Consider the following 56619-nt stretch of genomic DNA (forward strand, 5'->3'; position numbering starts at 1 on the left):
GCGGACGCGGACCCGCTTCCCGCGATCCTCGCCACCGCCCACGCCGGGCAGCACGCCCGGGCCGCGTCGCTCGCCGCGCAGTGGGAGGGCTGGGCCGTCAACGCCTACGGGCCAGGGTCGGCCGAGGCCGTGCACTGGCTGGAGGTGCGGGCCGACGTCGCCCACATCGCGGGCGATGCGGCCGGCAGCTGCGAGCTGTGGATGGCCGCGGCCGACGCACGCCTGGGCCGGCACCAGGCCCCGGACGCCCCACCCGTCCAAGGGGCCGTGGACCGGGCCCACCACCAGTGGCAGCAGATCCCGGACCCGCGCAGGGCCAGAGAACTCGGCCCCCGCCTCGTGGCCCTGCGCCGCCGCGTACCCGGCCGGCGGCCGGGAGCCACGGACGCCGTGCAGCGCAGGCTCGAACTGCTCCACACCATGCCGGTCCCCGGGAGAACAGCGGGGACATGACCTCGGAGGGTTCCCACATGCCGATGGACCGACTGCCGATGGATCTCGACTCTTACGTGGCCCGGGCGCGAAGCGGCCCCTGCTTCGTCTGCGCGTTCCTCGCCGGAGATCCGGACTACCCCCACGAGACGGTCTTCGAGGACGAGGACCACATCGCGTTCATGGACCGATGGCCCACGGTGGAGGGGAAGGTCCTCGTCGCCCCGAAAGCGCACGTCGAGCACGTCGTGCGCGACCTGGACGAGGCGGCCTACAGCCGGCTGATGCTGTGCGTCCGGGAGGTTGCGCTCGCCGTCGAGGCCGTGTGCGGACCGGAGCGCACCTATCTCTACTCGCTGGGCAGCCAGCAGGGGAACGCCCATCTCCACTGGCACATCGCCGCCCTGCCGCCCGGGGTTCCCTACCACGAGCAGCAGTTCCACGCGCTGATGACGGAGAACGGGGTCCTGAAGCCGTCGCAAGGCCGGTCGGCCGCCATGGCCGCACGCATCCGCGAGGCGGTCAGTGCCCGCTCGTCCGCCGGAGGGGACGGGCGGGCGGGGTAGGCCCGACCGGCGGGTGGGGCCCGGAGGCCGCCGGTCAGCTCTTGCGGGCCAACGGCTGCCCGGCGAAGCTCACCCCTGCCAGGCCATGGGCCAGGAGGTTGCGGATGTTGCCGTGATCGGTGTCGTTCGGCGTCGCCAGCACACTGCGGTAGTGCTCGCCGAACGCCTGCAGCGCTTCCTGGTCGCTCAGCCCTTCCAGCAGGGCCAGTCCCAGGGTCTTGCAGGAACCCTCGTTCTCACCGGCGGCGTTCTCCAGTTCCCCGTTGCGGAACGCCTGCGGCTGGTACGCGTAGTGCGCGGCGACGAAGGCCAGGGTGTCGGCGAACTCGTGCTCACCCGACGCAAGGCTCGCCCGCAGCGAGTTCAGATCGGTCATGTCGGCTCCCTCGGGGTGAAAGGTCGAACAGACGATCCGATCGCCGTCCGTGACCGGACGACCATACCCCCCTCGGGGCCGACCGCCAGGAATCGCGCCACATGTCGGGACGAGCGGCATCACCGCAGGTCACGACGTACGATCGGGCGAACCGCCCGCTCCGGACACCCCCTAGAGCGCGATCGCCGTCCGGACGGCCTCCGGCAGGGAGTCGACGACCGGCCAGCCGGTGCGGGTCAGGCCGGCCCGGTCCTGGACGCCGCCGGTGTGCAGGACGGCGCGGACTCCCGCGCGGCGGGCGGCGTCGCCGTCGTCCTCGGTGTCGCCGATCAGGACGGTGCGGGCGGGCGTCACGCCGGTGGCGGCCAGCCTCGCCAGGTGGTTCAGCAGCTGTGGGTGCTTGCCGCCCGACGCGTCGCCGGTGCGGCCGGTGACCAGCGTGAAACGGCCGGCCAGGCCGTGCTCGGCCAGGGCGGTGGCCAGGGGCTCCTCGGGGTGGAGCGACAGCAGGGACTGGGGTACGCCCTGCCGGTCGGCGAGGGCGAGGGCCTCCAGGGCGCCGGCGGCGAGGGAGCTGCGGCCGCTCCGGTAGTGCGCGTGGTAGGCGGCGGCCATCTTCGCCAGGGTGTCCTGGTCGGGCACCACCGCGTGGGTGCGCCGGATCAGGTCCGTCGAGGAGAGGGAGAAGGCCGCGCGGTAGCGGTCGTACGTGATGGGGGCCAGGCCGGCCGCCCCGTAGGCGGCGTTCATGGCCTCCGCGATCAGCGGCCCGTCGTCGAGCAGGGTGCCGTTCCAGTCCCACACCAGGTGGGGCGTCGCCTCTGTGTTCATCGGGGGGAAGCTCCTTGTCGCCGGTGCGAGGCGGAGCGGCCGGGCACGGCGCCCGGCCGCTCCGCGCTCGTGTGGGTCAGACCGCCCACCAGACGGTGGTGTCCGGCTCGATCACGGCGACCGGCCCTTCGGGCCCCGCGCCGGTGGAGGCGAGCAGCACCTCGCCGGGAGCCGTCATCTCCACGGGCGCGCCGGTGATGTTGGCGGTGCAGACGAAGGAGCCCTCCGCGCTGTCGCGGCGGAAGGAGAGGACGCCCGCGGGCGCGTCCAGCCAGGTGACCTGCTCGCCGGCGCCGAGCGCCGGGTGCCGGCGACGGACCGCCAGGGCGCTGCGGTAGAGCTCCAGGGTGGAGGTGGGGTCACCGGTCTGGGCCTCCACGCTGAGCGAGGCCCACTCGGCGGGCTGCGGCAGCCAGCTCGGGCCGCCCTCCGGCCCGAAGCCGTACGGGGCCTCGGTGCCGGACCACGGGATCGGGACCCGGCAGCCGTCCCGGTAGCCGTCCTGGCCGTTGTGCCGGAAGAAGGACGGGTCCTGGCGGACCTCGTCGGGCAGGTCGACGACCTCGGGCAGGCCGAGTTCCTCGCCCTGGAAGACGTAGGCGGAGCCGGGCAGGGCGAGCATCAGCATGGTCGCGGCCCGCGCCCGGCGCAGGCCGAGTACGCGGTCGCCCGCGGTGCGCATCTGGGTGCCCTGGCCGGGCGGGTTGCCGAACCGGGTGGCGTGCCGGGTGACGTCGTGGTTGGAGAGCACCCAGGTCGCCGGTGCGCCGACGGAGCGCATCGCGTCCAGCGACACGTCGATCACCTCGCGCAGCGCGGCGGCGTCCCAGTCGGTGCCGAGGTACTGGAAGTTGAAGGCCTGGTGCAGTTCGTCCGGGCGGACGTACTTGGCGGTGCTGGTGACGGTCGGGGTCCAGGCCTCGGCCACGAAGATGCGGTCGTCGCCGTACTCGTTCAGGACGCGGCGCCAGTCGCGGTAGATCTCGTGGACGCCGTCCTGGTCGAAGAACGGCATCTCGTCGTTGCCGAGCAGCTTGAGCTGCTCCTTGGTGCCGATGTCGGGCAGCCCGGCGGCCTTGACCATGCCGTGGGCGACGTCGATGCGGATGCCGTCGATGCCGCGGTCGAACCAGAAGCGGATGATCGAGCGGAACTCGTCCCGGACGGCCGGGTGCTCCCAGTTGAAGTCCGGCTGCTCCGGGGCGAACAGGTGCAGGTACCAGTCGCCGGGGGTGCCGTCGGGGTCGGTGGTGCGGCTCCAGGCGGGGCCGCCGAATATCGACTCCCAGTCGTTCGGGGGGAGTTCGCCGTCCTCGCCCTTGCCGGGGCGGAAGTGGTAGCGCTCGCGCAGCGGGGAGCCGGGGCCCTCGCGCAGGGCCTGCTGGAACCATTCGTGCTGGTCGGACGAGTGGTTCGGGACCAGGTCCACGATCACCCGCAGGTCCAGGGCGTGGGCGTCGCGGATCAGCGCCTCGGCGTCGGCGAGGTCGCCGAACACCGGCTCGATCCGCCGGTAGTCGGAGACGTCGTAGCCGGCGTCGACCTGCGGGGAGGCGAAGATCGGCGACAGCCAGACGGCGTCCACGCCCAGGTCGCGCAGGTGGGGCAGGCGGGTCCGGACGCCGGGGAGGTCGCCGACGCCGTCGCCGTTGCCGTCGGCGAAGCTGCGCGGGAACACCTGGTAGATCACCGCGCCGCGCCACCACTCGGGGGAGGCCGGGGGGCGGGGGTCTGCGTCCGGCCGCGGGGCGGGCGCCGGCGCGTCGGCGACGGTCTGGGTCACTGAGGGTCTCCTCTGACGGGGGGTCACGGGGGCTCACGGGGGTCACGGGGGTCCGGTCGCTCGGCAGGACAGTAGTGCCGACCCACCCCCTTCTGGAAGATCTTGCAGAAATTTTCAGCAAGCAGGTCGAAGTCCTGCCCGCTAAACCCCTGTTCGTGCCGCGCTGAGCTGCAAGTTCTTGCAGAAAAATCGCGAAAGACCGTTGACGGTCTCAAGATCCGCCTCCTAGCCTCACCACGGCGCGCCAAGTCCGCATGTCCACCGACCGACGATTGGTTGCATTGATGCAGCACGCTCACGGCACTACCGGAGCCGCCTGGTGGCGGGATGCCGTCGTCTACCAGGTCTATCCGCGCAGCTTCGCCGACGGGAACGGTGACGGCGTCGGCGACCTCGCCGGCCTGCGTACCCGCCTGCCCTACCTGCGGGACCTCGGCGTCGACGCCCTGTGGATCACCCCGTTCTACGCCTCGCCCATGGTGGACGGCGGATTCGACGTCGCCGACCACCGCACGATCGACCCGCTGTTCGGGACGCTCGCCGACGCCGAAGCGCTGATCGACGACGCCCACGCCCTGGACCTGCGGGTGATCGTGGACCTGGTCCCCAACCACACCTCCGACCGGCACGAATGGTTCCAGCGCGCCCTGCGCGAGGGCCCCGGCTCCGCGCTGCGGACCCGCTACCACTTCCGTCCCGGCAGGGGCGAGGACGGCGAACTGCCCCCCAACGACTGGGAATCGGTGTTCGGCGGCCCGGCCTGGAGCCGCACCACCGACCCCGACGGCACCCCCGGCGACTGGTACCTGCACCTGTTCGCCCCCGAGATGCCCGACCTCGACTTCGACAGCCCGGCCGTCCGGGACGAGTTCCGCTCGGTCATCCGCTTCTGGCTGGACCGCGGCGCCGACGGCCTGCGGATCGCCGACGCCCACGGCCTGGTGAAGGCCGCCGGGCTGCCCGACCTCGGCCGCAGCGCCCAGGCCGGACTCCTCGGCAGCGAGGCCGTCCCGTACTTCGACCAGGACGGCGTCCACGAGATCCACCGCGAGTGGCGCCGGATCCTCGACGAGTACCCGGGGGAGCGCATCGCGGTCGCCGAGGCGGTCACCCCCGACGAGGAGCGGCTCGCGCTCTACGTGCGCGGCGACGAGCTCCACCACACCCAGAACTTCGACTACCTCTGCGCCCCCTGGGACGCCGAAGCCCTCCGCGCCACCGTCCGGCGGACCCTGGCCGCGCACGCGGCGGTCGGCGCCACCGCCACCTGGGGGCTCGGCAACGCCGACGTCCACCGCGTGGTCACCCGCTACGGCGACGGGGAAGCGGGGCTGCGCCGCGCCCGGGCCGCCGCCCTGCTGACCCTCGCGCTCCCCGGGGCCGCGTACGTCTACCAGGGCGACGAGCTCGGCCTGCCCGAGGTCCTCGACCTGCCCGAGGACGCCCTCCAGGACCCCCAGTGGGAGCGCTCCGGACACACCGAACGGGGCCGCGACGGATGCCGCGTCCCCCTCCCCTGGGAAGGAGCCGGCGCACCGTACGGCTTCGCCCCCGAGGGCGCCGGGCCCACCTGGCTGCCGCAGCCCGAGGCGTGGGCGAAGCTCAGCGTGGCCGTCCAGCAGCAGGACCCGGGGTCCACCCTGGCCCTCTACCGGGCCGCGCTGCGGATCCGCCGGCAGACGCAGGACCTCGGCGACGGCCCCCTCGACTGGCGGCCCGGCCCGCCCGGCACCCTGGTCTTCGCCCGCGGCGCCGTCGTCTGCACGGTCAACACCACCGGCGAGGCCGTCGAGCTGCCCCGCCCGGGCGAACTGCTGCTCGCCAGCACCCCCTTCGACACCCCGGACGCCGAGCGGATCAGCCTCCCGTCGGACACGGCCGCCTGGTGGCGGGCCCAGTGACCACCGACACCACCGACATCACCCTCACCACCGCCCCCGGCGCACTCACCGCCGAGCCCGCACTGGAGGGCGACGGCCTGTGGCTGCGCACCCCCCAGGGCCGCACCCTGCTGGACGCCGCCTCCGGCACCTTCAACCTGCCGCTCGGCTACGCCCACCCCCACGTCGTCACGGCCGTCCAGCAGCAGGCCGGCCGGATCTCCCACGCCGCCTCCGGCTTCACCCGGCCGGCCGGCGACGCGCTGGCCGCCCGGCTGCTCGCCCACGCCCCGGCGGGGCTCTCCCGCAGCTGGATCCGCGACGTGTCCGGCTCCACCGCCAACGAGTGCGCCGTGAAGATCGCCCAGAAGTACACCGGGCGCCGGCAGGTCGTCAGCTTCTTCCTCTCCCACCACGGCCAGACCATGGCGACCACGGCCATGTCCGGCAACGCCTTCCGGCGCCGGCCCTTCCCCGCCTCCGCCACCACCGAGACGCTCGTCGTCCCCGGTGCGTACTGCCACCGCTGCTTCTACAACTCCTCCTACCCGAGCTGCCAGGCGCTGTGCGCGACCCGGATCGAGGACTTCCTGGAGTACGCCAGCAGCGGCGACGTGGCGGCGGTGCTGGTCGAGCCGGTCCTGGGCAACGGGGGCAACATCGTGCCGCCGCCGGAGTTCTTCCGGGAACTGCGGCGGATCTGCGACCGGCACGGCATCGTGCTGATCGCCGACGAGGTGCAGACGGGCCTCGGCCGCACCGGCCACATGTTCGCCTCCGAACACCTCGGTCTGCGACCGGACGTCATCACCCTGGCCAAGGGCCTCGGCGGCATCGGCCTGCCCATCGGCGCCGTGCTGATGCGCGAGGAACTGGACGTCCTGGACCCCCACGACCACTCCTTCACCAGCGGCTCCAGCCTCCTCGGCCTCGCCGCCGCCCACGCCACCCTCGACGTACTGGAACAGCCCGGCTTCCTGGCACGCGTGGACGCACTGGGCGCGGCCATCGGCACCCGGCTGCGGGCCCTCGCCGACGAGGTGCCGGCCGTCAGCGACGTACGCGGCCTCGGCTACATGTGGGGCATCGAGCTGTCCCGCCCCGACGGTTCACCCGACCCGGAACTCGCCCGGGCGACCATCGCCGCCGCCGAGTCCGGGCACGACCTGGTGGTGCGCGGCTCCCGCTACGGCCTCGGCAACGTCGTCAAGGTCCGGCCCGCCCTCATAGCCGGGGAGCGGGACCTGGACGAGATCTGCGCCCGCCTGCGCCTGGCCCTGCTGGACGCGACCAAGACCCTGGAGAGTGACCGCCGATGACGCAGCCGAAGCCCATGAAGGCCCTCGTCTACCACGGCCCCTTCGACCTGCGCGTGGAGGAACGCCCGAGACCCCGGGCCACCGGACCCGACGACGTCGTGGTGCGGGTGCGGCGCACCGGCATCTGCGGCACCGACATCGGCATCGCCACCGGCAAGTACACGGCCAGCCCGGGCGTCGTCCTCGGCCACGAGAGCGTCGGAGAGGTCGCCGAGACCGGCCCGGGCGTCACCGACCTCCCGGTCGGCACCCCGGTGGTGGTCAACCCGACCTACTTCTGCGGCTCCTGCGCACCCTGCCGGTCGGGGCGGGAGAACCACTGCGCGCGCAAGCACGAGACCGAGGCGGGCGTGTCCGCCGACGGCCTGTTCGCCGAGTACTACCTGACCTCCCGGACGTTCGTCCACCCGGTCCCGGCGGGCACCGACCGCCTCGCGATGGTGCTGGGCGAGCCGCTGTCCTGCGCGATGACCGGCGTACGCAGGCTCCGCCTCACCCCGCAGCTGCGCGCCGCCGTCCTGGGCGCCGGCCCGATGGGCGTGATGTACGCGTCACTGCTGGCCCAGCAGGGGCTCGGCGGCGTCCTGGTGGAAACGTCCTCCGCACGTGCCGGCGTACTGCGCGAAGCCCTGCCGGGCCTCTGGCCCGTCGTGGGGAGCCTGCCCGAGGCGGTGGACCGCCTGGCCCGGCCGGGCACCGGCCTCGACGTGGTCGTCGACACCACCGGCGTCCTGCTGGAACAGGCCCTCGGCGTACTCAACCCGGGCGGCCAGCTGCTGCTCGTGGGGCTGAGCGGCGGCAGCGCCACCGTCGACCCCGCCTGGATCGCCGACAACAGCATCCAGGTGATCGGCTCGATCGACTCGCTCGGCACCTTCGGCGACGCGGTGGAACTCCTGGCCAACGGTGCGCTCCCGCTCGACGGCGCCGTGACCGCCGAAGTCCCCCTGGAGGAGTTCGCCCGCGCCTTCGCCCTGCTGGGCGTGGACCTGGCGGCAGGACGCCGTACCGAACCCACCGGCCACCTCAAGGTGTGCCTGACCCCGGCCCCCGCCGGAGAGGAGCAGTGAGCATGACCTCCAGCGACGTCGTCGTGATCGGCTTCAACACCATGGACCTGGTGTTCACCGGCCGGGAAGCCCTGCGCCCCGACCAGAAGGTCTACGCCGACAGCCTCCGGCAGCACGCGGGCGGGCAGGGCTCCAACGCCGCCGTCGACCTGGCCGGCCTGGGCCTGGCCGTCCACTACGTGGGCATGTTCGGCGACGACGCCTGGGGCGAGCGGGTCCGGGCCTCGATGACCGACGCGGGCATCGCCGTGGAGGGGTCCGTCACCGTGCCGGACTGCCCCAACCACGTGGCGGTGGTGGCCGTCGACACCACCTCCGGCACCCGCTCGATCGTGATGTGCAAGGACCCGCGGCTCACCGCCCCCGCCGGCCTCGTCCCCGCCGGGGCCCTGAGCCGGACCCGGGCCTTCTACACCGACGGGCACGAGTTCGAGGCCTCCGTGACCGCCGCCGAACTGGCCCGCAGCCTGGGCGTACGGGTCTTCGCCGACCTGGAGGTCGCCCGCGAGGACGCCGCCCGCCTCCTCGCGCACGTGGACGAACTGGCCGCCCCGCTGGAGGTGATCCGCGCCCTCGCCGGGACGGACGACGAGGCCCGGGCGCTCGCGTACGTGCGCTCCCTCGGCCCGTCCGTGGCGGTCGCCACCAAGGGCGCCGAGGGCTGCGCCGGACTGGACGAGGAGGGACGGTACTTCGTGGCGGCGGCCCACCCGGCCGAAGTCACCGACAGCACCGGAGCCGGGGACGCATTCCACGCCGGCTTCGTCGCCGCCCGGCTGCGCGGCGCCGGGGTCCAGGAGGCCGCGGCCTTCGGGAACCGGGCCGGCGCGCTCAAGTGCGAGCACCCCGGGCCCCGGGTGCCGCTTGAGGCCATGGCACGGCTGCGCGACCAGCCCGAAGGGCCCGCGGCGTGAGGGACCTGCTCGAACACGGCGGCCGGCCGGTCGCCGCGGCGCTCTTCGACTGCGACGGCCTGCTGGCCGACACCGAACCGCTGTGGGGCACCGCCATGGAGCTCGTGCTGCGCTCCCTCGGCCGGGAGACCGACGTGGAGGCGCTGACCCTCGAACTGACCGGGGCGTCCATCGCCCGGACCGTGGAACGCCTCCACGCACTCGCGGACACCCCCGGGCTGACGCCGTACGAGGTCGAGGCGCGGCTGCTCGGCCGCTACGCCGAGGCGGTGGCCCGGGAGGGCGTGCGCCCCATGCCGGGGGCCGTGGAACTGGTGCGGGCCCTCGCCCGGGACGTGCCGGTCGCCGTGGTGTCCAACAGCCCGGAGGCGGCGGTCCGGACCGTGCTCGGGGCCGTGGGCCTGGCGGACCAGGTGTCCGCCGTGGTCGGCGCGCACGGCGCCTGCCGCCCCAAGCCCGACCCGCAGCCGTACCTGACGGCCTGTGCGGTGCTCGGCGTCCGGCCCGCGGCGTGCGTCGCGTTCGAGGACTCGCCGGACGGCGCGCGGGCGGCCGCCGGCGCGGGGCTGCGGCTGCTGGTCGTCCCGGCTCCGGGCGTCCCCGCGGCCGCCTACCCGGCGGGAGCGACCCTGCTGCGCTCGCTGGCCGAGGTACTGCCCGACCGCACGCCGGCGGGGGAACGGCCGTGACCGGAACCTCGGAGATATCCGACACCCAGGCCTCCATCCTCGGATTCCTCACGGCGGCCGGGGACCCCGCCGACGGCGACCCGTACGTACTGGCCCGCGTGCTGGAGCTGCGCGGACCCGTCGACCCGGCCCGCTTCACCGCCGCGGCCCGCGCACTGGCCGACCGCCACGAGGCGCTGCGCACCGTGTTCGAGCACGGCCCGGACGGCTGGACGCAGCGCGTGCTCGCCCCCGGAGCGGCCGCCGTCGACGTCCGCCACGTCCAGGTGGCCGGGGGAGACCCGGAGGCACTCGCACTGGTCGCCGGGGAACGGGCCAGGAGCTTCGACGTACGGCGCGACACCCAGCTGCGCGTACGGCTGTACCGCACGGGCGCCGACCGCCACCTCGCCGCGTTCCTGTTCCACCACCTGACCTGCGACGGCTGGTCGATGGCGATCGCACTGCGCGACTTCGGCGCCCTGTACGCGGGCCGGGCACTGCCCGAGCCCGGCAGGTTCCGCGACTTCGCGGCCTGGCAGCGCCGGCGTTCCCAGGGCGAGTCGTGGGAACGCCACCTCGCCTACTGGGCGGACAGGCTGGAGGGGTTCCGGCCCGAGGGCGCCCTCGCCGAGGCCGCCTCCACGGCGGGCGACCACCGGGCCGGGAAGGCCTGGGTCCAGGTGCCCGAGACCCTCCAGCGCCCGCTGCTCGCGGCCGCCGGGAAGGCCCGGGTCAGCCCCTACGTCGCGCACTCGGCGGCCTGGGCCCTGGGCATCGCCGACGTACTCGGAGAACAGTCGTTCCTGCTGGCCGGCCCGGTGGCGCTGCGGCACGCACGCGGCGGCGAGCACATGGTCGGCGACCTCACCAACATGCTGCTCTGCCCGCTGCGCGTCACGCCGGACACGACGGAACACGAGCTGGTCGCGGCGATGCACCGGGGGCACTACGCGGCGCTGGGCAGGCTCGACGTCCACTACCAGCGGGTGCTGCGCGCGCTGGAGCTGCCGACCGCCTACCACGCCCGGATCGGCTACCACACGCAACCGCGCGCCGACCTCGCCGTGCCGGGACTGGAGGCACGGGCCGTCCGCCTGCCGGGCGAGCTGACCAGCCGCCGACTGGTCGCGCTGGAGCTGGACGCCTCGACGGCCGGCCCGTCGGGCGCCGTGGTCCACCGCCGCGCGCTGCTGCCCGACCGGGACGCCGAGGAGCTTGCCGCCGCCTATCTGCGCCGCCTGGAGGCGTGCGGACGGGCCCTGGACGAGTGGGGAACGGGGAGACCGTGACCGGGGAAGTCATGACAGAGGATCACATACCGCTCGGCAACAGCCGCTGGAGGCTGTGGAAGGGCGCCGTGCTGCGCGGAGCCGGGTTCCCCTGGCAGGTCGTCGACGCCTTCACCGACCCCGGTCTGGCCCGCGCGGCCGACCTGGTGAACGAGGACACCGCCGCCAAGGGCCGGCGCCGCCCGGAGCAGGAGCGGGCCGACGAGTTCACCGGCCGATTCGAGGCCGCCGCCGGCCGGATGGCCGGCGCGGTGGCCGAACTCGCCCGCGACCCGCGCTTCCGCGAGGCCGTCACCTGGCAGAACCCTGAGTTCGTACGCACCTGCCTGGACCGCGGGCCGGCCGGCGCGCGCCGCGACGCCAGGGCGCGCAAACGCGAATCGTCGATCGTCGCCTACGCCCAGCGCTACGCCACCAAGAACGAGTCGATCGGCTTCTTCGGCCCGGTCGGCTGGGCCGAATGGCAGCCCTCGTCCGAACACACCCGCGTACTGCCCGGCACCGCACTGCTGGGCCGGCGCACGGTGTACTTCGAGTCCTGGGCGATCGACCGGGTCGCCCGCGCCTTCGCCGCCCGGCCCGAGCTGCTCCCCGGGCTGCCGCCCCGCCCCGTGCCGGCCCAACTGGTGCGCGACGGCGCGGTCCTGCGCCCCACCGGCGCGCCCGTACCGCTGGACCCGCTCGAAGCGGAGGTCCTCGCACGGTGCGACGGCACACGCACGGTACGGGAGCTCGCCGCCGCGCTGGACCTGCCCGAACAGCGGGTCGCCGAAGTGGTCCGGGACCTGGAGCGGCGCGACGTGCTCCGCCTGGACCTCGGCGGGCCCCTGGAGACCCACCCCGAGCTGCGGCTGCGCGAGCGCCTCACCCGCGTCCCCGACGCCCCGGCCCGCGAGGCCGCGCTGCGCGACCTCGACGCGCTCACCGGGGCGCGCGACCGGGTGGCGGCGGGCGCCGGCGACCCCGAGCGGCTGGCCGGCGCGCTCGCCGGGCTCGACGGCGTCTTCGAGGCGCTGACCGGCGAGTCCGCCACCCGCCTGCACGGCCGGACGTACGCGGGCCGCACCCTGGTCTACGAGGACACCACCCGCGAGGTGCGCGCCGGCTTCGGCGCGGGCGTGCTGCGCGAACTCACCGACCCGCTGGTGCCCGTACTGGACAGCGCCCGGTGGCTGGCGGCCCGGATCGGCGGGGCGTACCTCGACCGGTTCGACGCGTACCTGACCCGCAAGCAGACCCGGACCGGCCGGGACTGGGTGCCGCTGACCTCCCTCCTCGCCCTCGCCACCCGCGACCTGTACACCGGCGCGGGCACCCCGGCACTCGCCGCCGAGGCCACCGCCGAGCTCCAGCGCCGGTGGGCGGCGGTCCTCGCCGTGCCCGAGGGAGTGCGCCGCCACGAGGTGGCGGCCGGGGACATCGCGTCCGCCGTCCGGGAGACGTTCGCCTCCGCCGCACCGCCCTGGGCGGGGGCACGGCACCACTCGCCCGACGTGATGCTGGCCGCCGCGTCGGTGGACGCCGTGAACCGGGGCGAGTTCCACCTCGTCCTCGGCGAGCTGCACCTCGCCTACAACACGGTGGAGGCCAGGGCCCTGGTCGAGCAGAGCCCCGACCGGGCGCGGCTCCTCGCCCTCGCCGAACGGGCCGCCGGACCGGGGCGCGTCATGCTGGCCGCCCCGCGCAGCTGGGGCGCGGTCACCAGCCGTACCAGCCCGCCCTCGGCACTGCTGTCGCCCGCGTGGACGTACTGGGCCCTGGGCGAGGACGACGTCTGCCACCTGCCCGGCGAGGTGCTGCCCGCCGCCGCGCTGGAGGCCGGCCGCACCGACGAGGGCCTCGTGGTGCGGCACCTGCCGGACGGACGGACCTTCCCGCTGGCCGAGGTGATCGGCGACCACCTGTCGGCGGTCACGGTCAACGCCTTCCGGATGCTGCCCCGCGGGCGCCACACGCCCCGCGTGAGCATCGGCCGCCTCACCGTGGCCCGCGAGACCTGGCGGCTGCCGGCCCGCCGCTTCGACTGGGCGTTCCAGCTCGACGAGCGCACCCGGTACCTCCAGATGCGGGCCTTCGTGGCGCGGCACGGACTGCCCGAGCGGGTGTTCTGCTCGGTGCCGCTGGAGATGAAGCCCACCTTCGTGGACTTCAGCAGCATCCCGCTCACCAACACGCTCGCCGCGATGGTGCGCCGGACGGCCCGGGAGGGCGGCGGGGGCGACATCACCCTGTCGGAGCTGCTGCCGGACGCGGACTCGCTCTGGCTGACCGACCACTCCGGGGCGCCCTACACCTGCGAACTGCGAACGGTGGTCTTCGACGATGACCGGCACTGAACCCCGCGGCCCGGCCGCCCTGGTGGAGCCCGTACGGGCCTCCGCCCGGCGGGCGCCGGACGCCGTGGCGCTGAGCGGACAGGGAGAGACCCTCACCTACCGGCGGCTGCTGGAGCGGATCGACACCGCCGCGGCCCGGCTGCGCGCGGCCGGCGTCGCCCCGGGCGACACCGCCGTACTGCACGCCACGCGCGACCCCCGCCTGCCCGTGACGCTGCTCGCCGCCTGGTCCGCCGGGGCGTGCGTGGCCCTGCTGGACTCCGCCCTGCCGTCCGGACGCCTCGCCGCCTGCGAGGCGTTGGTCCGGCCCCGCTGGCGGCTCGCCGGAGACCGGGCCGAACCGTACGGCGCGCCCGGTCCCCGCCCGGAGCGGGGCGGCAGCCACATCCTGCTCACCTCCGGAACGACGGGTGGCCCCGCCGCGGTACTGGTCGGGCCGGGCGCGCTGCGCCGAGGCCTCGACTGGTACGCCGAAACGTTCCGCCCCGGCCCGGACGACCGGGTGGCGCTCCTGGCCGGACTCGGACACGACCCCCTGCTGCGCGACATCCTGGTGCCGCTGAGCAGCGGCGGCACCCTGCTCGTCCCGCCGGCCGACGTCTTCGCCCACCCCGCGGCGCTGCTCGGCTTCCTGCGGCACGCGGCGCCGACCGTCCTGCACACCACCCCGGCGCTGCTGGAGCTGCTGCTCGCCGCGGACACCGCGTCGGACGGCGGCGCCCTGCGCTCACTGCGGCTGGTCGTCTCCGGCGGCGCACGGCTCGGAGCCGGCCTCGCCCGGCGCCTGCGCCGGACCTGTGACGCGACGCTCGTCAACGCCTACGGGGCCACCGAGACCCCGCAGATCGCCTCCTGCGCACCCGTGGACGTGGACGCCCTCGACGCGGCCGGCATCCCCGACACCGCCGGGCTGGACATCGGCGGCGGCGTGGCCGGAGCCGAGCTGCTGCTCGCCCCGGACAGCGGCGAGGTGCTGGTGCGCAGCCCCAGCCTGGCCCTCGGATACCTCGACGGGACCGGCCGCGAGGGGCGCTTCGCCGCCGACCCGGGCGCGGCGCCGGGCTACGGCCTCTACCGCACCGGTGACCGCGGCGAGCGGCTGCCCGGCGGTGGCATCCGCATCACCGGCCGGCTGGACCGCGAACTGTCCGTGAACGGACACCGGCTCGCCCCGGAGGAGATCGAGTCCGCCGCCCGCCGCCACCCCGCCGTCCTGGAGGCGCACGCGGAGGCGGTGGCGGGCCCGGCCGGGGAGGTCCTGGGGCTGACGGTGGTCCCCCTGCCGGGCGTACCGATCGCTCCGCGCGAGATCCGCACCCACCTCGCCGCGCTCCTTCCCCGCCACGCCGTCCCGGCCAGGATCCGGACCACCCCCGGGCTCACGCTCGGCCCCACCCACAAGACGACCTCGGAAAAGTGGAGTTGAACCCCATGAACGACCCCCGTACGGCAGCCCTCACCGCCGAGCTGATCGACCTGTGGCAGCAGGTCCTCGGCGTGGACGGCATCGGACCGGACGACGACTTCTTCGACCTCGGCGGCAGTTCCATCACCGCGATCCGGATGGCCCCCCTGATGGGCGAGCGTCTCGGCGTCGAACCGGAGCTCACCCTCCTCTTCGACCACCCGACCCCCGCCGAACTGGCCGCCGCCCTGGCACCGCAGGTCGGGGACCTTCCCGTCCCGGCCTCCGCGGGCGGTCGGGGCCCGGGCGCATGACGGCCCGCCACGTGGTGATCGTCGACCCGTACTCCTCGGGCGCGAAACTGCCCGGCCTGCTGCGCCGGGCGGGCCTGGTTCCGGTCGGGGTCACCTCGTACCCCGTTCCGCCGCCCGTCTACACCACCGCCTTCCGTCCGCAGGACTTCGAGGTCCTGCTGGCGGCGGACTCCGACGACCCCGCACCCCTCATCGCCCGACTCGCCGCGCTGGAGCCGGTCGCCGTCCTCGCCGGAGCGGAGAGCGGCGTCCTGCTGGCCGACCGGCTGGCGGCCGCGCTCACCCCCGGCCTCGCCAACGACCCCGCCCTCGCCCGGGCCCGCCGCCACAAGGGCCTGATGGCCGACGCCCTCGCGGCGGCCGGGGTCCCCGCGATCCGCTCCGCCTCCGTACGCGGCGCCGACGAGGCCTGGGAATGGGTGCGTGACCGCGCCCTCGAAGGCCGGGACCTGGTCGTCAAACCCGCGCTGTCCGGCGGCACCGAGGACGTCACCCTGGTACCGGCCGCCGGCGAGGACCGCCTGCGCACGGTGGTCGAGCACCTGCTGCGACGGGTGAACGTGCTGGGCCTGCCCAACGACGAGGTGGTGGTGCAGGAGCGGATCACCGGAACCGAGTACGTCGTCGACACCTTCAGCCACGGCGGCCGGCACACCGTCACCGACATCTGCCGCTACGGCAAGACCGCCAACGCGGGAAGCTTCGCGGTGTACGAGAGCGTCGAGTTCCTGCCGTACGACATGCCCGGCCACGCCGAGCTGGTGGCCTACGTCGAACGCGCCCTGGACGCCCTCGGAGTGCGCTTCGGGCTCGCCCACAGCGAGGTCATGCTCACCCCCGACGGGCCCCGCCTGATCGAGACCGGCGTCCGGCCCCCCGGCGCCGGGCTGCCCGCCCTCGCCGAACTCGCCACCGGCGAGAACGGACTCGACCGGCTCACCCGCTGGCTGGCCGACGGCGCCGACCCGCGTCCGGACTACCGGCTGCTGTGGCCCGTCGCCGCCGTCTACGCCATCGCCCCCGTCAGCGGCGCCATCGGCAACCTGGACGCCTACCGGCGGGCACTCGGCCTGCCGAGCTGCCGGCACCTCCACCTGGGGGTCACCGAAGGCGACTTCGTACCCGCCACCACCGACCTGCTCTCCACCCTGCGGCTCGGCTGGGCGGTCCTCGCCCACCCCGACCCGCACCAGCTCCAGCGCGACCGGCTCGCCTTCCGGGAGCTGGAGCGCGAGGTCCGCTTCACCGACGCCACGACCGGCCCGAACCTTGAGGTGACCCCCCGATGACCCCACCCCCACCGAGCACGGCGGGCCCCACGGCTCCGGCCGCCACGAGTCTGACCCGCGACCGGGGCTTCCGCAGCCTGTGGGGCGCACAGACCCTGTGCCAGCTGGGCGTGCAGACCACCGAGATCACCCTGCCGCTGGTCGCCGTCCTCGCACTGGACGCGACACCGTTCGAGGTCGGCGCGCTCGCCTCGTTCCAGATGGTCGCGTTCCTGCTGATCGGCCTGCCGGCCGGCGCCTGGATGGACCGGGTGCGCAAACGGCCGGTGATGGTCGCCGCGAGCCTGGGCCGGGCGGCGCTGCTGGCCTCCGTTCCCGTCGCCGGGTGGCTCGGCGTACTCACCGTGGCCCAGATGTTCGGCGTCGCGTTCGGCCTCGGCATATGCACCGTCTTCTTCGAGACCGCCTACCAGAGCTACCTCCCCTCCCTGGTCGGACCGGAGCGGCTGCTGGAGGGCAACGCGAAGCTGGAGTCCAGCCGCTCGGTCAGCCAGGTGGCCGGCCCGAGCGCCGGAGGCTGGCTGGCACAGTGGCTCACCGCACCCACCGCCGTCGTCGTCAACGCCGCCGGCTTCCTGGCCGCGGCCCTGCTGCTGTGGCGCATCGACGACACCGAGGCCCGGCCCGCACCCGCCACCGCCCGGCCCGGGATCCCCGGCGAGATCCGGCAGGGCCTGAGCCTGGTGTTCGGCAACCGCGTACTGCGCGCGATCACCCTCAGCGGTGCGGTGTTCAACCTGTCCTGGGCGGTCACCTCCGCGATGCTGGTGCTCTTCCTCCAGCGCGACCTCGGCCTGTCCGCCGGCGCCATCGGCCTCTTCTTCGCCGTGGCGGGCCTCGCGGCCGTCGGCGGCAGCGCCCTGGTCCGGCCGGCCACCGCGCGCCTCGGCGTCGGCCCGGCGATGTGGCTCGGCTCCGCCGCTGTGGGCCTGCTGGGACTCCTCGTCCCCCTCGCCGACCACGGGTGGCGGTTCTGGCTGGCGGGCGCGGCGTTCGCGGTCCTCAACGCGGGACTGATGATCGTGAACGTCAACAGCATGAGCTGCCGTCAGCAACTGTGCCCAACCGAGATGCTGGGCCGGATGAGCGCCACCATCCGCTTCGTGATGTGGGGCGTCCTCCCCATCGGCGGCGTCCTGGGCGGCCTGCTGGCCGAAGCCCTCGGCGTACGCGCCGCCCTGTGGGCGGCGGCCCTGACCGCCCTGCTGGCCTTCGTACCGCTGGCCCTCTCCCCGCTGCGCACCGACGAGCGCTGGCAGCGGCCGGCGCGGCAGGACGGGCGGGCCGCGTGACCGGAGCCCGGCCGCGGCGGTCGGATCAGCGGCGGTAGAGCCAGCCGGCGACGGCGTGGCCGATGAGGAGGTAGGCCACGGCGGCGATGCCGTGGCCGACCACCACCTGGACCCATTCGCGGCCGAAGGTGAACAGGTCGTAGGACCAGCCGGCGAGCCAGCTCGCGACGTCGTGGACGAGGTCGACCAGGCCGTTGGCCTGGTTCGCCTCCAACAGGTAGAGCAGGATCCAGAGTCCGATCACGAAGGCGAGCACGTCCGCCACCAGCGCGACGGCCCGGCCTGCCTGACTGCTTCCTCGGGTATGTGCTCGCGTGTGAGTGCTCATGGAGCGCGTGTTGCCGGGTACGGGCGGCGTAAACCCGGTGGGGGAGCAGGACGCGCCCGTCAGGTTTCCGGGGCGAGTCGAGTTTCCGGGGCGAGTCGAGGGGATTGTCCGGCTCGCCCCCATGGGTTCCCTGCGACCTCCCTGCGGGCTTCCTTAAGGGAGTCTGAAGTGGCCGTCCTGGCCGCCCTTTCGGCTGATCACCGACCTAAGCTCGGCGGAGCCCCCTCTTCCCCTTCCCCTGTGAGGTGTTACCGGCATGAGCCGCAACCGAACTCCCGAAGCGTCGCCCCGTACCGAGGCACGGCGGAGGAAGGCGGTGCGCACCCGCATCGTGCTCGGGGTCACCGCGGCGGCCGCGGCGGTTGCGGTCGGGGTGGCGGTGGCCGACTCCGGCGGTGACACCCGTACGGACCGGCGGGCCGGCACGGCCGGTTCGAAGGCCGGCTCCGGGACCTCGGGCGCGGCCGACGGCGTCGGCACCGCCTCCGCCACCACGGGTTCCCCCGCGCCCACCGCCGGCGCGTCGGCCTCGGCCACGGCGAGCGCGAGCCCCTCCGGGGCGTCCGCCGCCACGTCGGGATCCCCCACTCCTGCGAAGCCGGAGGCGGGGGGTGATGCGGGCGACACGGGCGGCTCCGGCTCGGCGCCGGCCCCGGCCGGAAAGCCCGCGGGCAAGCCCGCCACGGCCACGGGCGGCGGCTCGGGCTCCGGCTCGGGCTCCGGCTCGGGCGGATCCGGCGGATCGCGTGGCTCCGGCGGATCGGGCGGCTCCGGCGGCTCGGGTGCCGGGACGGGCTCCGGCGGCGGGACCGCCGACGCCGACGCCGAGTCCGCGGTCCTCTCGCTGGTCAACAAGGAGCGGGCGGCCGCCGGGTGCGGCCCGCTGAGCGTGAACGCCAAGCTGAGCAACGCCGCCCGTGCGTACAGCGACACGATGGCCCGCAGCGGCGTCATGTCCCACACCGGTCCCGACGGGTCCACCATGACCAGCCGCGTGGAGGCGGCCGGGTACGCCTGGTCCGGCCTCGGCGAGAACATAGCCCGCGGCCAGGCCGACGCCACCGCGGTCATGAAGGCGTGGATGAACAGCTCCGGCCACCGGGCGAACATCCTCAACTGCTCCTTCAAGGAGATCGGCATAGGCGTCCACAAGGGCGACGGCGGCCCGTGGTGGACGCAGGACTTCGGCAGCCCGAGGTAGTCCGGCCCAGTCCCGGCCTCCTTCCCCGTACGCCCCCCCAGCGCCCCCGTCCTCCGGCCCGTCCACGGGTACGGAGGACGTCGGCGTTCCCGGAACCGGAACGAAGGGGGAGGCGGTGACGCAGCCGCCCGCGCGTCGGCCACTATGGGGCGGTGCCCCGTATTCCGCGATACCTGCTCATATGGCTGTCGTGCACCGCCGCCAGCGTGACTGCCGTGCTCGCCACGGTCCAGTTCGTGGTCGGGACGACCCGGCACACGCCCCCGGTCGCGCGGTCCGCCCCGACGGTCATCGACACGCCGCCGGCCTGGACGGCGGGGAGCCCCTCGCCGGCAGTGCAGTCACCGAGCCCGTCCGCGAGCGCCTCCCCGAGCACTTCGCCGAAGCCGTCCTCCGCGGCCCCGACCCCCGCCAAGGCCACCTCGGCAGCCCCGCGGAACGAAGACACGGAGGACGCCGTCGACTGCCGGCAGGGCGGCGCGGGCCTGCACACCGTCCCCGCACAGGGCGGCAAGGCCACCGTGCGGTACGGCAGCCGGGGCGTGTGCCTGATCTCCGCGATCCCCGGCCCCGGCTTCAAGGTCACCACCGCGCAGACGGCGGACGACACCCTCACGGTCACGTTCACCGGCGCCGGCCACGAGTCGGTCATCACGGCCACGATCACCCCCTCGGCCAAGGCCTCGGTCCGCGAGACCTCCTTCTGAGAGCGACCGCACCGGCCCCCCCCCGCCGCAGCTCATCACCCCTCACCACCGCCGAGGACCACGTCCGTTCCGTCCGGGTTCCGGTCACCCGCCCGCTCCGCCGCGCCCGCGACGGCCGGACGGTCCGCGCAGACCCGTACGCCTGCGCATCACCGGCGACGGCCCGGTGTTCGACGCCCCCTAGAGTGTCCGCATGCCGAGCGTCCTGGTCGTGGAAGACGACCCCAGCATCCGCCAGTCACTGATCGAGGTCCTGGCGGAGCACGGGTACGCCGTGCGCAGCGTCGGCGACGGGTTCGGCGCACTGCGCGAGGTCACCCAGACACCCGTCGACGCGGTGGTCCTCGACCTGGGACTGCCCGATCTGGACGGCGGGGACGCGTTGCGCATGATCCGCGGCATATCGTCCGTGCCCGTGCTGGTGGCCACCGCCCGCGACGACGAGGCGGAGATCATCAAGCTGCTCAACGCGGGCGCCGACGACTACCTGGTCAAGCCGTTCTCCGGGGGGCAGCTCATCGCGCGCCTCTCGGCCGTCCTGCGACGCACCAGCCACGTGCCGCCCGCCGCCGGCGCCGCGGCCGGGGCCCCGGTGGCGCCGGCGCCCGAGCCGCTGCGCCCCACGACCGTGGGCGAGCTGGCGGTGGACCCGGGGGCGCGCACCGCCCACCTGGCGGGCCGGGAGCTGCGGCTGACGCGGCGGGAGTTCGACCTGCTGGCGTTCCTGGCGCAGCACACCGGCCAGGTCGTCTCCAAACGCCGGCTGCTGACCGAGGTGTGGCGGGAGCCGTACGTGGACGACCAGACCGTCGACGTGCACCTGTCGTCCCTGCGCCGCAAGCTCGGTGAACGCGCGGCGGCTCCGCGCTACCTGCTGACGGTGCGGGGCGTCGGCATCAAGCTGGTGGCCCCGCGGTGAGACGCTCGCTGGCCGGAGTGGCACTCGCCGTGACCTCCATGGTCGCCCTCTCCTTCCTCATACCCCTGGCCGCCCTGGTGATGTCGCTGGTCAGAGAACAGGGCGTCAACGCGGCCGAGCAGCAGGCGGCCGCCCTGGCGCCGGTGCTCACGCTCACCACGGACCCGGCCGCCCTGCGGGAGTCGGCGGCGAGCCTGGACGCGGAGGAGCGCCTGGTCGTCCACCTCCCGTACGACGGCGCCCCCGTCCCGTCCCGGGCCCCCGCGGCCCTGCTCGAACGGGCGCAGCGGGGCCGGGAGTCCATCTCGCAGGAGATCCCGGACGGCTGGATCTGCCTGCAGCCGGTGGTGCTCGCCGACGACCGGGTCGCGGTGATCGAGAACTTCGTCCCCGAGGCGGAACTGACCCGCGGGGTCACAGAGTCCTGGGCGGTCATGGCCTTCCTCGCCGTGGGGCTGATCGCCGGTTCGGTGCTGGTGGCCGACCGTCTCGGCGCGAAGGTCGTACGGTCCTCCAGGCGGCTGGCGCAGGCCTCGCACGCCCTCGGCCAGGGCGATCTGGAAACCCGCGTCGACCCCATGGGCCCCAGGGAACTGCGGGACGCGGGCGTCGCCTTCAACGCGATGGCCCACCGGATGACGGAGCTCCTCGCCGTCGAGCGCGAGCTGGTCGCGGACCTGTCCCACCGGCTCCGCACTCCGCTGACCGCCCTCCACCTGGCCTCCGAACGCATGGCCGGTACGCCCGAGTCGGCCAGGGTCGAGGCGGCCGTCGCCGAACTGGAGGCGGAGCTGCGGGCCATCATCGCGGCGGCGCGCACCCCGCTCGCCGTGGGCCCGATGGGGCAGGGCATGCTCGGGACGGAAGCCGCCCCGGGCCACCCGGCCACCGCCCCGCGCTGCGAGGCCGCCGAGGTCGTGCGCCGCCGTACGGCCTTCTGGTCGGTGCTCGCGGAGCAGCAGAACCGCTCCTGCGCCCTGGACCTCACCCAGGAGCCCACGGCCGTCGGCCTCTGCGACGACGACATCGCCGCCGTGGTGGACGCGCTCATCGGCAACATCTTCCGCCATACGCCGCCCGGGACCCCCTTCGGCGTCCAGGTCGTGCGCACGGCCCAGGCCGTGGAACTGGTCGTGGAGGACGGCGGCCCGGGCATCCCCGAGCCGGACCTCGCCCTCTCGCGCGGCAGCAGCACCGGCTCCACGGGACTGGGGCTCGACATCGCGCAGCGGGCGGCGAGCGCCACGGGCGGCTCGATGCACATCGGCACCGGACCCCTCGGCGGGGCCCGCATCACCGTGACCTTCACCCTGGCCGCCGCACCCCCGTCCACCCGCAGACCGCGCATCTCCCGCCGCCGCCCCCTCCGCGCGCGCCGCCCGTAGCCCGTGTTCCGGACCCGCGCGACTCAGGACGGCACCGAGCTTCACGTCGTCCACGTCGAGGACAAGCGGGGCTCGGCAGCCCCGGAGCGAGTATCCGGGCTTCACCGCCTGTGGTCGCCGGGGCGTATCGGCTCAAGGTTCCGCCGACCTCCGAGACGAGGTTGGTGACGGTCCTGTCGTGGTGGCCGAGGGCCGGGCGGCCACAGGTGCGGGGGCTTGGAGGACCACGTGACGGCTCGCTGAGGCCTGGGCCCTGTCTCTTTGACGGGTAGGGGGAACTGGTGCCGGAGGAGGAGGCGTCGGCGAGTACCGGGCCGTGGCCCGGGGGCCCCACGGGGCGCTCGCGGCGATCGCCGGGGAGGTCAGTCCCAGCGCGCGGTTGTCCTTGCCGTCGCGCATGTGATCGAGCCACCGTTCGTACCAGCCGAGGAAGTCCTGTGCGGAGGAGACGTTCGGAGGCCAGAAGCCGGCCCCGTTGCCGGTGACCACACGGCCGGTGAGGGGACCGGTCACTCCGATGAGGCACAGATCGCTGCAGCCCATCTCGATGATGTGGAGGAACAGGTCACCCTGCATCGCGTCCGGGTGGTCCACGTGGGTGAACCCCCTCGGGCTGCCGTCCGCCGGCTTCCGGTTCATCGTGAACAGCCGGCACTCGTCCAGCGGAAGAAGACCGTAGAAGGGGCCGGCGCCGCTGCCCCCGAGTCCGATGAGAAACGCCCGGTAGGCCGCAGGCAGGACGATGCGGTGCTCCGCCTCGAAGGCGTCGGCTTCCGAAGGGCTGATACGTGGGCCCAGGCGGAACTGGTGGCGCTCCCCGCACACGGAGTGGCTGCGTTGCGCCTGGTACGGAATCTTGGCCAGCTTGGAGCGTATGCGGGTGATGCGGGAGTCCATCGGAGGATCTCTTCTCTCGTCTCCGAGACCCTACCGTCGCTCCGGCAGAGGCACACACCGTCGGTGGCTTGTCGGGGCTGTCGGTGCGATGTCGGTGGGGGCCGGCACCTTTGAGATGTCCGGCCGGGTGCCCATCCGGCAGGACGTTCGAGGAGGGGATCTCTGATGCACGACGTTGTGATCGTGGGAGCCGGTCCGGTCGGTCTGGCCCTTGCCTGCGAGCTCGGCCTCGCGGGCTGTTCCGTACTGGTGCTCGAACGGGAGGCGGAGCTCGGCTCCCCGTTACGGGCGGCCCCGCTGGGGAGGCGGGGGCTGTCCGCCGCGTCGGTCGAGGCGTTCTACCGCCGGGGAATGCTGGAACCGCTGCTGGCGGCGTCCGGCGTTCAGGAGGTTGAGGAGGTGTTCGGTGCGGCGCCCGAGGCGCGCGCGCCGTCACGCCCCCGGCTCTTCGGCCACTTCGCCGGCATGATGCTCGACGGGGACCAGGTCGACTTCGCCGCCCTGCCGTTCCGGCTTCCCAGCCCGGCACCCGATTCCTTGATGGCGGACCTCGCGGCGGTCGAGACGGTGCTGTCCGAGCAGGCGGCCAAGCTCGGCGTGGACATCAGGCGCGACGTCACGGTCTCGGCCGTCTCCCAGGACGGGGAGAGCGTGGTCGCACGAGCCGGCGCGGACGCGTACGAGGCGCGCTGGCTCGTCGGCTGCGACGGCGGCCGCAGTACGGTGCGCAGGCTCACGGGCTTCGAATTCGTCGGGACCGAGCCGCAGTTCACCGGCTACACCATGCAAGCCGCTCTCGCCGATCCCGAGAAGCTGCGCCCCGGCTTCCACCTGACGCCGACGGGCATGTACATCCGGATGCCTGCCGACGGGCACATCGCGATGATGGACTTCGACGGCGGTGCGTTCGATCGCTCGCAGCCGCCCACCCGCGACCATCTCCAGGCCGTTCTGCGCCGCGTGTCCGGTACCGACGTGACCATCGGCGAGGTCCACGTCGCGTCGAGCTTCACCGACCGGGCGATGCAGACGACGGCCTACCGGCGAGGCCGCGTCCTGCTCGCGGGCGACGCCGCCCACATCCACTCCCCGCTGGGAGGCCAGGGGCTGAACACCGGCATCGGCGACGCCATGAACCTGGGGTGGAAGCTCGCGGCGACCGTGCGCGGGTCCGCGCCGGACGGGCTCCTCGACACCTACGCCGCCGAGCGCCGTCCGATCGGTGCGGCGGTGCTCGACTGGTCGCGCGCCCAGGTGGCGACCATGAGGCCGGACCCGTACGCCCAGGCGATCCAGGCCGTGGTCCGCGCTCTCATAGGGACCCGTGACGGAGCGACCTACGTGTTCCAGCGCCTTTCGGGATCGTGGATCCGTTACGACCTCGGCGGCGAGCATCCGCTGGTCGGCCGCAGCGCCCCTGACTTCTGTCTTGAGGACGGCACTGGCCTCGGTGGCCTCATGGAGGACGGACGGGGGGTCCTGCTCGACTTCAGCACCGACCGACGCCTGCACGCTTCGGCGGCGGGCTGGGAGGGCCGGATACGCTACGCGGCCGGGGCCGCGAGGAACGACCTCGGTGCGGGTGCCGTGCTGGTGCGGCCCGACGGCGTGGTCGCCTGGGCAGGGGACCGTCACCCGGACGGGGAAGCGTTCGAGCGGGCCGCGAGCCGTTGGTTCGGCGGACGCGGGCGGTTGACCGGCTGACGGAAGCGCTGGGCGTCCCGCTCGCGGGGACCGCCGGCGGGCGTCCAGGCGGGGTGGTGTGCGGTGGATCACCGGGGCGGCGGGCGCGGGACGGGCGGCGGTCAGGTCAGGTCAGATCAGGTCAGGTCAGGTCAGGTCAGGCGGAAGACCGGGCCCTTCGGCGTGAAGGGGAGACCGGCGCCCTGGGGGATCAGGTAGGCGTGTTCGCGGCGGATCCGCAGGGTGTCGCACCAGCCGTCGGTGATCACCAGGAGCGGCGCCGCGGGCGGGAAGTCCTCGGCGCGCTGGAGCAGGTCGATGCCCGGCTGGAGCACCGTGCCGCCCCGGCCGCGGACCCGGACCCGGCCCGCGATCTCGGCCGGCGGGACGTAGCCCGCGTCGTACGGTGCCGCGTCGCAGAACACGACCCGCGCCGCCGGTACGTCGCGGGCCTCGGCGTACGAGGCGATCGCGCCCAGCGCCTTGCCCAGCAGGGCGGCGTTCATCGACCCGGAGGTGTCGAGCACCACGCCGAAGGTGCAGCGGGCGGTCTCCTCGGGCGGGAAGTACCGGCCCGCGCGCGGGATGTCGGGGGTCGAGGCCTGGCGGCGCGCCGGGCGGGCGTAGGACCGTACGGCCTCCGGCCTCGGCACGTACTCGTCGAACCAGCGGGCGAGCCGGGCGTCCCAGGGCACCGGCGGGTGGGCCAGGGCCCGGATCGCCTGGACGAGCCCGGCGGGCAGCAGGCCGCGCCCGTCGCGGACGTGCAGGTCGAAGCCCTGGACGAGGCCGCGCTGGTAGAACTCGTCGAGATCCGCGTACGGACGCCCCGCGCCGTGCGCGAGGGGCTCGCCCAGGATGTCCCCGGCGCCCTTGCCGCGCAGGGTGGCGAGCCGCCGCATCCGGCGCAGGTCGGTGGCGATCCGGTCGTACACCTCCTCGACGGAGAGCCCGCGCAGCGCAGGGTCGTGCAGCAGCCCCTCGGGCATGCTGCCGATCCGCATCTCCACGAGCCAGTCGTTGACGACGTAGTCCGCGGCGACGTTGTGCAGGTACGGGTCGCGGCCGCCGCGGCGCTCACCGTGGCGCAGGGCGGCGTGCAGCATCTCGTGGGCGAGGATGAACCGCCACTCGTCGTCCTCGAAGGTGCGCAGCGGGTTGATGTAGATCTCCCCGGCGGTGGCGCTGACGGCGGCGACGGAGATGTCCTGGGCGCGGGCCAGCTCGGCGTCCGCGACGACGGTCAGACCGGCGGCGAGCCCGCCGAGCAGCGGGTACGAGGACACGAACCAGTTCAGGGCCCGGTCCCAGGGGCGCTGTGCCACGCGTTCGCCGGTGGTCCGGTCACGGCGGCCGCCGGCCACGTCCATGGCGGCGGAGACGCTGCGGGTCAGGGCGGCGGCGAAGGCGGTCTGCCAGTCGGGGACGGCGGTGCCCCGGTTCCGCCAGGTGGTCAGGACCTGGTCGGGGCCGTGCCCGGCGGTGCCGCAGTGCTCGTAGGCGGGCGGGATGCCGTCGCGGCGCCAGCGGGCGGCGAGCTCGTCCTCGTCGCCGCCGGGGTACTCGGCGGGCAGGTGGTCGGGGGCGCGGCCGACGGGGAAGGTCAGCAGGAAGCGGTTGACGACCGCGCAGCGGGCGGCGAGGTCGAAGGGGTCCGGCTGGGTGCGGTTCTCGTCCTTGGCGGCCGGCACGTGGCCGAAGCCGAGGTGGAGCAGGGCGTGGGCGATCGCCCACGCCCACTCGCGGGGTTCGGCCCGCCGGGTGGGGTGGACGTGGACGACGCCGTTGGAGGTGACGGTGGCCAGGCCCCCGTCCGGGGACTGAGGGCAGGCGGCCTCGCGGCAGACCGTGCCGTCGAGGGCACTGAGGGCCGGGTTGTGCTTGACGAGGGCCAGGCCCTCGGCGAAGGCCTGGCCGGCCGGGTCGGGCTTGGCTGCGGCCTTCGCGGCGGCCTTCGCCCGGGCCTTGCCGCTCCGGCTCACCGGCGGGCCTCGACCAGGCGGGGCATGTCGCGTGCGGCCTCGATCAGGAACCATCCGGGCAGCACGGGCAGGCCGTCGGCGTCGTCGGCGATGACGGTCTGCGCGACCTCGACGGAGATCTCGGCGAGCTGGACGAGCAGCGACTTGAAGCGGTGGGTGTGCTGGCGCAGGGCGGGCGAGACGTGTTCCTTCTGCGCCGGGAGTTCCTTGAGCAGGCGGCCCCGGAAGGCCTCCGCGAGGTAGTAGAGCAGGTCGCGGTCCTGGAGCCGGGCGGGCCAGGAGGCGTCGCCCTTCAGGATGGCCTCGATGCCGAAGGTGTGGCGGACGATCTTGGCGTAGCCGCAGAAGGAGACGGCGTGCGCGGGAGTGAGGGTGCCGTGGGCGACCACCCTGAGGGTCTGCTCGTCCAGCTCCGCGCCGAAGGAGTGCAGGGCGTCGGAGAGCATGTGCCAGGAGCGCGGGGTGGAGAAGGGCTCCTCGGTCTTGGGCGGCTGCGACCAGAGGTGGTCGGGGCGGTCGGTGAGGTAGTCGGTGACCCACGGGTGGATGCCGTGCTCGCCGGCCCACACCAGCCAGTCCTGGGCGGACGCCTGGAGGTGGACGTGGGTGAGGCGGTTGACCAGGGCGGAGGCGATGGGCCGGGCCAGCGCGTTGTCCGTGGCGCGGTTGCCCGCGCCGATGACGATGGAGCCGGCGGGCAGTTCGTAGGAGCCGATCCGGCGGTCGAGGATCAGGGAGTAGAAGGCCTTCTGGACGTCCGGGCCCGCGGCGTTGAGCTCGTCGAGGAACAGGCAGTACGGCTCGTCGCGGGCGATGGCCTCGGGCGGGCAGAAGACGGAGCGGCCGTCGCGGATCTGGGGTACGCCGATCAGGTCCTCGGGGGCGAGCTGCGTGCCGAGGAGGCTGACGCACTCCAGGCCCAGGGAGTCGGCGAACTTCCTTACGAGCGAGGACTTCCCGATGCCGGGCGCCCCCCAGAGGAAAACGGGCCGCACGGTGGCGAGGCCGAGCAGCAGTTCGGGGATCTGGGCGGGGGTGACGGTGACGGCAGCCTGCACGGGCGGGGACGTCCTTCGGGGTGGGGCGGTGTGTGGTGCGGCCAGTGTGGTCACACAGCACACCGCCTGGCATCCGGTTTTCCCGTGGGCGGTGCGTTGGTCCGGGCGTTCCCCCTCGCCGAGAGGGGAACGGTACCGGCGGACCTCCTCGGCGACCCCTCATCGGATCCGGCCGGACATCTGATGACGTTCTCCAGGACCGCGGGCTGTCCGTATGCCGGTCCCGGTGTACGCCGACGCGGGGATCTCGTCATCATGGGCCCATGATGCACAGCGACGACCAGCGCCCCGATTCGCCGGCGATAGCCCTGCTCAAGGAGGTGGGAGCGGAGACGGCCAAGCACTCCGGCGGCACGCTCCTGACCCACCTGCTGCGCGTCGAGGCGCTGCTCGCCGCGTGGGGCGCGCGGCCCGCACTGCAGACCGCGGCACTGTGCCACGCCTTCTACGGCACCGACGGGCTGCCGTTGGTACTCCTGGAGCTGTCCGAGCGCGACCGCCTGGCCGGGGCGATCGGCACGCAGGCGGAGGAGCTCGTGTACTTCTACGCCAGCTGCGACCGCAAGGCCTCCTACCCCAGCCTCGCCGCACCGGACGGGACGGTCGTGACCTTCCGGGACCGGTTCACCGGTGAGGAGTTCACGCCGTCCCTGCGGCAGCGTCGCGACTTCGCCGAGCTCACGGTGGCCAACGAGCTGGACCTGGCCAGGGTGAACGCGTCCTTCCGCGAGCGCAACGGGGCGGCTCTGCTGGAGTTGTTCACGCGCTGGGCGCCCCTCCTGTCGGAGGCGGCCCGTCGCGAGGTGACCGCTGTCCTCGGCTGACCGCGGGGGTCCTCGGCTGACGGCGCGCCGTCGGCAGGATCCATGCACCGGCGTGTGATGTGACCCGGGGATCGGGAGCGAGCACCAGAGCGGTCCCGGCCAATCCGGTGGACCGCGGGCCGCGTTCAGGGCGTCGGGGACGGAGCGGCCGTCAGTCCTTGAGCTTGTATTCGCACAGCCCGGCCGACTTGCCGCCCTGGTTGTCGGCGACCTGCTTGCCGTCGACCTTGATGGTGCACGGGGCGGGCACGAGCATCCCGTCCGAGCCCTTGACCGAGCCCGGCACCACGGACACGGTGACGCCGACCGAGAGCTCGGCGCCCTCCAGCTGCATGGACTCCGTCTTCGTCCAGGGCAGCGTCACCTGGTCGAAGTGGTTGGAGTTCCCGTTCCACATGACCGGGGCCGGACCCGTGCCGCCCACCTCGAAGACCACCTGGTGGGGAACGCCCTTCTTCCTCGTCGCCGAGCCCTTCGCGCCGCCGCTCGACGAGGCGCTCGGAGAGGCGGCCTCCTCGGACGGGCCGGCGTCCTTCTTCGCGCTTCCGCACCCGGTCAGCAGCGCGGCCGCTGCGAGCAGGCTGACAGTGAGAGTCGTCGTCTTGCGCATGTGCGTACGTCCCCGTGGATTGGCTCCGGTACTTGACCGTAGAAGACCGTAGACCACGGCAAGGGCCGGTGCGGGACGCGGGTCTACCAGGCGAGGGGCTTCCCGTCCCGGAAGAAGCCGCCGGTGGGTCCGGAGTCGGGAAGGGTGGCGGCCCAGACGACGCCGGCGGCGCCTTCCCCGACGGGTCCACCGCCCGGCCCGCCCATGTCGGTCGCGATCCAGCCCGGGCAGACGGCGTTGACGAGGATCCGGTCGGCGCGCAGTTCGTCGGCGAGCTTGCGGGTGAGGGCGTTGAGGGCCGCCTTCGAGACCCCGTAGGCGGGGGTGCCGCCCGACATGACCTCCAGGGATCCGGACTCGCTGGAGACGTTCACCAGGCGGGGGTGGGGCGAGCGGCGCAGCAGCGGCAGGAACGCCTGCGCGGTCCGCCAGGGGCCGAAGAGGTTGGTCCGCAGCGTGCGGTCGACCTCGTCGAGGTCGACGGAGACGGCGCGCCGGGAGGTGTCGTAGTTGACGGCGGCGTTGTTGACGAGGACGTCGAGGCGCCCGAACTGGGCCTCGACGCTGCGGGCGAGGGCGCGGACACCGTCGTCCTCGGTGACGTCCAGCTGCCGTGGCAGGAGCGCGCCGGGTACGCCGGGGGCCAGGCCGGCGGCGGCCTGTTCGGCATCCGCCAGGCGGCGGGCGCACAGCAGGACGGTGTGGCCGAGCGCGGCGAGCTGGCGCGCGGTCTCCAGGCCGATTCCGCGGTTGGCGCCGGTGACGAGTGATACCGGCGTGATCGTGCTCATGACTTCTCCTTGGCGCGACGGACGTGATCCGGTCAGCACGTTATGCCGTGACCCCGGACGCGTGGATCGGACCCGAGTCGCAGCCGGGCTAGGGCCCCGGACGTAGTCCTCACGGACCACGGCGACCGCCCCTGCCCGCCGTCCACGGCTGCCGTCGCATCTCCCGGTGTGCTGGAACGGGCCCCCTTGAGTCACACGTCGCGCATCCGCCCGGGAGCGGCCCTGGCCGTGGTACCCAGCGGTGCCTCCGGTCAGGCCCGGTGCCAGGTGAAGCGGATGCAGGCGTACGACTCGCCCTCGCGGGGTGCCCGGGCCCAGGAACGGGTGGTGAGGGTGGGGAGACTGCCCTGGGTCAGGGCGAAGCGGGGGAGCGACAGACCCAGCCCGGAGTGGAGGGCTTCCAGTACGCGCAGCTCGTTGTCCAAGGGGGTGTCGTCCGGCCGGAACAGCCGGGCGGGGTCCAGGGCCCCGGGTATCGCCCCGGAGCGCCGGACCTCACCACCGCGCACGGTGAAGGCGTAGACCTCCACGCCCCGCTCCGCCACCGACAGGTGGAAGGCGGCCGGGTGGCCGCCCGGGGACGAGTGCCTCGGCTCGCGCCACACCACGACCGCGCGGCCGTGCGCGGAGGCGGCCACGGCCGGGGACACGAACCGCTCGTTCAGATGGGGGGAGTCGCCGTCGAAGGCGAAGGCCCACCCCTGGGCGGTACGGCCGACGGCGACGGCGGCCCGGTCCTCCCACGGCTCCACCCCCTCGCGCTCATGGTGCCGGGACGCCCGCCAGGACGCGTGCCGGTCCGTGAGTACGCCGAATCCGGCTCCTTCCTCACCGATCAGGGCGGGGAGGCGGTCCGGGTCGACCCCCTCGACCCACACGCAGCGGAATCCGTCGAGCGGCCTGCGGCCGGCCGCGGGCTCCACCAGCCAGCGGAGCCCAGGCGGGTCGAGATCGTCAACCGGCGCGGGAGCGGGGCCCGTTTCCCCTGACCGCGGTGTCGCGAGGACCTCCCGCCCCCGCTCCGGGGTGACCAGCGGACCCAGCACCGGATCGGCCAGCAGCCCGATCGGGGCGATCAGCGAGGGCCCGGGGGACTCCCACAGCGGGAGGGCGCCCCGCAGGACCCCCCACGCCGAGTCGGTCGCCCCCCAGCGGGCCGCTTCCCGGGCCCGCGCGACGGCCCGCCCCCAGGCCCCGGGAGGCGCGTAGCGGTGGGTGCCGTCGCGCATCGCGCCCAGCAACTCCTGGGCGGCCTCGCGGTCGACGCCCCGCGCGGCCATCATCCCGAGCCAGTGGTCGTCACCGCCCAGCCGCCATTCGCCCCGGGCCGACGCCATGGCCTGCACGGGCAGGACCTCGGGCACGTAGCGCGGGTCGGCCGCGAGATCGCCGTAGTCCAGGGAGCTGTACTGCCCCGGCATCTGGCGGAGCTGGTGCAGCAGGACGCCGCTCCGCGGCCGCCCGAAGGAGAACGCCTCCTCCAGCAGGGGCACCGCCTCTTCGTAGCGTCCCCGCAGGGTGAGCAGCCGGGCCTCCTCGACACGGGCGTCCTGGGCGCGGGTGGTCGCGTTCACGAACCCGGGGCCCACCCGGGTGGAGTGGAAGCCGCGGTACATGGCCTCCATGTAGGCGCGGAACGACGGGTAGCGGTCCGGCAGCTCACCGCCCCACCCCTTGTAGAGGTAGAGCGCCCACTCCCCGTCCTGGTCCCTGTCGCCGGGGTCGAGCAGGGCGTACGACATGTCGGAGTCCGTCTCCAGCCGCAGCGCGCGCCGCCACATCCCGGCGAGCAGGACCTCCTCCTCACTCGGGTCGTCGCCCAGGTTCTCCTCGTACAGCGGGGCCATGTCGAACGGATCCCGGAACCAGTCGATGTCCGTGGTACCGCCGAGCTGGTAGACCCCGGCCATCTGCTCCACGTACCACCCGTCACTCACCGCCAGGAACTCCCGGTACGAGGGCGGCAGCCGACGCCCCAGGCGCGCCTCGGCCGCGCGGATCGCCGCCTCGTCCGCCGCGGGCCTGCCCAGCCGGAAGGGGCCCGCCGAGCCGTCCTCCTCAGGGCCGTCGTGCGGATCCCTGCGCGGAACCCACTCCTCCTGCCACCGGCCCAGGAACGCATGCCAGTTGAACGCATCGTCACTCATGGGCGGATGGTGTCACCCGCCACTGACACCGCCACCGCCACTGACACTGACACCGCCACCGACACCGCCGGCGACCGGTCCGGGCGGCGGGGCCGCCTTCACCGCCCCCGGGAGTCCATCGCCCGCAGCCGAGCCTCGGCTTCGGCGACGGCCCGCCCCGACTCCTCGGTCACCCGTCCGTCCACGTCGACCGTCGGGCAGTCCATGACCATGACGGCGAGGTCGTTGAGTTCCACCATCGCCTGCACCTCGGCGCGCTGACGGGAGTCGTACCGGGTGAAGTCCTCGCAGGATTCGACCAGCGTGGTGAACGACGGCAGCCGTCCGGCCATCTCGGACCGGATGGCCTGCAGGACGCGCCGCACGTCCGTGTTCCGCTCGTGCAGCGCGAGTGCCGCGTCCTTCGACTCGCGCTCGCACCGCTCCAGTTCCCGGGCCCTCTCCTGTTGGCCGTGGGCGAGTGTCTGGACCTGGCACATCACGATGGTTTCCCGAGTGAGGTCGGCCACCGTCGTGTGGATGCCGGACAGCACCTGCATTCCGGCCGCCATCCGCCCGCCGGCCGTGGCGCCGGCCATGTCGCCGAACCGGGCGAGCGTGGCGCTGCGGGCGGCCGCCCCGGTCAGCCCCCTGATCGCCCTGCCGGTGGAGGCGGAGCAGAACGTCCGCACGACACGGTAGGAACCTGCCGCGGCAGCGCGGCCGGCGAGGGGCGGGGCCACCACCAGCAGCGCACCGCCCGCCAGTACGCCGACGACGGCGGCGGCCTTCACGGCGGTGTCGCGCGGCCGCCGGGGGGCGAGGGCCGTCCCGTCGCCCGCTGTCGGCCTCCCGATCACGGCCGGCTCGACCGGATCGGCGTGCTCGAGTCGCTGGAAGACGTCACGGAAGGGGACGAGGGCCTCGTCGTAGAGGGCCTGCCGTGCCCTCCCCAGGGCGGCGTTCTCCTCGGCGTTCCGCTGCTCGGCCTCCAGCAGACGCCTGCGGCTCCGCCGGTTCGCCGTCGCGAGCCTGACGGTGTCGACCACGTCGACCGCCACGTCGATTCCCACGTTGCCCCCCTCGTACTCGGTGCGGAGATCCTAGTGCCGCACCAGGCCGTTCCGCCGCGTTATGGCGTGAGCGGCGGGCTCGGGCTCACATGAGGACCGACGGCTCGGAGCGGCTGCATCCGTACCGGCCGGTCATGTCGTACTCGTGGCTGACCAGGACGACCGTGCGGCAGACGGAGCAGACGGTGCGCGTCGCGGGGTTCACCCGCAGGACGTACGTGTTCTCCAGCGCCAGGACGGCGTCGACGGTCTCCCTTCCGTGTTCGCGGATGCCCTGCTCGATGAACTCGAAGGCGCCGTACTGGGCTCCGCACGCGCAGTCGATGCGGTTGGAGTAGGCGGGCCCGATGTCCTTGACCCCCAGGTTCGAGGTGATCCTCTTCCGCTCCTCGCGCGATACGGGTTCCATGCCCCGGTCCTTGATCCGTTGCGGGCTCCAGTACCACGATCTGAACGCGTCGGCCTGCTTCCGGGACAGGTAGAAGGTCATCGACCTGCCGGCCTTCAGGGCATCCTGTACAGCCGCCACGACCGCGCTGTCGTCTGCCGACACGACGACCTTGCCCTCGCCGACCATGGCATCGATCCTGGCGAACGAGCTGCTGTCCATGCTGTTCATGCTGTTCACGGGGACGTCCTTCCAGAGGGGGCTCTCGGGTGCTCCGGCCCCCGCGCTCTTCGGACTTCGCGGGCCCGGGCTGTTCGATGCTCACCTGCCGCCGTGCCGTCTGCCAGCCAGGGAGGGCGTCCGGGGGCATGCGGCGCCGGACGCACGTACGGGCGTCCGCCCCCCGGCAGTACGGCCGCCACCACGTCGGCCCGGCCGGCCGCCCCCGCCGGGGCGCCTACTCCGAGGCCTCCTTCAGGGCGTCCAGCCAGGAGCTGAGCGAGTCGTCGAGCGCGGCCGCGAGGGTGTCCCGGTCGGCCTCGACGGGTGCGCCCGCCCAGGACTCCCGGGTGCGGACCACGGTCGTGTCGCCGTCCTCGGTGAACGTCCACTCGTGCACGCCGGTGATGCCGTGTGCGGGTCCGCCCCACAGGATCCGGTGCCGGGCCTCGTCGACCTCGTAGACGGTGGAGTCGATGGAGAGCCCCGCCGTCGCCCAGTGGAAGGCGGTGCCGGGGGCGACGGGGCCGTCGAGGCGGGCCTCGGTGATGGCGGGCTGCCAGTCGGGCCAGAAGCCGATCCGGGTGTGCAGCTCCCAGACCCGCTGGAGGGGAGCGGCGATCCGGATGGTGTGGTCGGCGATCACGGGCGCGTCCTCGTCGATGGTCGTGGGGTAGGTCATGACAACTCCTCAGTGTCGGTGCGGGTGTTGGCGTGGGTGTTGGTGTGGGTCTGGGGCAGGTGGTCCTGCGTCAGTGCCCCGGCGCCGCCGGGGGCCCGGAACGCCGCCGCGGGGGAGGCAGCGGCGGTCCGGGCGGCTGGGGGACGGCCGGCCGGTCAGGCGGGCCGGTCGGTGTCGGGGATCCAGTGCCCGTGGATGCCGGCCGGGACCCGTCGGGGGAGTTCGACGGCGGCCACCGTGCTGAGGTCGCCCGCGTCCAGGACCAGCAGCTCCGAGGCGTCGGCGGTCAGATCGCTGACGATGGTCAGCAGGTAGCCGTCGTCCTCCGCGGTGCCTCCCTCGGCGGGTGCGAAGACCGCCTCGCCCGGCATCCGGCCCTCGCCGTGCGCCAGCAGCTCCTCCCGGCCGGTCCGGGTGTCGAACTTGACGGTGTGGTAGCCCGACAGGCCCGCCCCGGGGAAGGCGATGGCGTAGCTGTAGCGGTAGTCGGCACCCGTGCGGGCGTCGTTGATCGACGGGAACTCGGTGACCAGGCCGTTCAGGGGCTCGGAGGTGACCTTGCCCTTGGCCGGGTCGATGACCCACCGGTGGAACGTCGAACCGGTGGCCGGGCTGGTGCCGAAGCCGGGGGCGCCGACCCACCACTTCCACGAGCTCTCCCAGGCGGAACGGTCGAAGCACGGCGCTTCGAGGACGATCCGGCCCCGCGCGTCGGCGTAGGCGTTGGCGACGTGCAGCAGCGCGGCCTGGTCGGGCACCTCGAACCAGCGGGCCGGGCCCCCGGCGCGCGGTACGACACCGAGGCGCAGCGGGACCCCGTCGTGCCAGCGGTAGGGGATGCCGGAGTGCTCCGCGTGGTCGAAGACGACCGGCGAGTCGATGAAGACGACGTGTTCGCGGGTGATGGCGAAGTCGTGCATGAGGGAGGGGCCGGCGCCCTCGACGACCTGCGACCGGATGACGGCGCCGGAGGCGTCGGCCACGTAGTGGGTCAGGTAGGGCGGGAAGGGACCGTAGCCGAAGAAGTGCAGCTCGCCGGTGACCGGGTCCTCCTTGGGGTGGGCGGTCATCGCGCCGGTGAGCTTCCCGCCGAAGTCGTGGACACCGATCGTTTCGAGCTCGGCGCTGACCTCGTAGGGCAGGTTGGCCTCCTGCAGGGCCAGGTATCGGCCCCCGTGAAAGATGATGTTGGTGGCGGCGGCGCTGACGTCGAGCTCGGTCCCGGTGAACGGCACGCCGTCCAGGAAGGGAGTACGCACCCACCGGTTGCGGTACCACTCGGCCCGGCCGTCCTTCAGCCGGATGCCGTGGATCATGCCTTCGCCCCGGAACCAGTGGCTGGGCGTGATGCCCGGCTTGGGGTTGTGGCCGTTGCGGAAGTAGCGGCCGTTCAGCTCGGGCGGGAGGGTGCCGCGCACCTTCAGGTCGCGGCCGGTGATCTCGTCGGTGACGGGGGTGAAGTGGCCGCTGGTGTAGGGCTTGTCGAGGGTCATGGTCAGTCATGCCTTTCGCACGGTGCGCGCCGGGAGGGCGGAGAGGAGGGAGGTCACGAGGGTCAGGGCGGCGCAGGCCAGGAAGGCCGCGCCGTAGGAGGGGAGCAGGGTCAGGAAGGACAGGCCGACGGCGCCGCCGATCTGCCGGGTGGCGTTGGCCAGCCCGCCGGCCAGACCGCTGTCGGACGGGGCGACACCCGCCGAGGCCATCGCGGTGAGCCGTACGAAGGCCACCCCGAGCCCGGCGCCGATCAGGAGCGTGGGGCCGAGCAGGTCCACGGGGAAACTGCCGTCGGCCGGGGTCCGGGACAGCCAGGCCAGTCCGGCCGCGAGGACCAGCAGCCCCACGGGGAGCACGTGGCGGCCGGCGAGTCTGCCGGTGGCCCACGAGGACAGGCTGATCATGAGGGCGAGCGGCAGCTGGGTCAGCCCCGCCTCCAAGGGCGAGTAGCCGAGGACGCGTTGCTGGTGGAGGGGCAGGAAGTAGAACAGGCCGAGCCAGACCGCGCCCAGCAGGGCCATCAGCACCCCCGGCACCGCCACCGCCTTCATGCGCGCCGGCAGCAGGGGCTCGGCGGACCGGCGCTGGAGCGCCGCGAACAGCCCGAGCAGCGCCAGCCCGATCAGGGCGACCACCCAAGGGCCCGACAGGCCGTAGGTGAGGGCGACCAGCCCCGCCGTCACCGTCACCGCCCCCGGTACGTCCATGCTCCCGCCGCGCGGCCGGTCGGCTCCGACCAGCAGCCGGGTCGCCACCAGCACGGCCAGGGCCAGGGGCACCATCACCGCGAACACCGCACGCCACCCGTACGAGCCGGTGAGCACCCCGCCGAGCAGGACGCCCGCCGCCCCGCCGGCCCCGGAGACCGCGCCCCACACCCCGAGCGCGGTGCCACGCGCCCTGCCGCCGGGATGGAGCGTCAGAACGAGCGCCAGCGCCGTGGGCGCCAGCAGCGCGGCGCCGATGCCCTGCACCGCCCGGCAGACGATCAGCACGACCGCCGAGGGCGCCAGCACCGCCCCGAGGGAGGAGACGGCGAACAGGCCGATGCCGGTGAGGAACACGCGGCGCAGCCCGTACGCGTCACCCGCGCGCCCGCCGGCCGGCAGGAGCGCGCCGAAGGCGAGGACGTAGGCGTTGACCGTCCAGGCCTGGCCCGTGTCCGACAGGCCGAGCCCGGCCCGGATCTGGGGGAGGGCGACGTTCACGATCGAGGCGCTCAGTACCACCAGGAACTGGGCCGTGGCCAGGACCGCCAGCGGTGTCCAGCCGGTGACGGTCCGCGGTGCCGGGTCGGTGCCGGCCCGCGGCGGTGCGGTGCGGTTCATGGCCCAACCCTCGCGGCGGGCGCCCGCCGCTCGCGTCGGTAGTCATCGCCTATACGTGACGCGGCTCCGTAAGTGACACCCGCGCCCCGCGCCCCGCGCCCCTCCGTACCCCGGACGCGACGACAGGAGCGGAGGCTGCCGTTCCGCCATTCCCGCGGGGCGCGCGACCGCATAGGTTGTCGATCATGCCCGCAACGCACACGGACGCCGATCCGCTGATCGGCCGTCAGGACGAGATACGCCGGCTCGACGCCCTGCTCGACGCGGCCCGGCAGGGCCGGGGCGGCGCCCTCGTCCTGCGCGGCGAACCGGGCATCGGCAAGAGCACGCTGCTGGACCACCTGCACCGCGGCGCGAGCGGATTCCTCGTCATGAGGGCGTCCGGCGCGGAGTTCGAGATGGAACTGCCGTTCGCCGCGCTGCACCAGCTGCTGGCGCCGGTCACCGGCCGGCTGACGGAGCTGCCCGCACCGCACCGCACCGCGCTCCAGATCGCCTTCGGCCTCGACACCGGCACCCCCGATCCCTTCCTGGTCGGCGTCGGCTCGCTGGGCCTGCTCACGGAGACCGCGGCCGAACGCCCGCTCCTGTGCCTCGTCGACGACGCGCAGTGGCTGGACCAGGCGTCCGCCAAGGCGCTGGCCTTCCTGGCCCGCCGCATCGCGGCCGAGCCGGTCGCCCTCGTCCTCGCCGCCCGCGAGGCGAGCAGCATGCCCGAACTGGCCGGGCTGCCCGCCCACTCCCTCCACGGCCTCGGCGAATCGGACGCCCGCGCGCTGCTGGGCACGGCCGTCCGCGCACCCCTGGACGAGCGCGTACGCGACCGGATCCTGGCCGAGGCACGCGGCAACCCCCTCGCGCTGGTCGAGCTGCCCAGGACCGCCGGACTCGCCGGGATGGCGGGGGGATTCGCCCAGCCCGCCTCGGTGCCCGCCGTCATCGAGCAGAGCTTCCGCTCCCGCCTGGAACTCCTCGCGCCACCTGCCCGGCTGCTGGTGACCGTCGCCGCCGCCGAGCCGATCGGGGACCCCGGCCTGCTGTGGAGCGCGGCCGAACGCCTGGGCATCGACGCCGCGGCCGTCGCGGGATCCGTCCCGCTGGTCGAGTTCGGCACCCGTATCCGCTTCAGCCACCCCCTCGCCCGCTCCGCCGCCTACCGGGCCGCCACACCGGAGGACCGGCGCCGCGCGCACGAGGCGCTGGCCGCCGCCACCGACCCGGTCGCCGACCCCGACCGGCGGGCCTGGCACTGCGCCCAGGCCACTGCCGGTCCCGACGAACAGGTCGCCGCCGCGCTCGAAGCCTCGGCCGCCCGCGCCCGGGAACGCGGAGGCATCGCGGCGGCGGCGGCCTTCCTCGAACGCTCGGCGGCCCTCACGCCCGGCCCTGCCCGACGCGCCGAACGGGCCCTCGCCGCCGCACAGGCCAAACTCTCCGTCGGCGACTTCGACGCGGCGGCCGAACTGCTCACCACCGTGCCCGGCGACGATCCGGGCCGGGCCGCCCGGGCCGACCTGCTGCGCGGCAAACTGTCGTTCGTCCGCCGCCGGGGCGACGAGGGCCCCACCGCCCACCTCCTGCGCGCCGCCGCCCGGCTGGCGGCCACCGACCCCGCCCGGTCCCGGGAGTGCTACCTGGACGCCGTCGAGATGGGCGTCCTCCTCGGCGGCCTCGACCACGTGGTGGAGGCCGCGGGGAACGCCCCGCCGCCGGACGGGCCGGCGACCACCGCGACGACGGTCCTGACCGGTGTGACCGCACTGGTCGGCGAGGGGCACCGGGCGGCGGGAGCGGTCCTCGGGCCCGTCGTCGCCGATCCCGACGACGAGATCTGGGCCGCACGCCCGTCGCTGGGCTACCTGCTGGCCGCCGAGTTCTGGAACTTCGACACCATGCACGGCATCGCCGCCCGGACCGTCGCGGCCGGCCGCCGGTCGGGCTCCTTCCACGCCCTGCCCATCGGCCTGGCCATGCAGGCCACCACGACCGTCCACACGGGCGACTTCGGCACCGCGACGGAGCTGATCTCCGAGGAGGAGGCGATAGCCGACGCCACCGGCGCCGCCCCCCTCCTCTACCCCCGCCTGCACCTGGCCGCGATGCGCGGACGACGCGCGGAAGCCCTCGACCTGTTCGCGTCCGTGGACCACCGGATGAGCCTGAGCGTGCAATGGGCGACGGCCGTGCTCGGCAACGGCCTGGCCGACTACCCGGCCGCGCTGGAAGCGGCCCGGCGGGCGGTCGAGTACGGCGCCGTCGGCACCGCGGGCCTGGCCCTCCCCGAGCTGGTCGAGGCGGCCGTACGCTGCGGCGAGCACGGGACCGCCGCCGAAGCCCTGGCCCTGCTCCGAGCACGCACCCGCGCCGGCGGCCACGCCTGGGGCCTGGGCGTCGAGGCCTACGCCCGCGCCCTGGTGACCGAGGACGAGGACGCCTACCAGGAGGCGATCGACCTCCTCGAAGACGGCACCCTGGCCGTCTACCGCGCCAGGGCCCACCTGCTGTACGGGGAGTGGCTGCGCCGCCAGGGCCGGCGGCGTGACGCCCGTACGGCACTGCGCCGGGCCCACGAGCCCCTGTCCGACCTCGGAGCCGAGGCGTTCGCCGAGCGCGCCGCCGGCGAACTGCGCGCCACCGGCGAGCAGGCACGCAGCCGCACCTCGAAGGCATCGGACCAGCTGACCCTGCAGGAGCTGCACATCGCACGCCTGGTCGCCGACGGCGCCACCTCCAAGGAGGTGGCGGCCAGACTCTTCCTCAGCCCCCGGACGGTCGACGCCCACCTGCGCAACATCTTCCGCAAACTCGGACTCACCTCACGCAGGCAACTGCGCGACCTTCCCGGCATCCGCTAGCCACAAGGCGGTGGCCGCGGCCTCCTCCCCGTTCACCGACTCCACCGGACCGGGCCAGTGCAGCCCGTACTTGGCCCGGTAGGCAGCGGACACCCGCTCGACAAGAGCGGGATCCGGTACGGGGGCGAGGGCGTCCGGCGGCAGGGCCAGGCCCTCGGTCAGGAAGCACGTGAGCGCCGCCGCGGCGTCTCCCCGCGCGACGAATGCGTGACCTCGCGACTCGGCGCCCTGCCGTCCACCTCACCTCGGCGTGCCTGGTCTTCCGCGGTGCCGTCGCGCGCATCGACTCCGGGCAGCGAAGCGAGGATGCGAAGCAGCAGCCCTGAGCAGTACAACGAGGGGATGACCGTCTTCCTCTGTTCCAAGTGCGGCAACGCGATCACGCCGGAGCTGGCCGAGCTTGCCGCCGTCCCTGACGTCTCCGACGACGAGAGTGACCGGGACAAGGAGACACGCCGCGCGCCTTCCACCGTTCCGCGGGGCCGCTACGCGATCGATCCCGAGCCGTGGGGATCTCCCTACGTCGTGCAGGACGATCAGGAGGACCCGAAGCCGGCTCAGTCGCGCGGACTGCTGGTCTGCCGGGAAGGAGACTTCGTCATCTCGGCCGGCAGCCGACGGACAGTGCTGGTGCACCCCGATGACGCCGTCGGCCTTCAGCCACTGCCGAACTGGGAGAACAGCAGTGGGTGCTGCGGACCGACAGGCAACGCGGGGCTCAACCGGGCGTGCCCCTGCGGTGCTCCGGTCGCGACCCTCGCGGCCGACTGCTTCGGGCCCCACGAACTGCACCTCGACCCCGTCCGGACCTACGCGTTCTCCCGGTAAGACCGACGTGAGGTCCTCCAGACCGGTAGACCCCGCCGACCAGAGGCACCCTTTGATGATCGAAGAGACACGGCCCTAGGCCCGGAAGGCCTTCCGGAGGAGTTCGCCGAACTCGGCGGGGTGCGTGGTGAGGCCGGTGTGCCCTCCGGGGAAGTGCAGGAGTTCCGTACTGAGCCGCTCGGCCAGGAAGGCCGCCGGACGGTAGGGCAGTTCGCCGCGTGAGTCCTGGCCGCCGGCGAGGACGAGCCGGTCCGACAGCGCCTCCAGACGTTCGATGTCCGGGGTGTAGGACATGAAGCCGGGCACGATGCGCCCGACGAAGTAGGGCAGGTCGGCCATCGTCCGTTCGGCCCGTGCCGCTGCCTGGGGCGGAAGTTTGATCTCGGCCCCGGCCCTGGGCTCGGTGATGTCGCCGTCCTTCTTCAGACCGGCGGCGAACACGGCCATCGCCGGCATGAGCCCCTCGGTACGAAACGTCTCCTGCACGCGTGCGAGGAGCTCACGGTGTTCGGGGGCGTCGGGAAGAACCTCCACCAGCGGCGGTTCGTGCGCCACGAGGCGTACGACGCGGTCGGGACGGGTGGTGAGCAGGTGCACGGCTGCGATCGCGCCCGAGCTGGTGGCGAACACCCTGGCGGGCTCCTCGGGCGACAGCAGCTCCAGTATCCGCAGCGCGTCGTCGGCGTGCTCGGCCACTCGCTGCCGGGCCTCGGGGGCGTCCAGTGTGCTGCGGGACATTCCGCGCGGGTCGTAGGTCGCGACCGTGTACTCGGCGGCCAGGTCATCGGCGATGCCGTCGAAGGCGGCTGCGCCGCCGGTTCCTCCGGGGATCAGCAGCAGGAGCGGGCCCTGTCCGCGTACTTCGTAGTGCAGGGTCGCGCCGGTCACACGCAGGCTGCCGGTGGTCGGGGCGGTCATGAGGGGTCTCCTTCTCGGGACGGGGGCCAGTGCTCCAGGAGGGTGTGGAGGGCGTCGAGGGCGCGGACCCAGGACTGCTGGGGGGAACGTGCGTTCGCGAAGCCGCCCGCGGCCTCCAGGGCGACGAACCCGTGGAACGTGCTGCGCAGCAACCGGACCGCGTCGGTCAGGTCGGGTTCGGCGAGTCCGTAGCCGCGCAGCATGCCGTAGGTCAGCTCGACCGCGCGCCGTGGTCCGGAGGCCTTGGCGGCCAGTTCGGGGTCGATCTGGATCGGGGTCTGCGTCGCCGTGTAGCGGCCCGGATGCGCGTGGGCGTACTCCCGCCAGGCGTTGGCAAACGCGACCAGCGCGTCCTTGCCCGCCCGCCCGGAGGTCGCCTCCGCGATACGGATCGTCTTCTCGTCCGCCGCCAGCAGCGCGATCCGTCCGCGCAGGTCCTCCAGGCCGCGGACATGCGTGTAGAGGCTCGCGTCCTTCACGCCGAGCTTCCGCGCCACCTGCGACATGGTCACCTGGTCGAGCCCGACCTCGTCCGCCAGCTCGGCGCCCGCGATCGTCACCCGGTCCGCCGTCAGCCCTGCCCGCGCCATGCACCCTCCTCATGATCCTAGGACTCCTAGTTTTAACCTAGGGGTCCTAGGATCGCAAGGGGGAAGGGAGTGGCTCACGCCGGTGCTGGGGGTGGCGCAGGGGCTCACGGGAAGCGCCATCGCCGTCATTTCCCGTGAACGCGCCAGAGAGCCCGTGCTCACTGAACGCCGCCGGACAGCAGGCTCGTGGCGGCGGATGCGCCAAAGGGCACTCGCCGGGGCGGCCGACCGCACGCGCCTGCCGCCCCCGGGCCGCAGCATTAGCATCGCGGGATGCGCTACGCAGACAACCGAGATGTCGACACGGCCGTGGCCGAGATGATCCGGGTGCTGAGCCCGCACGAAGAGGATGACTGGACGGTGCCGGCGGGTTCGCTGGAATGGAGCTGCCGGACGACGGCCGCACATGTCGCTCACGACCTGCTGGCCTACGCCGGGCAAGTGGCGGCGCGCCCCGCAGATGCCTACCTCCCTTTCGACCTGACCGTCCACCCCGAGGCCTCCCCGCGCGAGGTGCTCCAGGTGGTCACGGCCGGCGCCGGACTGCTCAGCAGTGCACTGGTCACGGCCGACCCCGAGGCGCGGGCCTGGCACTGGGGGCCGTGCGACCCGGCAGGCTTCGCGGCGATGGGCGTCGCCGAGATCCTGCTCCACACCCATGACATCACCACGGGGCTCGGGGTGCCGTGGCGTCCCGCGGAGTCGCTGTGTGCGGTCGTGCTCGGCCGCCTCTTCCCCGACGCGCCGCCCGGCGACCCGGACCGAGTCCTCCTCTGGTGCACCGGCAGGGGCGAGCTCGACGGCCGCCCCCGCCGCACCTCATGGACCTGGCAGGCAGCAGTACCTGACTGATCAGGTCCAGGCGAGACCGTCCAGCCCCGAGTTCGCCGATGCCCTGTCCGCCAGCCGGAACCCGCCCCGCCCCGCCCCTCTGCTCATCGGCATCGGCGGTCGACCCGGAGGGCCTGGTCCGGCTCGCCCCGGCCGACGGCGGCCGAGTCACCCATTCGGCCGAAACCCGCCCTCACCCGGGCAGGCCGGTCATAGCCTCGGGACATGACCACGACCCATGGCACGACGTACCAGTTCCGCACCGCCCGCCCCGAGGACACCGGGGCCATCGAGTCCCTCGACGGGTCCTTCACCACCGGCACCGTCTTCGAAGTGGCAGTGACCGGCGACGGCTTCGCCCTCCGCGAGGTGCCGGTGGACCCGCCGCTGGTCAAGGTGTTCCCCGAGGACGACGGAAGTGCCGAGGACGGCGGCGCGGAGGGCGAGGACGCCGACAGCCGTACGTTCGTGGCCGTCGACGCCGACGGCGGTCTCGCGGGCTTCGCAGCCGTGTCCTACTCACCGTGGAACCAGCGGCTGACCGTCGAGGACATCGAGGTCGCCCCGGACCACCGGGGCCGGGGTGTCGGCCGTGCGCTGATGGACCAGGCGGTGGACTTCGCCCGCGAACGCGGCGCCGGACACCTCTGGTTGGAAGTGACCAACGTCAACGCCCCGGCCATCCACGCCTACCGCCGGATGGGCTTCGCCTTCTGCGGGCTGGACACCGCCCTCTACCACGGCACGGAGTCCGAGGGCGAGCAGGCGCTCTACATGAGCATGCCCTGCCCCTGAGCCGCCAGCAGACGACTGACGACGGGGCCGGAGCCGGAGCCGGAGCCGTCGCCCGGTGCGACCGTGACGGTCAGCAGCCAGGCGGCGGCGCGGTCCGGGTCCGGCCCCGCCCCCGGCGCGTACCACTCCACGCGCGCGTCCAGCAGCCGGTCGCCGGCCTCCCGGCGTTCCGCGTACCAGGTCCGGAACTGCTCGCTCCGCCACACCGTCAGCGGCACCCCCCGCTCACCGCCGCCGCGTTGCTCCCCCGGCCCGACCGCCCGCAGCGCGGCCCCGGCCGCACCCGCCAGGGTCCGCTCCACCGGCACCCCCAGGGCCTGGGCGAAGTGGAACAGGTAGGCCATGCGCTCGGCCTCCGGCGGCGCCCCGAGCACCGCGCGGCCCGAGTCGCACCACGCCCCCCACTTGATGTTCGACACCAGGCCCGGCAGCCGGGCCATGTCGCGCGGGATCCAGAACAGGACCACGTCGCAGCGGCGCATCGCGTCCTCCTCCCAGGCGATCTGGTCCGCGTACTCCGGGTAGGAGCCGCCGTCCACCGGCTCGGGCAGGAACACCACGAGCCGCCCCGCACCGGACCACAGGGACCGCAGGGCGGCGACGGCGTCCGGCCGCCACGACGGCTCGGCGGGGTCGGTGGGGGTCGGGCCGCACAGGTACACGGCCGCCGCCCAGGACCGCGGCGGCTCCTGGCCGACATGGACGACCTCGACCCGCGAGGGGGCGGAGGCGGGGGATTCAAGGGACACGGGACACTCCGGGGTCGGTCGGGGCGAGGGTGGCGAGGAAGTCGAGCAGGAGGGAGTTGAAGGCCTCGGGGCGTTCCAGGAACCCGAGGTGGCCGGCGTCCGGCAGTTGCGCGTAGCGGGCGCCGGGGATCGCGGCGGCCACCTCCCGGCCCAGCGGGGCGGGCGCCAGCACGTCGTCGGCGAACCCCACGACCAGGACGGGCACGGGGATCCGGCCGTAATCCGCCAGCCGGTCGGGGACGGGCGGGCCCGGCCGGTACGCGCCCGACCCGCCGGTCAGGGCGGCGAGTTCGAACAAGTCGAGCCATTCTGCGGCCGCGCCCTCGTCGGCGAGGGTCCTGGGGGAGAGGTTCTGCACCAGCCGGACGAAGGCCTCGTACGGTGCAGGCGGTCGGGTCCCGGCCGCGGCGGCCGCCGCCTCGGCGCGCGCCAGGGCCTCGCCCACCACGTCGGGCCGGCCGCGGGTCGCCGCGAGCAGCGCACCGCTCGCCAGGTGCGGACCGGTCAGGAGCAGTTCCTGGACGGCGAGGGCGCCGAGGGAGTGGCCGACGAGCGGGCAGGGCGGAAGGCGGAGGGCCGCCAGCAACTCGGCTGTACGGGCCGCCAGTTCACCCGGAGTCCCGGCCGCCGGACCGTGGTCGAAGGTGACCACCCGATGGCCCGCCGAGGTCAGCGCGGGCACCTGGTGGTGTTCCCAGATCCGCCCGGTGCCGCCCGCGCCCGCGACCAGCACCACCGGCGGTCGCGCCGCCACCTCCTCCCCGTGGAGCGTGTACGCCGTTCCGCCCGGCGTGTGCCCCGTCGTGCGCCCGCCGTGTCCGCCGTACGCGCCGTGTCCGCCGTACGCGCCGTGCCCGCCGTACGCGGCGTACTCGCCGCGCTCCGGGCCGCTCACGGCGCCATCCTGCGCAGGGCCGTCTCCACCCACGCGGGGCGGCCGGTGTCCAGGCCGCGCAGCGCTACGTGGACCCACAGGAAGGAGGCCCGCGCCAGGATGTGCGTCCGCATGCCGTCGGGCACGTCGCCGCCCGCCGTCCGGTAGGCCTGGAGGAGGCGGTCGAGGACGGCGGTGCCGCCGGCGTAGAGCATGTCCACGAAGTCGGCGGCGGGATCGCCCACGTCGGCGTTTGCCCAGTCCAGCAGGCCGGACAAGGCCGGCGGGCCGGACCGGGGGTGCACGACGAGGGTGTGGCCGGGGTGTACGTCTCCGTGGACGAGTGTCAGCCGGCCGGGCCACAGCCGGTCGTCGTCCAGCCATGCCTGCCAGCGGCGCAGCCCGGCCGCGGGCAGGGGGAGTTCGGTGCGGGCGCGGGCGAGTCGCTCCGCGATCCGGCCGCGTACGGCGCCGGGGTCCGCCTGCGCGCGGGCCGCCAGGACGGGGGAGCCGTCCAGCCGGGTGGTGTGCACGGCGACCAGGGCCCGGGCGAGCGGCTCCAGGTACCGGTCGGGGTGGGCCAGCGGGTCCATGGACCAGCGGTAGACCAGGGTGTCGGGGTCCTCGGTGCCCGCCGGCGCACCGGGCAGGCGCGGGTAGGCGACCAGGGCCGGGGTGTGCAGGCGCCAGTGGGGCACCGGCACGGGGATCCGGTCGCGTACGGCGGCCAGTACGGCTGCCTCGAAGGCCAGTTGGGCCGAGGCTTCGGGCCGGCGCGGCTGCCGCAGGATCCACCAGGTGCCGTCCGACCCCCGGATGTGCGTGACCCGGAAGTCCCAGCCGGACTCGTCGGCGCGCGCGGTCGCGGGGTCGAGGGCCGCGCCCAGCCGCCGCGAAGCGTACGCGGCGAGGCCGGCCGGGCCTGCCCCGGCCGCGTCCGCCGGACCACCGGCGTCCCGGGCGGCCGGCGCGACGGGCTCGGTGACCGGTCCCGGTACGTGGCCGTGGCCGTGGCCGTCGTCCACGGCCGGTGCCCGGTCGGGTCCCGGTGCCCGGTCGGGTCCCGGTGCCCGGTCGGGCCCCGGGGCCCGCGTGACCGGCTTCGCGCTCACCGGCCCGCTCACCGGCCCGCTCCGGTCGTGGCCAGGTACCGGTCCCTGGTGGCGGTCCGGTCCACCTTGCCGGTGTGGGTCCGCTCCAGCTCCGTGACCGGCACCAGCAGGCTGGGCACCAGGTGCGGGGCCGCCGTCGCCTCCAGCCGGGCCCGGACACCCGCCGCCACCGCCGCGGGGTCGTGGCCCGCCAGCGGCACGAAGAAGGCCGCCAGCGTGCTGTGTTCGGCCCGCTCCACCCGCGCGGCGGCGGTTTCCAGCACCCCCGCGCAGCTCCCGACCAGCCCCTCCACCTCGACCAGGTCCACCCGGTGGCCGCGGATCTTGACCTGGTGGTCGGAGCGGCCGCGGAACACCAGCGCGCCCGAGCCCCCGGGCGCCACCGAGACCAGGTCCCCGGTGCGGTACCAGCGGGTGCCGTCCTGCTCGGAGAACCTCGCCGCCGTCGCCTCCGGCGCGGCGTGGTAGCCGAGGGCCAGGCCCGGCCCGGACACGTACAGCTCGCCGCTGCCGTCGACGCGCTGGCCGACGTGCGGCAGGGGCAGCCCGATGGGCAGGTCACCGCCGGTCGCCGGGAGTTCGGGCGTGCCCGGTCCGGCCAGCTGCACGGCGTGGGTGACCAGGGCGGTCTCGGTGGACCCGTACGTGTTGAGCAGCCGCACCCCGTCGGCGCCGAGCCGCCGCCAGCGGTCCAGCATGTCCGCGCGGACCGCCTCCCCGCCGATCACCACCGTGCGCAGGGACGCGGGCAGGGCGGCGCCCTGGTGCAGCAGGTCGCCGGCGAGGCTGTGCCAGAAGCCGGTCGGCAGCACCGCGACGGTGACCTCCTGGTCCTCGGCGACCTGCGCGAAGCCCTCGCGGGCCGCATCGTCGACGACGAGGGTGGCACCGCCGGTCAGGGCCGGGAGGATCTCCTCCAGGCTCGTGTCCCCGCCGGCGCCGTGGAAGTGCAGCACCGTGGCGTCCGGGCCGATGCCGTACAGGGTGCGCAGCGGCGGCACCACGGCGGCCAGCGCCCGGTGCGGGACCACGACCCCCTTGGGCTCGCCGGTGGAGCCCGAGGTGAACAGGACGTACGCCGGATCCCCGGGCCGGACACCGGAGTCGGGCGGCACGGCGGCCGCGGCGGGCGAGGCCGGGGTGGCCGCCCAGCGCGGGCGGATCACCCGCTCGACCGGCGGCTGCCAGCCGGTGTCCGCGGTCGCCACGGCCTCGCACACCCCGAGCCGGGCGAGCACCGACTCCAGCCGGGCCGCGGGGTGACCGGCCTCCAGCGGCACGTACGCGCGCCCCGCCGCGAGGACGCCCAGCAGGGCGGCCACGTCACGGGCCGAGTGGTGCACGACGACCCCGACCGGCGGCTGGGGTCCGTCCGTGCGCGGCGCGACCGCGCCGGCCACCTCCAGCACCCAGGCCGCGAGCGTGCCGTAGCCGACGACGAGCCCGTTGTCGACCACGGCCGGGCGGGCCGGGTCCGTGACGGCCGTCCCGAAGAACGGTTCCAGGAAACGGATTCCAGAGATTCCGGAGATTTTGGAGATTCCGGGGGACTGCATTGTGAATTCCCTCGTCCTGATGGAATATGGGCGGGTGCGTATTGTTGTGGAACACGATCTGGAAATACCCGTGCGCGACGGCACCTTATTGAGTGCCGACCTCTACCGTCCCGACACCGCCGATCCGGTGCCGGTGCTGGTGCGCCGGACCCCCTACGGGAAATCGGGCGGCCCGGGCGGGGCCTCGGTGGACGGTCTGCGCCTGGTCCGCTCCGGGTACGCCCTGCTGGTGCAGGACGTGCGCGGCCGGTTCGGCTCCGGCGGCGCCTTCGAGCCGTACTGGCACGAGGCGGCGGACGGCGCCGACACCGTCGCCTGGGCGGTGCGGCAGCCGTGGTGCGACGGCTCCGCGGGGATGTTCGGCCGCTCGTACGAGGCGATGGCCGCGCTGCTGGCCGCGGCCGAACGCCCGCCGGGCCTGGGCGCGATCGCCCCGCACGTGGCCGGATCGGGCTTCGACGAGGGCTGGACCCGCCAGGGCGGCGCCTTCCAGCTGGGCTTCGTCCTGTACTGGGTGCTCTACGACCTGCTGCTGGAGGGGGCGGGGCTGGCCGGGGCCGAGCGGGACGAGGTGGCGCGGGCCGTCGACCGGATCGACGAGCTCTACCGCGACCCGGACTCCGCCGCGGACCTGCTGGACCGGCTGGCCCCGTACTACCGGCAGTGGCGCGAGCACCCCTCCGGCGACCCGTACTGGCGGCGCGCCGCCCCCCGCGAGTCGTATCCGGCGATCGACGTCCCGGTGCTCCACCTCACCGGCTGGTACGACATATTCCTCGCCGGCGCCCTGGAGAATTACCGGGGAATTCAAAAATGCGGAACCCCGTCGCGCCTGGTGGTCGGTCCGTGGTCCCATTGCGTGACCGGCGGGATATTCCCGCAGCGCCGTTACGGGCTGGCGGCCGACGAACGCAGCATCGACGTCACCGGTCTGCACCTGGACCATTTCGACCGGCATCTGCGAGGGCGGGCCGGCGGGACGGAGCCCGGCCCGGTGCGGCTGTTCCTCACCGGCGCCGACGCCTGGCGCACCTTCCCCGACTGGCCCGTCCCCGGCACCCGGGACCTCGTCCTGCACCTCGCCGGCCGCGGCCTGACGACCGGCCCGGCCCCGCGGTTCCCCGGTGCCGACCGGCTCCGCCACGACCCGGCCGACCCGGTGCCCACGACCGGCGGCGCCACCGCCCTCCCCGGGCAGTTCACCGGAGGCGACTGCGGTCCGCTGGACCAGCGCGGGGTCGAACGGCGCGCCGACGTGCTGTGCTTCACGGGCGAGGAGCTCACCGAGCCGCTGACCGTCGTCGGCGACACCGTCCTGACGGTGTACGTCACCGCGGACGCGGCGGGCGCCGACGTGACCGGCAAGCTCGTCGACGTGCACCCCGACGGCCGGGCCGAGCTGCTGTGCGACGGCGTGCGCCGCCTGGCACCGGGGGCGGACGCGGCACCCGCCCCCGGTGCACCGGCCGAGGTCACCGGTGCACCGGTCGAGGTCACCGTCGCGCTGGGCGCGGTCGGCCACGTTTTCCGCGCGGGCCACCGGATCCGCCTGGAGATCGCGGCGAGCAACGCGCCGCGCTTCGACGTCCACCCGCCGGTCCTCGCCCACCACACCGTCCACCACGGCGGCGACCATCCCTCACGCCTGCTGCTGCCGCGCCTGTCCGGCGGCGGCTGACGGGCTGCCCGGGCCGGCGGCGTCCGGGTGGAAGACCGACAGGTCGGCCACCTTCTCGATCCGCCGGCCCGCCTCCCAGTGCGCCCGCCGCAGCCGGCGCAGCTGGGCCCCGGTCAGCCGGGTGCTGTGCTGGGGGATCGACCGGACCATCCGCGCCCGCTTGGCGGCGGCCGGGTAGCGGTCGCGGACCTGGTAGGGGTCGTTGAGCAGGTGGTGGGCGGTGCCCACGTGGAAGGCCGCCTTCAGCAGCGCGTAGTACGCCGCCGCGCCCACGCCCTTGTCGCGGCCGCAGTGCACCAGGGTCCGGGACGCCTCGAACAGCCGCCACACCACCGGCACCGCCGGAGTGGTGAACACGCCGGTCTCCTGGGCGATGCCCTCGCCGACGCCGTAGCGGAAGTAGCTGCGCATGTTGGCGAAGCCGTGCTGGGCGTCGTGGAAGATCCGGGCCTGCGGCAGGTACACCACGGGGATGCCCGCCAGCTGGAGCCGGAAGTCGAACTCCCGGTCCTCGCACCAGTGGATCAGCTCGTCGAAGTGGTAGCCGCCGATGTGGTCGACGATGTCACGGTTGTAGATCAGCGGCGGCGACAACGCGCTGACGTAGTCGCCCTCGTCGAACTCCCGTACCCGCGCCGTCAGCCGGCTCAGCAGCCCGTCGGACTCTCCGTACACCACCTGCCCCTTGACCACCGGTGCGGTGAGCACCTCGCGGACCATGGCGCGGACCACGCCGGGGGCGAAGGTGCAGTCGGAGTCCATCAGCAGCAGGTACTGCCGGTCGGTGGCGGCCGCGCCCGCGTTGTAGGCGGCGCCCAGGTTGCCGACGTCCTCGATCTCGGTGACGGTCAGCGGGCGGGGGTGGTCCGCGATCAGCTTCAGGACCGCGTCGCTGGGTCCGTTCAGCGCCAGGACGATCTCGACGTCCTCGTCGACCGAAGCGATGCAGTCGGCGATCCTCAGGTCGTCCCGCAGCGCGATGATCACGCTGGTCCGGGCGATGCCCTGGTCGACCGCCGCCTCGTCCACCGGGTCGGTGGCCATGTCGTTCTCCCTCGTCAGGCTCGTGTGCGTACGGTGTGCCCGCGGCGCGGGCGCGGTCACGAGGTCCCGGCCTCGAACCGCAGCGGCAGGGCGCGCAGCGTGCGTGCGGCGACGGCCTCGGCCTCCGCCGGCCGCGCGGCGTGGGCGATCACCCCGGCCAGTACGTCGGCGCCGCCGCGGTAGGGCGGCACCACCGTGCCGGGCTTCAGGTCCAGGCCCCAGAACACGTCGTGCACCCCGGTCCGGCGGGCGACGTCCCGGGGGTCGCCGACCCACTCGACCACGCCGCCGTCCGCCGGGAGGAACCGCTGCACCACGGCGCGGCTGTGCCGGGGCGCCAGTTCGGCCAGGTCCAGCGGGCGGCCCAGGGCGAGGCGGACCACGTTGGGCAGCGGGTCCACCCCGGTCGCCAGCCGCATCACCTCGGTGGCGATCCGGGCCCCGGTCAGCCGGCAGGTGATCTCCAGGAGGACCACCCGGCCGTCGTGCGTGCGCAGGATGTCGGTGTTGATCACCGCGGGGTCGAGCCGGAGCGCGCGCGCCCCGCGCCGCACCGTCTCGGTGACCTCCTCGATCTGCTCGTCGGTCAGCCGGCTGGGCAGGGTGTCACCCCCCTCGAAGAAGTACGGGGCGAACTCCTCCTTGCGCCCGTACTCCCGGTCGGCGAACCCGAAGCGGTGCAGCTCGCCGTCGACCATGAAGGCCGCCAGGGTGTGCTCGGTGCCCTCCAGGAACTCCTCGACCACGATCCGCCCGCCCGGGCTCAGCCGCAGCGCCTCCTGCGCCAGCGTGCGCACCTGCCCGGCCGACTCCGCCTTCAGCACCCCCAGCGACCCCGTCTGGTCACTGGGCTTGATGACCGCCGGCAGGCCGATGTCGGCCACGGCCCGCACCGCCTCGCCGACGCTCTCGGCGGTGGCGAACCGGGGCAGGTCGAGCCCGGCCGCGCGCAGGATCCGCAGCCGCCGGTCCTTGAGCGTGCAGTCCAGAGCCGTCTCCAGCGGCAGCCCCGGGCAGCCGAAGCGCCGCGCGAGCGTGCTGATCACCGGCGGGTTGTCCGCGCCCAGGGAGAACACCCCGTCGATCCGGTCGAAGCCGGCCGCGGACAGCTCCGCGAGCACCGCCACGGCGTCGTTCGGATCACAGGTGAGCAGGACGTCCGCGGCGGCCCGGGCCCGGTCGGACGGCTGGTCCGTGACCACGACCAGCTCCCACTGGGGCGAGCGCAGTTCGGCCAGGGAACGGTCCATCCCCGAGCCGAGCCCGCAGACCAGGAGACGGTCAGTCACGGCCGCCTCCCGCCGCGGGGACGGCGGCCGGCGCACCCAGGGCGAGCACCTGGAACACCTCCGCGTGCCCCGACCCGGACGACACCGCGCCGCGGTAGCGGGCGAGGCCGCGGATGCCCTCGTCCCACGCGGCGTGCCGCAGCTGGGAGACGTACGCGCGCATCGCCTCGACCTTGGCCGCGATCTGGCCGTCGATGTCCTCGGCGTACTGGAAGCGCGCCATCGGTGCCCACACCTCGTAGCCGAGCACCAGCCGGGGCGCCGGCATCGGCCGCCCGCCCGTCTCCTGGAAGAACTCCGACTGCGCCATCCACAGTGCCTCGACGGTGAGCTGGTGCACCATGCGGTGTTCGACGTCGTCGTCGTTGTCGTGCGGCAGGTACACCACCTGCGGCCGCACCTCCCGCATGACCCGTACGAGGTCCAGATGGACCCGGCGGGAGAGGACGAAGTCCCGCGAGGGCTCGTCGAAACGGATGCAGCGGTGCACGCCCAGCGCCTTGGCGGCGGCCTCCGTCTCGGCGGCGAACTCCTCGTCGCTGACGGCGTCGTCGAGGGCGCTGCGCTCGCGGCCGATGACGATGACCACCGTCACCCGGGCGCCGTCCCGGACGTGCTTGGCGATGGACCCGCCGCAGCCGATGACGTCGTCGTCGGGGTGCGGCGCGACCACCAGGACGTCGGTCACCCCGGTCATGCGCCGGCCTCCGGCGCTTCCCCGGCCCAGCGGGCCCACTGCCCGGTCAGCCCGGCGGCCTCGGCGAACGGGGTGCGGGCCGTGAAGCCCAGGACCCGGCGGGCCTTGTCGTAGCCGGCGCGGGCCGTCGAGCGGTACAGCTCCAGCTCCCAGTCCGCCACCGGCTCCCCGGCGGGCACCGTCGAAGGGCCGCCCAGGCCGCGCAGGGCGCGGACCGCGTCGAAGAAGGCGCCCCAGGACAGCTCCTCGGCGTGGCCGACGAGGAACCGCTCGCCGCCGGCCGCCGCGGTTTCCACGGCCAGGAGCACGGCCTCGGCGAGGTCGTCGACGTACACGGCGTTGCACACCCCGCCGTCGGTGCCCGTGGGCAGCTGGGCGAAGTCGCTCTCGGGACGGCGCAGTTGGGCGGTGGTCCACTGGCCGCCCCACGGGCCGTGGACGACGCCCGGCTGGATCACCACGGTCTCCAGGCCGTCGCCGTGGGCCCGGACGACCAGCTGCTCGGCGGCGAGTTTCTGCTGCTCGTACTCGCGGTCGTCCGGGTCGGCGGGGCGGGCGGGGGAGTCCTCGGTCAGGGCGCCGGTGACGGCCGGGTCGTAGACGTCGATCGTGCTCAGGTGCACCACGCGGCGCACGCCGGCGGCGCGCGCCGCGGCCAGCACGTTCGCGGTGCCCTCGACGGAGGCGGCCCAGCGGCCGGCCTCGTCGCCGGAGCTGCCGAACGCGCAGTGGACGACGGTGTCGCAGCCCTCGAACGCCGTCTCCAGCGTGCCGGGGTCCAGCAGGTCGCCCTGGCGGAACTCCAGCCGGTCCTGCGGCAGGACCGACAGCCGCGCGGCCCGGCCGAAGCCGCGGACCACCGGCCGGACGCGGGCCCCGGTGCCGAGGACGAGGCGCTCGACCAGCCGGCCGCCGATGAACCCGCTCGCGCCGGTGACCGCCACGGTACGGTCGGCGAGCGCGGTCTCCCCGGCGGCCCCGGCGGCTCCTGCGTCCCCGGCAAGGCTGCCGCGCGTGGTCCACGGCTGCGCGGAGGCCTCGTGGGCCGGGCCGCCGTAGCACTGCTGGATCAGCTCGACGACGCGTACGCCGTCCTGCGCGGTGGAGTGGACGGGGGCGGCGCCGCGCACGGCGGCGGCGAAGTTGGCGAGCTGCTCGGTGAAGAGCAGCTCCCACTCGCCCTGGGCGGGGGCGACGGCGTCCACGTCGCCGCGGTGCAGCTCCACCCCGTCGGCGGTGACCAGGGTGCACTCCCCGGCCGGGAAGTCGGTGCCGATGGTGACCGTCGCCCGGCTGCCGGTGACCGTGCAGCTGATCCCGAGGTCGCGCACCCGGCTGACGTCGCACCGGACGTCGGTGGCGCCGAAGCGCAGGTGGACGCGGGCGTCGGTCTCCACCCCGCCGAGGGAGTCGTCCTCGTAGCGGACCACCTCGACCTCGGGGCCGAGCCACCACAGCAGGGTGTCGAAGACGTGGGAGGCGGTGTCGGTGAGCACCCCGCCGCCGGCGAGGCGGCGGTCGAACATCGACCAGGAGACCGGCTCGTGGGCGTACGGGTGGCCCTCCGACCAGTCGACCCGTACCACCTCACCCAGGTCGCCGGCGTCGATGAGCCGCTTGACCCAGGCGTAGGCGGGGAAGAGCCGCCGCGGGTGGGCCATGGCCAGCACCGGCGCGCCCTCGGCGGCGGCGGTGGCCGCCAGCGCCCGGGCGTCTTCGACCGAGGTGGTCATCGGCTTCTCCAGCAGGACGTGCTTGCCGGCCGCCAGCAGCGCCTGCACGATCGGCGCGTGCAGGGTGTGCGGGGCGACGACGACGGCGGCGTCGAACGCGTCGGCGGCCTCGGCCGGATCGGTGGCGAGCACCACCCGGTCGGCGTCGGTGCCGCCCAGTTCCCGGTAGAGGGCGAGGGCGGCCTCGGCCTGGCGCGGGTCGCGGTCGACGAGCGCGGTCAGCTGCACGTCGCCCTTGAGCGGGGGCAGGGCGGGCAGGTGGCAGCCGCGGGCGGCGGCGCCGCACCCGACGATCGCGAGGCGTACGGGAGGCATGGTGTGCTCCAGGGTTCTCGGAGGAAAAGGGGGATGGCGCGGGGGCGGGCCGGGCCGGGCACGCTGCCGGACCCGGCCCCGGTCAGGGTGCGGGTGCGGGGGGTCCGGCGGGGTGGTGGACCCACACGTTGGGCTCGGCGTACGTGCCGTGGCCGTCCTCGGTGACGCGCAGCGGCACCAGGGCGCCGGGCAGCAGGTGGTCCCCGGTGCCCGGCAGCGGGTGCCCGAGGAACTCCTCCCACCGTGCCACCGGCTGACGGATCACCAAGGACTGCTCGGCGATGCCCAGCCGGCCGGCACCGAGCTCCAGATGGGTGCGCAGCCACGGGTCGAAGCAGCGCCCGTCGGGCCGGACCCAGGCGGCGTACTCGCGGATCGGGATCAGCGGGTAGCGGGGCTTGCGGGTGGGCCGGACCGGGATGATCACCCCGCGGGGGGCGTCCTCGGCGGCCCGCCGCCGCACCTCGGTGAGCAGCCGCTCGGCGTGGCCGGCCGCCCGGTGGCCGGGGTGGACGGAGACCGACAGCATGCACACGGCGTCCGGGCGGTCCGGCGGGCCGTGGTCGACGGCCTCCACCAGGACCTCGTCACTGCCGGACGGCAGCGACGAGGCGCTGCCGTCCCAGCGGACCGGCAGCCCGTTGGCCGCCGCGAGCAGGGTTCCGTCGCCGTCCACCAGGCACAGCTGGTGGGCGGGATAGCGGTCGTACATGCCGTGCCAGCGCCAGTTCCCGGGGGACTCCCAGCTCATGAACGCGGGCATGTTGGCCGCGATGAGGGCGTCCACCGCGGGCAGCAGCCACGGGTCCCGGGACAGGTCGGTCAGGGTCGGGGACACCGGCGCGTCAGCCCAGCAGCCGGGTCCGGGCCGTGGCCCGCATCTCGCGGGAGCGCCGCAGGTCGGACGTCACGCAGACCCGCTTCAGCCAGCGGTCGGTGCCGTCGTAGCGGGCCTGGAAGGGCAGCCGGCCGTGCACCGCGCGGTGGTTGTCGATGAACAGCAGGTCGCCCTGGTCGGCGACGACCTCCCGCATCCCGGCGTCCACGACCTTGAACAGCGCGTCATAGGCGCGCCGGGCGTCGGTGTCGTCCTCCGGCACGGAGGTGAAGTACGGGTCGAGGCGCATGTACGGGTCCAGGCGCGAGCCGTAGAGCAGGGGGCCGAGGGGCCGCTCGTCGAGCATCCGCTGGATGGTGGCGAACCGGGCCGCCTCCTCCTCGGAGGCGATCGTGTTGTTCTTCGGCAGGTGCGACTCGTCGGGGGCGATGTGGAAGCGCGGCTCGAAGAGGATG

General features: G+C 74.3%; 51 protein-coding genes (2 of these 51 running past the window's edge). 24 read left to right on the plus strand and 27 right to left on the minus strand.

The annotated features are described in order from the left end of the window. Positions 1–453: the end of a hypothetical protein gene (locus ACZ518_RS28715; protein ID WP_469115906.1), read on the plus strand. The gene continues 693 nt to the left of window position 1, outside the view; only the last 453 of its 1146 coding nucleotides appear in the window; its start codon lies beyond the left edge, outside the window; its stop codon occupies positions 451–453. A 17-nt stretch (positions 454–470) separates the two neighbouring features. After that, on the plus strand, positions 471–998 hold the full coding sequence (locus ACZ518_RS28720; protein WP_469115907.1) for an HIT family protein: 528 nt from the start codon (positions 471–473) through the stop codon (positions 996–998). 34 nt (positions 999–1032) lie between these two features. Here ACZ518_RS28720 and ACZ518_RS28725 read toward each other — a convergent pair whose 3' ends face one another. The 3 genes from ACZ518_RS28725 to ACZ518_RS28735 all read right to left on the minus strand — a co-directional run bounded on the left by ACZ518_RS28725 (position 1033) and on the right by ACZ518_RS28735 (position 3988). After that, positions 1033–1374 carry a HopJ type III effector protein gene (locus ACZ518_RS28725; RefSeq protein WP_469115908.1) on the minus strand — a complete coding sequence of 114 codons (342 nt, stop codon included), beginning with the start codon at positions 1372–1374 and terminating at the stop codon, positions 1033–1035. A 171-nt stretch (positions 1375–1545) separates the two neighbouring features. After that, positions 1546–2205 (minus strand): HAD family hydrolase, encoded by a 660-nt coding sequence (locus ACZ518_RS28730; protein WP_469115909.1) that lies wholly within the window; start codon positions 2203–2205, stop codon positions 1546–1548. Between the two features lie 76 nt (positions 2206–2281). Continuing rightward, a complete protein-coding gene (locus ACZ518_RS28735) occupies positions 2282–3988 on the minus strand; it encodes a glycoside hydrolase family 13 protein (protein ID WP_469115910.1) in 1707 nt (568 codons plus the stop codon). A gap of 284 nt (positions 3989–4272) precedes the next feature. Between ACZ518_RS28735 and ACZ518_RS28740 the strand changes: the two genes are divergently transcribed. From ACZ518_RS28740 to ACZ518_RS28790, 11 genes are read left to right on the plus strand one after another with little or no spacing between them, the layout of a single operon-like run. Continuing rightward, positions 4273–5889, plus strand: a complete 1617-nt coding sequence (locus ACZ518_RS28740) for a glycoside hydrolase family 13 protein (protein WP_469115911.1) — start codon at positions 4273–4275, stop codon at positions 5887–5889. Next, complete coding sequence (locus ACZ518_RS28745) at positions 5886–7187, plus strand: aspartate aminotransferase family protein (protein ID WP_469115912.1); 1302 nt, start codon at positions 5886–5888, stop codon at positions 7185–7187. The genes ACZ518_RS28740 and ACZ518_RS28745 overlap by 4 nt, the downstream gene beginning before the upstream one ends. Next, a complete protein-coding gene (locus ACZ518_RS28750; protein WP_469115913.1) occupies positions 7184–8257 on the plus strand; it encodes a zinc-dependent alcohol dehydrogenase in 1074 nt (357 codons plus the stop codon). Before ACZ518_RS28745 ends, ACZ518_RS28750 begins: the two co-directional genes overlap by 4 nt. Positions 8258–8259: 2 nt before the next feature. Then, positions 8260–9171: a carbohydrate kinase family protein gene (locus tag ACZ518_RS28755; RefSeq protein WP_469115914.1), complete on the plus strand. Its 912-nt coding sequence runs from the start codon at positions 8260–8262 to the stop codon at positions 9169–9171. Next, the gene (locus ACZ518_RS28760) at positions 9168–9860 is read left to right on the plus strand and encodes an HAD family hydrolase (protein WP_469115915.1); all 693 of its coding nucleotides are present in this window, start codon (positions 9168–9170) and stop codon (positions 9858–9860) included. The genes ACZ518_RS28755 and ACZ518_RS28760 overlap by 4 nt, the downstream gene beginning before the upstream one ends. Beyond that, positions 9857–11131: a condensation domain-containing protein gene (locus tag ACZ518_RS28765; RefSeq protein WP_469115916.1), complete on the plus strand. Its 1275-nt coding sequence runs from the start codon at positions 9857–9859 to the stop codon at positions 11129–11131. The genes ACZ518_RS28760 and ACZ518_RS28765 overlap by 4 nt, the downstream gene beginning before the upstream one ends. Positions 11132–11142: 11 nt before the next feature. After that, a complete protein-coding gene (locus tag ACZ518_RS28770; protein WP_469115917.1) occupies positions 11143–13467 on the plus strand; it encodes a lantibiotic dehydratase in 2325 nt (774 codons plus the stop codon). Further along, positions 13454–14893: an AMP-binding protein gene (locus ACZ518_RS28775; RefSeq protein WP_469115918.1), complete on the plus strand. Its 1440-nt coding sequence runs from the start codon at positions 13454–13456 to the stop codon at positions 14891–14893. The genes ACZ518_RS28770 and ACZ518_RS28775 overlap by 14 nt, the downstream gene beginning before the upstream one ends. A 5-nt stretch (positions 14894–14898) precedes the next feature. Continuing rightward, positions 14899–15186: an acyl carrier protein gene (locus ACZ518_RS28780; RefSeq protein ID WP_469115919.1), complete on the plus strand. Its 288-nt coding sequence runs from the start codon at positions 14899–14901 to the stop codon at positions 15184–15186. Further along, the gene (locus tag ACZ518_RS28785) at positions 15183–16475 is read left to right on the plus strand and encodes an ATP-grasp domain-containing protein (RefSeq protein WP_469115920.1); all 1293 of its coding nucleotides are present in this window, start codon (positions 15183–15185) and stop codon (positions 16473–16475) included. The genes ACZ518_RS28780 and ACZ518_RS28785 overlap by 4 nt, the downstream gene beginning before the upstream one ends. Further along, positions 16472–17767, plus strand: a complete 1296-nt coding sequence (locus tag ACZ518_RS28790) for an MFS transporter (RefSeq protein WP_469115921.1) — start codon at positions 16472–16474, stop codon at positions 17765–17767. The genes ACZ518_RS28785 and ACZ518_RS28790 overlap by 4 nt, the downstream gene beginning before the upstream one ends. Before the next feature lie 25 nt (positions 17768–17792). On the opposite strand, the gene ACZ518_RS28795 is transcribed toward ACZ518_RS28790, so the two are convergent. Further along, a complete protein-coding gene (locus ACZ518_RS28795) occupies positions 17793–18095 on the minus strand; it encodes a hypothetical protein (protein ID WP_469115922.1) in 303 nt (100 codons plus the stop codon). A gap of 256 nt (positions 18096–18351) precedes the next feature. Between ACZ518_RS28795 and ACZ518_RS28800 the strand changes: the two genes are divergently transcribed. The 4 genes from ACZ518_RS28800 to ACZ518_RS28815 all read left to right on the plus strand — a co-directional run bounded on the left by ACZ518_RS28800 (position 18352) and on the right by ACZ518_RS28815 (position 22307). After that, positions 18352–19296, plus strand: a complete 945-nt coding sequence (locus ACZ518_RS28800; RefSeq protein ID WP_469115923.1) for a CAP domain-containing protein — start codon at positions 18352–18354, stop codon at positions 19294–19296. Positions 19297–19448: 152 nt separating this feature from the next. Then, on the plus strand, positions 19449–20003 hold the full coding sequence (locus ACZ518_RS28805) for a hypothetical protein (protein WP_469115924.1): 555 nt from the start codon (positions 19449–19451) through the stop codon (positions 20001–20003). A gap of 193 nt (positions 20004–20196) precedes the next feature. Then, positions 20197–20922: a response regulator transcription factor gene (locus ACZ518_RS28810; RefSeq protein WP_469115925.1), complete on the plus strand. Its 726-nt coding sequence runs from the start codon at positions 20197–20199 to the stop codon at positions 20920–20922. Continuing rightward, positions 20919–22307: a HAMP domain-containing sensor histidine kinase gene (locus ACZ518_RS28815; RefSeq protein WP_469115926.1), complete on the plus strand. Its 1389-nt coding sequence runs from the start codon at positions 20919–20921 to the stop codon at positions 22305–22307. Before ACZ518_RS28810 ends, ACZ518_RS28815 begins: the two co-directional genes overlap by 4 nt. Before the next feature lie 132 nt (positions 22308–22439). Here the strand turns inward: ACZ518_RS28815 and ACZ518_RS28820 are convergent, their stop codons facing one another. Beyond that, on the minus strand, positions 22440–23204 hold the full coding sequence (locus ACZ518_RS28820) for an SMI1/KNR4 family protein (RefSeq protein ID WP_469115927.1): 765 nt from the start codon (positions 23202–23204) through the stop codon (positions 22440–22442). Positions 23205–23369: 165 nt separating this feature from the next. Here ACZ518_RS28820 and ACZ518_RS28825 point away from each other — a divergent pair, with 165 nt between their 5' ends. Then, positions 23370–24908, plus strand: a complete 1539-nt coding sequence (locus ACZ518_RS28825) for an FAD-dependent oxidoreductase (RefSeq protein ID WP_469115928.1) — start codon at positions 23370–23372, stop codon at positions 24906–24908. Between the two features lie 131 nt (positions 24909–25039). Here ACZ518_RS28825 and ACZ518_RS28830 read toward each other — a convergent pair whose 3' ends face one another. Together ACZ518_RS28830 and ACZ518_RS28835 are read right to left on the minus strand one after the other, a co-directional pair. Next, positions 25040–26869 carry a vWA domain-containing protein gene (locus tag ACZ518_RS28830; RefSeq protein WP_469115929.1) on the minus strand — a complete coding sequence of 610 codons (1830 nt, stop codon included), beginning with the start codon at positions 26867–26869 and terminating at the stop codon, positions 25040–25042. Further along, positions 26866–27927: an ATP-binding protein gene (locus tag ACZ518_RS28835; RefSeq protein WP_469115930.1), complete on the minus strand. Its 1062-nt coding sequence runs from the start codon at positions 27925–27927 to the stop codon at positions 26866–26868. Before ACZ518_RS28835 ends, ACZ518_RS28830 begins: the two co-directional genes overlap by 4 nt. 263 nt (positions 27928–28190) lie before the next feature. Here ACZ518_RS28835 and ACZ518_RS28840 point away from each other — a divergent pair, with 263 nt between their 5' ends. Beyond that, positions 28191–28751 (plus strand): DUF6817 domain-containing protein, encoded by a 561-nt coding sequence (locus tag ACZ518_RS28840; RefSeq protein WP_469115931.1) that lies wholly within the window; start codon positions 28191–28193, stop codon positions 28749–28751. A 151-nt stretch (positions 28752–28902) separates the two neighbouring features. Here ACZ518_RS28840 and ACZ518_RS28845 read toward each other — a convergent pair whose 3' ends face one another. The 8 genes from ACZ518_RS28845 to ACZ518_RS28880 all read right to left on the minus strand — a co-directional run bounded on the left by ACZ518_RS28845 (position 28903) and on the right by ACZ518_RS28880 (position 37462). Beyond that, the gene (locus ACZ518_RS28845) at positions 28903–29361 is read right to left on the minus strand and encodes a hypothetical protein (protein ID WP_469115932.1); all 459 of its coding nucleotides are present in this window, start codon (positions 29359–29361) and stop codon (positions 28903–28905) included. Between the two features lie 83 nt (positions 29362–29444). Then, entirely contained in the window at positions 29445–30152 is a 708-nt protein-coding gene (locus ACZ518_RS28850; protein ID WP_469115933.1) for an SDR family oxidoreductase, read from the minus strand. Positions 30153–30403: 251 nt separating this feature from the next. After that, positions 30404–32299: an SMI1/KNR4 family protein gene (locus ACZ518_RS28855; RefSeq protein ID WP_469115934.1), complete on the minus strand. Its 1896-nt coding sequence runs from the start codon at positions 32297–32299 to the stop codon at positions 30404–30406. A 98-nt stretch (positions 32300–32397) separates the two neighbouring features. Continuing rightward, positions 32398–33351 carry a hypothetical protein gene (locus ACZ518_RS28860; RefSeq protein WP_469115935.1) on the minus strand — a complete coding sequence of 318 codons (954 nt, stop codon included), beginning with the start codon at positions 33349–33351 and terminating at the stop codon, positions 32398–32400. A gap of 85 nt (positions 33352–33436) precedes the next feature. Beyond that, positions 33437–33970: a hypothetical protein gene (locus tag ACZ518_RS28865; RefSeq protein WP_469116008.1), complete on the minus strand. Its 534-nt coding sequence runs from the start codon at positions 33968–33970 to the stop codon at positions 33437–33439. Positions 33971–34196: 226 nt separating this feature from the next. Next, on the minus strand, positions 34197–34640 hold the full coding sequence (locus ACZ518_RS28870; protein WP_469115936.1) for an SRPBCC family protein: 444 nt from the start codon (positions 34638–34640) through the stop codon (positions 34197–34199). A gap of 155 nt (positions 34641–34795) precedes the next feature. Next, the gene (locus tag ACZ518_RS28875; protein ID WP_469115937.1) at positions 34796–36133 is read right to left on the minus strand and encodes a carotenoid oxygenase family protein; all 1338 of its coding nucleotides are present in this window, start codon (positions 36131–36133) and stop codon (positions 34796–34798) included. A gap of 6 nt (positions 36134–36139) precedes the next feature. Then, positions 36140–37462: an MFS transporter gene (locus ACZ518_RS28880; RefSeq protein ID WP_469115938.1), complete on the minus strand. Its 1323-nt coding sequence runs from the start codon at positions 37460–37462 to the stop codon at positions 36140–36142. A gap of 185 nt (positions 37463–37647) precedes the next feature. Between ACZ518_RS28880 and ACZ518_RS28885 the strand changes: the two genes are divergently transcribed. Beyond that, positions 37648–40317 (plus strand): ATP-binding protein, encoded by a 2670-nt coding sequence (locus tag ACZ518_RS28885; protein WP_469115939.1) that lies wholly within the window; start codon positions 37648–37650, stop codon positions 40315–40317. 342 nt (positions 40318–40659) lie between these two features. Beyond that, complete coding sequence (locus tag ACZ518_RS28890; RefSeq protein WP_469115940.1) at positions 40660–41145, plus strand: hypothetical protein; 486 nt, start codon at positions 40660–40662, stop codon at positions 41143–41145. A gap of 75 nt (positions 41146–41220) precedes the next feature. Here the strand turns inward: ACZ518_RS28890 and ACZ518_RS28895 are convergent, their stop codons facing one another. Both ACZ518_RS28895 and ACZ518_RS28900 read right to left on the minus strand, forming a co-directional pair. Further along, complete coding sequence (locus ACZ518_RS28895) at positions 41221–42063, minus strand: alpha/beta fold hydrolase (protein WP_469115941.1); 843 nt, start codon at positions 42061–42063, stop codon at positions 41221–41223. Next, the gene (locus tag ACZ518_RS28900) at positions 42060–42653 is read right to left on the minus strand and encodes a TetR/AcrR family transcriptional regulator (protein ID WP_469115942.1); all 594 of its coding nucleotides are present in this window, start codon (positions 42651–42653) and stop codon (positions 42060–42062) included. The genes ACZ518_RS28895 and ACZ518_RS28900 overlap by 4 nt, the downstream gene beginning before the upstream one ends. Before the next feature lie 273 nt (positions 42654–42926). Here ACZ518_RS28900 and ACZ518_RS28905 point away from each other — a divergent pair, with 273 nt between their 5' ends. Then, positions 42927–43505: a maleylpyruvate isomerase N-terminal domain-containing protein gene (locus ACZ518_RS28905; RefSeq protein ID WP_469115943.1), complete on the plus strand. Its 579-nt coding sequence runs from the start codon at positions 42927–42929 to the stop codon at positions 43503–43505. A 204-nt stretch (positions 43506–43709) separates the two neighbouring features. Beyond that, positions 43710–44279: a GNAT family N-acetyltransferase gene (locus ACZ518_RS28910; protein WP_469115944.1), complete on the plus strand. Its 570-nt coding sequence runs from the start codon at positions 43710–43712 to the stop codon at positions 44277–44279. Here the strand turns inward: ACZ518_RS28910 and ACZ518_RS28915 are convergent. The 4 genes from ACZ518_RS28915 to ACZ518_RS28930 are packed head-to-tail and all read right to left on the minus strand — an operon-like array spanning position 44255 to position 48570. Then, positions 44255–45028, minus strand: coding sequence for a nucleoside 2-deoxyribosyltransferase domain-containing protein (locus ACZ518_RS28915; RefSeq protein WP_469115945.1), 774 nt, complete (start codon positions 45026–45028; stop codon positions 44255–44257). The two genes, ACZ518_RS28910 and ACZ518_RS28915, sit on opposite strands and share 25 nt — an antisense overlap. Beyond that, entirely contained in the window at positions 45018–45923 is a 906-nt protein-coding gene (locus tag ACZ518_RS28920; RefSeq protein ID WP_469115946.1) for an alpha/beta fold hydrolase, read from the minus strand. Before ACZ518_RS28920 ends, ACZ518_RS28915 begins: the two co-directional genes overlap by 11 nt. Further along, the gene (locus ACZ518_RS28925; RefSeq protein ID WP_469115947.1) at positions 45920–47014 is read right to left on the minus strand and encodes a macrolide 2'-phosphotransferase; all 1095 of its coding nucleotides are present in this window, start codon (positions 47012–47014) and stop codon (positions 45920–45922) included. Before ACZ518_RS28925 ends, ACZ518_RS28920 begins: the two co-directional genes overlap by 4 nt. Positions 47015–47022: 8 nt before the next feature. Then, on the minus strand, positions 47023–48570 hold the full coding sequence (locus ACZ518_RS28930) for an AMP-binding protein (protein WP_469115948.1): 1548 nt from the start codon (positions 48568–48570) through the stop codon (positions 47023–47025). A 70-nt stretch (positions 48571–48640) separates the two neighbouring features. Between ACZ518_RS28930 and ACZ518_RS28935 the strand changes: the two genes are divergently transcribed. Beyond that, positions 48641–50248, plus strand: coding sequence for a CocE/NonD family hydrolase (locus ACZ518_RS28935; RefSeq protein WP_469115949.1), 1608 nt, complete (start codon positions 48641–48643; stop codon positions 50246–50248). Here the strand turns inward: ACZ518_RS28935 and ACZ518_RS28940 are convergent. From ACZ518_RS28940 to vioC, 6 genes are all read right to left on the minus strand, one after another. Further along, positions 50210–51292, minus strand: coding sequence for a glycosyltransferase family 2 protein (locus tag ACZ518_RS28940; RefSeq protein ID WP_469115950.1), 1083 nt, complete (start codon positions 51290–51292; stop codon positions 50210–50212). The two genes, ACZ518_RS28935 and ACZ518_RS28940, sit on opposite strands and share 39 nt — an antisense overlap. Positions 51293–51348: 56 nt before the next feature. After that, complete coding sequence (locus tag ACZ518_RS28945) at positions 51349–52581, minus strand: ATP-grasp domain-containing protein (RefSeq protein ID WP_469115951.1); 1233 nt, start codon at positions 52579–52581, stop codon at positions 51349–51351. Beyond that, the gene (locus ACZ518_RS28950; RefSeq protein ID WP_469115952.1) at positions 52574–53278 is read right to left on the minus strand and encodes a PIG-L deacetylase family protein; all 705 of its coding nucleotides are present in this window, start codon (positions 53276–53278) and stop codon (positions 52574–52576) included. Before ACZ518_RS28950 ends, ACZ518_RS28945 begins: the two co-directional genes overlap by 8 nt. Continuing rightward, positions 53275–55326 carry an NAD-dependent epimerase/dehydratase family protein gene (locus ACZ518_RS28955; RefSeq protein WP_469115953.1) on the minus strand — a complete coding sequence of 684 codons (2052 nt, stop codon included), beginning with the start codon at positions 55324–55326 and terminating at the stop codon, positions 53275–53277. Before ACZ518_RS28955 ends, ACZ518_RS28950 begins: the two co-directional genes overlap by 4 nt. 82 nt (positions 55327–55408) lie before the next feature. Beyond that, entirely contained in the window at positions 55409–56164 is a 756-nt protein-coding gene (locus tag ACZ518_RS28960) for a hypothetical protein (RefSeq protein ID WP_469115954.1), read from the minus strand. A gap of 7 nt (positions 56165–56171) precedes the next feature. Continuing rightward, positions 56172–56619, minus strand: the final stretch of a protein-coding gene (gene vioC / locus ACZ518_RS28965; RefSeq protein WP_469115955.1) for an arginine beta-hydroxylase, Fe(II)/alpha-ketoglutarate-dependent. It continues 587 nt past the right edge of the window; the window shows 448 of its 1035 coding nt (coding positions 588–1035); the start codon falls outside the window, past its right edge; it ends in the stop codon at positions 56172–56174.

The organism is Streptomyces sp. NPDC033966 (genome assembly GCF_055575955.1).

Excerpts from the sequence above, each read along its gene's own strand:
- ACZ518_RS28720 (WP_469115907.1), top strand. The coding sequence starts at position 471 with ATGCCGATGGACCGACTGCCGATGGATCTCGACTCTTACGTGGCCCGG.
- ACZ518_RS28725 (WP_469115908.1), bottom strand. The coding sequence starts at position 1,374 with ATGACCGATCTGAACTCGCTGCGGGCGAGCCTTGCGTCGGGTGAGCAC.
- ACZ518_RS28730 (WP_469115909.1), bottom strand. The coding sequence starts at position 2,205 with ATGAACACAGAGGCGACGCCCCACCTGGTGTGGGACTGGAACGGCACC.
- ACZ518_RS28740 (WP_469115911.1), top strand. The coding sequence starts at position 4,273 with ATGCAGCACGCTCACGGCACTACCGGAGCCGCCTGGTGGCGGGATGCC.
- ACZ518_RS28750 (WP_469115913.1), top strand. The coding sequence starts at position 7,184 with ATGACGCAGCCGAAGCCCATGAAGGCCCTCGTCTACCACGGCCCCTTC.
- ACZ518_RS28755 (WP_469115914.1), top strand. The coding sequence starts at position 8,260 with ATGACCTCCAGCGACGTCGTCGTGATCGGCTTCAACACCATGGACCTG.
- ACZ518_RS28770 (WP_469115917.1), top strand. The coding sequence starts at position 11,143 with ATGACAGAGGATCACATACCGCTCGGCAACAGCCGCTGGAGGCTGTGG.
- ACZ518_RS28775 (WP_469115918.1), top strand. The coding sequence starts at position 13,454 with ATGACCGGCACTGAACCCCGCGGCCCGGCCGCCCTGGTGGAGCCCGTA.
- ACZ518_RS28780 (WP_469115919.1), top strand. The coding sequence starts at position 14,899 with ATGAACGACCCCCGTACGGCAGCCCTCACCGCCGAGCTGATCGACCTG.
- ACZ518_RS28785 (WP_469115920.1), top strand. The coding sequence starts at position 15,183 with ATGACGGCCCGCCACGTGGTGATCGTCGACCCGTACTCCTCGGGCGCG.
- ACZ518_RS28790 (WP_469115921.1), top strand. The coding sequence starts at position 16,472 with ATGACCCCACCCCCACCGAGCACGGCGGGCCCCACGGCTCCGGCCGCC.
- ACZ518_RS28795 (WP_469115922.1), bottom strand. The coding sequence starts at position 18,095 with ATGAGCACTCACACGCGAGCACATACCCGAGGAAGCAGTCAGGCAGGC.
- ACZ518_RS28800 (WP_469115923.1), top strand. The coding sequence starts at position 18,352 with ATGAGCCGCAACCGAACTCCCGAAGCGTCGCCCCGTACCGAGGCACGG.
- ACZ518_RS28810 (WP_469115925.1), top strand. The coding sequence starts at position 20,197 with ATGCCGAGCGTCCTGGTCGTGGAAGACGACCCCAGCATCCGCCAGTCA.
- ACZ518_RS28820 (WP_469115927.1), bottom strand. The coding sequence starts at position 23,204 with ATGGACTCCCGCATCACCCGCATACGCTCCAAGCTGGCCAAGATTCCG.
- ACZ518_RS28825 (WP_469115928.1), top strand. The coding sequence starts at position 23,370 with ATGCACGACGTTGTGATCGTGGGAGCCGGTCCGGTCGGTCTGGCCCTT.
- ACZ518_RS28840 (WP_469115931.1), top strand. The coding sequence starts at position 28,191 with ATGATGCACAGCGACGACCAGCGCCCCGATTCGCCGGCGATAGCCCTG.
- ACZ518_RS28845 (WP_469115932.1), bottom strand. The coding sequence starts at position 29,361 with ATGCGCAAGACGACGACTCTCACTGTCAGCCTGCTCGCAGCGGCCGCG.
- ACZ518_RS28850 (WP_469115933.1), bottom strand. The coding sequence starts at position 30,152 with ATGAGCACGATCACGCCGGTATCACTCGTCACCGGCGCCAACCGCGGA.
- ACZ518_RS28855 (WP_469115934.1), bottom strand. The coding sequence starts at position 32,299 with ATGAGTGACGATGCGTTCAACTGGCATGCGTTCCTGGGCCGGTGGCAG.
- ACZ518_RS28865 (WP_469116008.1), bottom strand. The coding sequence starts at position 33,970 with ATGAACAGCATGGACAGCAGCTCGTTCGCCAGGATCGATGCCATGGTC.
- ACZ518_RS28870 (WP_469115936.1), bottom strand. The coding sequence starts at position 34,640 with ATGACCTACCCCACGACCATCGACGAGGACGCGCCCGTGATCGCCGAC.
- ACZ518_RS28875 (WP_469115937.1), bottom strand. The coding sequence starts at position 36,133 with ATGACCCTCGACAAGCCCTACACCAGCGGCCACTTCACCCCCGTCACC.
- ACZ518_RS28880 (WP_469115938.1), bottom strand. The coding sequence starts at position 37,462 with ATGAACCGCACCGCACCGCCGCGGGCCGGCACCGACCCGGCACCGCGG.
- ACZ518_RS28885 (WP_469115939.1), top strand. The coding sequence starts at position 37,648 with ATGCCCGCAACGCACACGGACGCCGATCCGCTGATCGGCCGTCAGGAC.
- ACZ518_RS28890 (WP_469115940.1), top strand. The coding sequence starts at position 40,660 with ATGACCGTCTTCCTCTGTTCCAAGTGCGGCAACGCGATCACGCCGGAG.
- ACZ518_RS28895 (WP_469115941.1), bottom strand. The coding sequence starts at position 42,063 with ATGACCGCCCCGACCACCGGCAGCCTGCGTGTGACCGGCGCGACCCTG.
- ACZ518_RS28900 (WP_469115942.1), bottom strand. The coding sequence starts at position 42,653 with ATGGCGCGGGCAGGGCTGACGGCGGACCGGGTGACGATCGCGGGCGCC.
- ACZ518_RS28905 (WP_469115943.1), top strand. The coding sequence starts at position 42,927 with ATGCGCTACGCAGACAACCGAGATGTCGACACGGCCGTGGCCGAGATG.
- ACZ518_RS28910 (WP_469115944.1), top strand. The coding sequence starts at position 43,710 with ATGACCACGACCCATGGCACGACGTACCAGTTCCGCACCGCCCGCCCC.
- ACZ518_RS28930 (WP_469115948.1), bottom strand. The coding sequence starts at position 48,570 with ATGCAGTCCCCCGGAATCTCCAAAATCTCCGGAATCTCTGGAATCCGT.
- ACZ518_RS28940 (WP_469115950.1), bottom strand. The coding sequence starts at position 51,292 with ATGGCCACCGACCCGGTGGACGAGGCGGCGGTCGACCAGGGCATCGCC.
- ACZ518_RS28950 (WP_469115952.1), bottom strand. The coding sequence starts at position 53,278 with ATGACCGGGGTGACCGACGTCCTGGTGGTCGCGCCGCACCCCGACGAC.
- ACZ518_RS28955 (WP_469115953.1), bottom strand. The coding sequence starts at position 55,326 with ATGCCTCCCGTACGCCTCGCGATCGTCGGGTGCGGCGCCGCCGCCCGC.